The following is a 56669-nucleotide window of genomic DNA, read 5'->3' on the forward strand; positions in this document are numbered from 1 at the left end:
ACGCCACCCAAACTCCTGTCGTCGCCGGCCAGCTCGACTTCGACATCACCGGCGACTACGGGCTCGACGAGGATCTGGGCGAGCCGCCACCCGACCCCACCGACTACCCCTACAGCTTCGCCGAGGAGGACCTCGCCGGCCTGGACTTCGACGACCTCCCTCACCACCGACCCCTAGGTGCTGCGCGGGCCGAGAACACTGACATCCCGGCTTTGCGCGCCCGCCGCGACGCCGCCTACCGCCACGCCCGCGAGCTGGAAAAAGCCATCCTGGGCGGGGGCGGTGGACCCGCCGAACACGCCGCCGCCGCCGAACTCGCCGACCTGCGCCACCGCCACGAGCAACAACGTCCCCTGCACGAGGCCCTGGCCCACGCCCACACCCGGTGGGTGCACGCCGAAGACGCCGCCGCGCTGCACAGTGCACTGCTCGACCAACTCGACGCTGTCATCACCGCGGCGACCAGCCGCGCCGATGATGGTGCCGCCGCGCGCTACCGCGCTCACCGCGACCAGGTCAGCCAGAACACCGAGCGCATCACTGTCGCGCTGCACACTGCACGCACCCGCCTCGACGACGCCCGCACCGCCCTGCTCGACGCCGCCGGCGGCCCCGCAGGCATCGTCACCGAACACCACATCCACACCCGCCGCACCGAGGCCATCACCGACGACACCGCCACCCTCAACGACGCCCGCCGAAACGCTCGCACCCTCGATGACCAACTTCGCCGCGCCGAAGCCTGCGCGGCCCGCGCCCTGGCCCAAAGTCCCACTTACGCCTACGATCTGGCCGCCGACCTCGACGTATTACGCGCCGAGGTTGCTTTCCTGCAGGCCGCCAGCACCGTCAGCCCCGGAGCCCTCTACTACCCGGACGAGACCGCGGTGGCCGACCTCGACGACACCCACCGCCGCGTCGTTACCGCGATCACCGCCAACATCCACACCGTGCAAGCACTGCACCTGCACCCCGGCGCCGACAAGCACGGTGCACTGGCCGCGCTCGTGGCGACCGCACACCACCAAGATCACCGTGTGCTCGCGCTGACCGCCAGCCCGGCGGCCCGCGACTACGCCGCCCAACACCGCTACGCCGACGCCACCGGCCACATCGACAGCGCCCGCACCACACTCGGTAACCGCCCCCTGAAACTTCCACTGGGCAGCCTGATCGTCGTCGACGACGCTGACCACCTCAGCACCGACAACCTGCACTGGCTCACCAACGCCGCTGCGGCCACCAACACCAAACTCATCCTCATCACCACCGGCGACCACCACCACCAACCCGCACATACCCTGCTCACCGCGCTTCACCACAACTCCACCGCCGCCCACCAACTCGGCATCCCCGAACCCGACCCCAACCCGGCCCCGCGCACCGCCATCGAACGCGCCGAACACCACCTCGCCACCACCAGCGCAACCAGCACCACCCGCGACCAAGCCATCGAACTACTACGCCAGCGCACCCACATCGTCGACCGCCTGCGCGACATCGCCGAAGCCGCCGCCCACATCGACAACCTCACCACCCCAGACCGCCACATCGACCGCGGCGATCGGGGGCTCGAGCTGTAATCCGAGCCTGGGATCTACCGCCGAGGGCGTGGCCAGACTTCTAAGAGCCAATCAAAGACGCCGACGCCCATATCCGCATGGCGGGCGAGTTGCGTGGTGGCGTCGCCTAGAGCGTTCCGCAAATCCCGAAATTCACCTTCGTCGGCCAGAACGCGGGCGTTCTCGGATGTCGGTTGCGCGCCGTCGCCCCCGATCAGCGCAGTCAACTCTGCGAGTCGATGGTTGTGCGTGACCCGAAGCACCGAGAGCGCGTCACCACTACGCGTTCGATATACATCAGCGAATCTCCACGTCGTACAGAAGCGAGCGGGCCGCAGGACGATGAGAGCGTTCGCAGTCCGACCCTGAGCGGAAAGTCACGGGAACACCACAAGCGGCGCCCGTTGCCTCTGGGTCGGCAATTCGTTGCGGACCCCGCCCACCGAGCAACCTTCAGGTGAACCTCACTCATCGAATGCGCTCACATACGCGTGATCGGCCTGAGCGGTGCCCCCAACCACTTCCAGCCTTGGCCTGTCTCGGATCGTGGGCGCACTTCCGGCGCCATCTTGATAGGTGACAGTGAGCCCGAACAGATAGGCGGCGAATTCGGTTGCGGGAAGTCCGATCTCGGTGGCTACGCGCCGCGTGGTAAACCCATCGGCTCGTAGTGCTGCCATGACTTTTCCTAGGATCTGTGACGATTCGTGCCTCAGCTGCGATCCAGGTTCGCTCCGTCGAAAGCCGCGCTTACTGAGCTCCACGCAGAGCGAGCGGTAACCCCACTCCGTCACCAGTCCTAGTGAATTCAGTCGGTGAGCAAGTGCCATCGCGGCAACGTGCCACTTGCTTTTCGCGCGAATCACCTGCTCGACGTTGGATCCGAACAATCCGGCAGACAACACGCTGTCGCGCGGCATCAAGAAGGCACTTGCGAAATCGTTGGATTGCATCTCCGCTTCGCGACCCTGGCAGACCTCGTACTCGCCATGCATGACCAAATGCCCTAGTTCGTGGGCAAGGTCGAACCGCAATCTCTCTGCCGTCTTCGTAGTATTCAGGAAGACAAACGGTGTGCCCTTGTCGTAGAAACTGAAGGCGTCAACGTTGTGGTACTCGGGGGCCAAGCTCATCACACGGATGCCGTGTAGCTCGCAGACGGGTAACAGCTCACGAATGAGACCGGAGCCCAGATTCCACCTTTCGCGAACAGCCTCCGCTGCAAGCTCTGGCTTCCAGCCGGTAAGCGTTGGAACACTGTTGGCTGGTAGATCGAACATCGTCTCGACCCATCGCATGAACTCCACGCCTAGTCGGCCGGACGCAGTCGCGCCGTCTCGCTCTGCCGCTGTCATTTTCGTGAGCGCGCGGAAACTGACGGCGTCATCCGGGACGACCTCGATATCGGCCGAGGAAAAGAACTTCGGGAGGACACGTAGTTGTTCTGCGAGTTCTACGATTTGGTCTTCGGCCGGCGTGGTTACCCCGGCTTCCCAGCGTTGCAGTGTCTTTGGGTTCACGCCGAGTAATGCTGCCAGTTTGGTTCGAGGGATCCCCTTGCGTTTCCTAGCGAATTCCAACCGCGAGGGGACGAATTCGCGCGTCGTCATCTCTTCTGGACTGGAACTTCGACCCGCGCGCTGCCGTCGTCGCGATCGTCATCGTCACGCGAGGCGGAACCGCTACCGCCATCGCTCTGACTAACTATGTAGGGGGGCAGAAGAATCCGCTCGATCCAACTGCGTGGAAATTCCGCGTCGTCAAGATGGCCAGGAGCGCTGAGTTCTAATCGGACCGAGTCTTTGGTGCGGTAGTGGAGGAGATACCACAGGCGCCATTCCATCGACGGATCATTTTCGCGTAGACCCCAGTCGAAGCCGCTACCGTCGACATCGTCGAAGCCCATCTGCTGGTTGGTCGGAGCCCCTGCGAAGGCGCGTGAACCTTTGTGCCACTTGGTGGTGAAGTCGCTGTCGGTTCCGGGGATGCCGGTGAGCTCGTTGCCGCTCGCCACAACGATCGCGATCCGTTTCTTCCGGTGCACCGTCCTAGCTACAAAGTCGTCCTCAACGATTTCCCAGCCGCTTTTCGCGAGCAAGACAGAGCGCAGTGCGGCGACACAGTAGTCGTGCGCGTGGCGACCCGGCGCACCCTTCGGTGCAAGTGGGCTGACGGCATCTGCGGCTTGGATCGCGGCGTAGATGATGCGGTCGTGAATATCTGAAATCGTCAGGTCGAACTCAACTAGACGCTGTTCGATGCTCTGCTGTCGAATTTCGAGCGGTTCAGCCACGGGAACCCCTTCTCGGTAGTGTCCAGATATTCAACCACATTTGAGGTCAGAAATCTGGACAGTGGCGACCCGCGTGTGCGACTTAAGAATTTCGGACATCCCTGACGATTGTTCTCGAACTCACCACTAATAGTTGCGCGGCGGTCGGTTCGCTGGCTTTGCAGCGGCGGCCCTTCGTTGGCCACTGCCCCAGTCGCAGCGATCGCCTGCGACTCGACAACCCGGAGTGAGCGTGCTGCCCATTGCCGGGGAGAGTCGAACTACATTGACGCCAAGGCTCCAACGTAGGGGATGGCGACGAATGACGCGCGAAGGATCCTCCGAGTGGGGCGACCGATCGAACGGCCGACAACACGCTGTTGTCGTCTGGGCGAAGACTTCCCCGTGACCCGTAAGTGCAACGGTCGCTACGACGCGAACCGCCGGCGACTAGTTCGAGTCAGGCCCGAAGAACCCAGATGCTCTTGCTGGGCCCGATCTAGCGAAACATCCTGCGCCACAACACGAAACATTTCCACCGCCGATTCGATGTCGCCGAGGGTCATCCGCCACTTCCTACCGACTTTTCGCCCTTGTAGCTTGCCCGCCCTCAGTTGAGCGGCCAACCATTTCTCCGACACGCCGCCGATTCGCTCGGCGGCCTCGGCAAGATCATATGTCAGCGGCCCAGTCAAGATGGATCCCGTGTCTTTATGAAACCTGTTGCGAGACACGCTGTCCTCACACGAACCGAATGACATCGATTGCCCAAGAGCGTAATCGATGCCGACAGTTCCATGCATCTACGCTAAGCCCTGGATTCGCTTAACGCGACATCGCTCGCGAACCAATTTTCCGCGCCAGGCGACGTCACGTGGTGGACGTACGCCCGATCTCCAATCGAACGCTGATGGCACTGGCGGCCGCCTGCGCGCTGCGGCGGTCCAGGTGCCCGTACGTCCCCACGGTGGTCTCGATCGACTCATGCCCTAGATGTTGCTGCACGACAGCCAGCGGCACGTTATCAGCGATCATCCACGAGGCACAGGTGTGCCGCAGGTCGTGAATCCGAGGCGTCTTGCCGAGCGCCGCCCGTTTCACGGCCGGCGCCCACACCCGTCGAGTGAACCCCTGCGCGCGAACGTAGTCTCCGACCCGATTAGTGAAGAGCCACTCGCCGGAGTAGTCCAGCTTCGCAAGGGCACTATCGGCGACGTTGATGGTGCGCACGGATTTAGCCGACTTGGGCGGTCCAAGTCTGACGCCCTCGTCATCCGCCTTCCAGGCCCGGGATATTCGCACAGTGCCTTGCGCACGGTCGACGTCGTCAGGTCGCAACGCGGTCGCCTCGCTCCACCGGGCTCCGGACGCGACGAGGAAGGTTACCAACGGCCGCCAGTACTCGGTGACGGCATTGAGCAGGAGGGCGAATTCGGATTCGGTGAGGAACACCATCTCTCGCCGCTCCCATCGAGGCAGGCGCAGGCCGCGACACGGGTTGACGGAGATGTGGCCGCCCGCAACGGCCGCGTTCATCGCTCCGGATAAGAATCGCTGCTTGTTGGCAATCGTCTTGCCGGATGCACCTTGGTCGAACATTGCATTCACCCACAGCGCGATGTCATCACGGGATAACGCCGCCAGCGGCGTGACGCCCAAGACCGGCGCGATGTCGTTGGTCAGATAGGACCGATAGCGTCGTACGGTCCCGGGCTCGACGCCGGTCAAGTGGTCAATGTGATGGCCGATCCACTCTTCGACCGTCAGAATCGAGCCCGCACGTTCTGTCACAGCCATGACCTCAAGGGCCTTAGCCGGGCCCACCTGGTTGACCAGTTCCCGAAACCGGACCGCCAGCCCGTGGTCATCGAAAGACAGCGACGACTGCTTGCCGTCAACCCTGAAAAGCACCGATGTGTAGGAACTACCGTCTTTGCGGGTGCGCAGTCGAAGCGTCGCCATGCAGGCAGAATACGCCCGATGTTGACCGCTGTGTTGACGGGAGAATTAGCGAAACGCTGTGACCTGCGGTTTCTGGGTGGAGCTAAGGGGACTCGAACCCCTGACCCCCACACTGCCAGTGTGGTGCGCTACCAGCTGCGCCATAGCCCCAAATGTCGTGCCAATCGAAGCTACACCACCGGCAACCGTCCATCAAAGCTGCTGGTCATAGGCCCTTGTCCTCCGCCGACGACTCAGCAAGACCTTCCGGACTCAACGCATTCAGCCGGGTTTCCGGTCCCAATACCCAGCCGAGAGCAGCAATTAGCAGCACAATTCCGCTGACGCCGAAACTCCAGCCGTAGCTCACGTGCCCGGCGAACCACCCGACCGTCGTCGCACCCACGATGGCCCCGAGATCGGACACCATCTGCACCATCGCCACCGGGCCACCCGCGCGCGCCTCGCTGCCGAGGATGTCCGCGACGGCAGCCTGCATCGGCGACATGTAGATGCCCGCTGTCGCGCCACCGACGAACGCCGCGACCAAGAACCACGGCAGCGAGGTCACGGCGGCGAGCCAGAGAGTCGCGGCACCGGACGCGGCAAGTCCGACGATGAGCAGTGTGCGCCGGCCGACCCGGTCAGACAGATCGCCGCTGGGGACGACGGCTATCGCATTACCGACCGCGAACATCGCAAGCACCACGCCGATGACGCCGACGCTTCGTCCCATGACGTCGGTGATGAACAGCGGGACCAGCGCGACGCGCAGCCCGAACGCCGACCAGCCGGTGGCGAAGTTGGCCAGCAATGACGACCAGTACGCGCGTACCCGCAATGCCTGGTGCATCGTCACCGTCGATCGGGTCGGCGGACCAGGTGCGGCCAGTTCCGAGTGACGCAGGCTGAAAAACACCACTGCCGTGACGGCCAGCAGCCCCCCGCCGAAGATAAGGAACGGCGCGGCCAAACCCCATCCGGCCGCCAGCGCACCCACCGCCGGCCCACCCACCGCTCCCACCATGAACGATGTGGTGAACAGACCCGCCACCCGTCCGCGCGCATCGGGAGGGCTGATGTGGATCATCAGGCCCAATGCCGACACGAAGAACATGGTTGATCCGATGCCGCTGATGACCCGGAAAACCAGCAATTGCCAGTACGTGTGAGAGAACGGGCAGGCGGCGCTGGCCAGCGCGACGATCAGCAAACCGGCGAGATAAATTCGCCGCTCCCCCATCCGCTGTACGAGGACACCGCTGAGCGGCGCGAAACACATGCGACTCAACGAAAAGACGGTGACCAGGAAGGTCACTGCGTCGATGCTGACTCCGAAGGTGCGGGCAAACGACGGCATCACCGGCGAAATGACCCCGTAGCCCAGCGCGACCATGACGTTGGCCCAACTGAGGATCCAGACCTCGCGCGGCAGTCGGGTAGACCCGTGCCCCCTCGGACGGGGACGCCGTAGCGAGATGGTCACCCGATGACTGTATTGACCACCTTGCGGGCCGTTTCTTGCACCTCCGTCAAATGCTCGGGCCCGAGGAAGGATTCCGCGTAGATCTTGTACACGTCCTCGGTGCCCGACGGTCGCGCCGCAAACCATGCGTTCTCGGTAACCACCTTCAGCCCACCGAGCGAAGCACCGTTACCGGGCGCCGAAGTCAGCTTCGCCACGATCGGCTCCCCCGCCAACTCCGACGCAGAAACCTCGGAGGCGGAAAGCCGGGACAGCCGAGCCTTCTGCTCGCGATCGGCCGGCGCGTCCACCCGCGCGTAGCACGGCTTGCCATATACGGCAGCCAACTCGGCATACCGCTGCGACGGCGTCCGCCCGGTCACCGCGAGGATCTCCGACGCCAGCAACGCCAGGATGATGCCGTCCTTGTCGGTGGTCCACACTGATCCGTCCCGGCGCAGGAACGAAGCTCCCGCCGACTCCTCCCCGCCGAATCCGATGGTGCCGCCGATCAATCCGTCCACAAACCACTTGAAGCCGACGGGAACCTCGACCAGTTCCCGGTCGAGACCCGCCACCACCCGGTCGATCATCGACGAACTCACCGCGGTCTTGCCGACGCCCACATCTGCCGGCCACGAAGGCCGGTGGGTGAACAGATAGTCGATTGCCACCGCCAGGTAGTGGTTCGGATTCAGCAGTCCGCCGTCGGGGGTGACGATGCCGTGCCGGTCGGAGTCGGCGTCGTTGCCGGTGGCGATCTGGTAGTCGTCCCGGTTGGCGATCAACCCAGCCATCGCCGAAGGTGAGCTGCAGTCCATCCGGATCTTGCCGTCGTGATCCAAGGTCATGAACCGCCACGTCGCGTCCACCAGAGGATTGACCACAGTCAGGTCCAAACCGAAACGCGAAGCGATCCCGCCCCAGTAGTCCACGCTGGCCCCGCCGAGCGGGTCGGCGCCGATACGCACCCCGGCCGCGCGTATCGCGTCGATGTCCACGACGTTGGGCAAGTCGTCGACATACGAACTCAGATAGTCGTGGCGCTGCACCCGACTCAACGCGCGCGCCAGCGGCACCCGACGCACTCCCGAAAGCCCGTCCCGCAGAATTTCGTTGGCGCGCTTGGCAATAGCACCGGTCGCGGCGCTGTCCGCCGGTCCGCCGTTGGGCGGGTTGTACTTGAACCCGCCATCCATCGGCGGGTTGTGCGACGGCGTCACCACGATTCCGTCCGCCAGTCCGGCGTCGCGTCCGCGGTTGTACGTCAGGATCGCGTGGCTGATCGCCGGCGTCGGCGTGTACCGGTCGGCCGCATCGATCAAGGCCACCACATCATTGCCGGCCAGTACCTCCAGCGCCGAAACCCACGCCGGCTCCGAAAGGCCGTGTGTGTCACGGCCGATGAACAACGGGCCGGTGGTGCCTTGTGCCGCGCGATACTCGACGATCGCTTGGGTGATGGCCAGGATGTGAGCCTCGTTGAATGCGCCGTTCAACGATGAACCGCGATGCCCCGAGGTACCGAACGCCACCTGCTGCGCCACGTCCTCGGGGTCGGGACGAAGCGAGTAGTACGCCGTCACCAGATGCGGCAGATCGACAAGGTCTTGGGGCTGCGCCGGCTGACCGGCTCGCGGGTGGGCCATGGTCACCAATTCTGCCCATACGCCGCGGTGCCGCCTTAGGCTGCTAGGCGCACACTAGGCACACGGGAGGGAAACAACCGGTGGCACGCCCCGACTCTCGGGAATTGGCAGCGATTTTCGCCGGCGGCGCGCTGGGCTCGCTGGCTCGAGCGGCGCTGGCGACCCTGGCCGTTCCCGATCCGGCCCGCTGGCCGTGGCCGACGTTCGTGGTCAACATCGTGGGCGCGTTCCTGGTCGGCTACTTCACCACTCGGCTGCTGGAAAGGCTGCCGCTGTCCAGTTACCGACGCCCGCTGCTGGGCACCGGATTGTGCGGCGGGCTGACCACCTTTTCCACCATGCAGGTCGAGACGGTCAAGATGATCGAGCACGGCCACTGGCTGCTGGCGACCGCCTACACCGTCGTGAGCATCACACTCGGACTGCTGGCGGTGTACCTGGCCACTGCCCTGGTGCGCCGGGCGCGGATCCGATGACGACGGTCCTGGTCTGGCTCGGGGTCATGGTCATCGGTGGTATGGGCTCGGTTGCGCGATTCCTGGTGGATCGCACCGTCGTCCGCCGCCTCGGCCGCCCGTTCCCCTACGGCACGTTGACGGTCAACGTCACCGGTGCCGCGCTGCTCGGTTTCCTGGGCAGCCTGGCCCTGTCCAAAGACGCTGCGCTGCTGGCCGGCACCGCCTTCGTCGGCGCCTACACCACCTTCTCCACCTGGATGCTCGAGACTCAGCGACTCAGCGAGGAACGCCAGCTACCGGCGGCGTTCGCCAACATCGCTGTCAGCGTGGCGCTCGGACTGGCGGCTGTGGTGCTGGGGCAACGGATCGCGGGCCTGATATGAGCGAGCAGAGCCTGAAACTCACCGCGTACTTCGGTGAACGGCAACGTGCCGTCGGCGACTCCAGACGATTCCTGGCGGATGCGATGCTGGATCTGTTCGGCTCTCGTGGCATCGCAACCAGCGTCATGATGCGCGGCATCTCCGGTTTCGGACCCAAAGGCGAACTGCGCAGCGACCGTTCGCTGAGTTTGTCCGAGGATCCGCCCGTGACCATCGCGGCCGTCGACGCCGAGTCCAGGATCGGGTCTCTGGTCGACGACGTCACCGCGATCACCGGCCGGGGGCTCGTGACGCTGGAACGCGCACGGCTGGTCACCAGGAACAGCGGCACCGACGCCGCCACGCACATCGACAGCCGAACCGGCGATGCCGCCAAGCTGACCGTGTACGTCGGCCGGCAGGTACGCGTGGCCGGCAGGCCCGCCCATCTAGCTGTCTGTGAACTGCTGCATCGGCATGGATTTGCCGGTGCCACAGTGTTTCTCGGTGTCGACGGCACCGCCTACGGTGAGCGGCAACGGGCCCGGTTTTTCGGGCGCAACGTCGATGTCCCCCAGATGATCATCGCCGTCGGGCTACCGGCGCAGGTGTGGGCCGCGACCACCGAACTCGCGCAACTGCTTCCCGACCCACAACTGACCACCGAACGCGTGCGACTGTGCAAACGCGACGGCGAACTGTTCGCCCGTCCCCAAGAACTCCCGCCGGCCGACAGCCGGGGCCGCCCTCTGTGGCAGAAGCTGATGGTGCACACCACCGCGGCGACCCTGCACGAAGGTCAACCGATCCACCGCGCCATCGTCCAGCAACTGATGCGATCCGGGAACGCTCGCGGCGCCACGGTGCTGCGCGGCATCTGGGGTTTCCATGGCAACCATAAACCGCACGGAGACAAGGTCTTTCAACTCACCAGACAGGTCCCGGTCACCACCATCGTCGTCGACACACCGCAGCACATCGCGCGCAGGTTCGACGTCATCGACGAGGTGACCACGCGACACGGACTGGTCACCAGCGAGATGGTCCCCGCGGCCATATCGCTGAACGGCACCCCACCCGGCACCGAGACCCCACTCGCGGAGTATGACTACTGAAATGACCGCTGCACTTTCGGTGCCCAAGTCCTGGGACGAGATAACTCCCGGCTGGATGTCCGCGGCGTTGGTCAGCCACTTTCCCGGCGCGACGGTCGAGTCGGTCACCGTCGCCGGTCGTGACGACGGCACCAACCGCCGGGCCCGTCTGCAACTCACCTACTCCACCGGCGCCGGGCCGGCCACGGTCTTCGCCAAGGCCGCCGACCCCGCCCACAAAGACATGATCCGCATGACCAGCGGCATGTTCCACGAGCCGCGCCTGTTCATGAACAACGTCGATCTACCGCTCGAGCACCCCGTCGTCTACACGGCCCTGATCGATGAGGACGACTACGACTTCGTGATGATCATGGAGGATCTCAACGCGCGCGCCGCCGACCCTCGTGATGCCACCCGTCCGATGTCGGTGGATCAAGCCGCCTCGGGCGTGCGTGGACTGGCTCGACTGCACGGCAAGTACTGGAACGAGCGCCTACCGACGTATCCGGCGCTGCGCTGGCTCGAACCGTTTCTTCCTTGGGACGGAATGCAATACGCTCCCTTGCACGAAGCCCAGGCGCGCCTGGGTGACGACGCACCGGCCGAAGTGCTGTCCCTGACCGCCGACCGGCTGATCGAGTCGATCTGGAAGCCCTACATCCGGACCCTGACCGCCGGACCACAAACCCTGCTGCACGGTGACCCGCACATCGGCAACACCTATCTGCTACCCGGGGGTGAGGTGGGCTTCCTGGACTGGCAGGTCGCCCGCCGGGGCAACTGGTCGCTGGATCTGGGTTATTTCCTGCAGGGCGCGCTGACCGTTGCGGACCGGCGCGACCACGAACGTGAACTGCTCGAGGTCTACCGCGCCTCGCTCGGGCTGCCCGGCGACGAGACGCCGAGCAGCGAGGAAATCTGGCTGTGGTACCGGGCGTCGGTGGCGCACGGACTGGCCATCTGGCTGTGCACCGCCAGCGCGGGCGACCTGTGGCAACGACCGGACATCGCTGTCGCACTGGCGCAACGGTATTCGGCGGCCTATTCCGATCTGGACACTGCACAGGCGCTGCGCGACATCACCGCCTGATCCATCTTTCGGCGAGTGCGGCAATCCAGTCGGGCACCGCGTCGGCGTCATCCGGCGGCGACTCGACCAGCACCAGCTCGTGCACGCCGAGCTCGGCCAACGCCTCGACATCGTCGGGTCGCGGACTGCGCAGGGCAACCGAGAGCCGCAACTCACCGGGACTGCGGGAGTTGCGCGAGCAGACGCAAAATCCCCCGTTTCGGTACGAAACCGGGGGATTTTGCGTCTGCTCGCGCCCAAAAACTCGCCCCCGGACTCAGTAATGGTAGGTGTCCGTCGGAGCTGGCGAATGGCCTTGATCGTCCTCGAAATCCGACACCTCGATCGCATAGGACCTGGCCAGGTCCAGGATCTTGGTGGCCCGGGCGATGCGCGGCAAGTCCGAACCATTGCGGATCTCGCCCCCGTCGCGTTCGAACTCGGCGAAAAATTCCTTGGCCCAACAGATTTCGTCCTGCGACGGGGACAGGCCCTCGTTCACCACCGCGCATTGATCCGGCGACAGGCAGATTTTGCCCGTCATCCCGAACTCGACCGAGACCGCGGTCGCCTCGATCAGCTTGAGCGGATTCGAACCGATGGTCGGTCCGTCGATGGCGCTGGCCAGCCCGGCCGCCTTGGCCGCGATGGTGAAGCGGGACCGCGCGTAGGCCAACGTGGACGGGTCTTCACCGAAGCCGGTGTCTCGGCGGAAGTCACCGATGCCGAACGCGAGCCGGAAAGTGCCCTTGGCCGCCGCGATCTCGGTGATGCGTTCCAGTCCCCGGGCCGTCTCGACCAGCGCCACGATCGGCACGTCCGGCAACCGCTTGGCGGTCTCGGTGACATGGTCCACCGACTCGACCATCGCCAACATCACCCCACCGACCGAGGTACCCGCCAGCTGCGCGAGATCGTCGGCCCACCAAGGGGTTCCGAATCCGTTGATCCGGACCCAGTCGTCGTTGCCGACCGACAACCAACGCACCACGTTGTCGCGGGCGCTGACCTTGTCCTTCGGCGCTACCGCGTCCTCGATGTCGAAGACGACGATGTCGGCGCGGGAGCGGGCAGCGGCATCGAACCGGTCGGCGTGGGTGCCGTTGACCAGCAACCAGCTCCGGGCCAGGACCGGATCGATGCGTGAGCCGACGTCGGCGGGGTCCGTGATGTCGGTATCGCCCTGTTCATACACGGACCCAACGCTACAGCTGAGCCCAAACCGACTTCGTCTTCATGTACATGTCGATGCCCTCCCGGCCGAATTCGTGACCCCATCCGGACTGCTTGTGGCCGCCGAACGGCACGTCGTGGTCGAACACCAATTGGCAGTTCACCTGCACGCTGCCCGCTTGGAGTCGCTTGACGATCCGGTGGGCGCGGCCCAGGTTCTCCGTCCACGCGGTGGCCGCCAGACCGTAGGTGGTGTCGTTGGCCAGGGCCACCGCCTCGTCCTCGTCGTCGAACGGCAAGATGCTGACCACCGGACCGAAGATCTCCTGCTGATACAGGCGCATGCCGGGGTCGACGTTGGTGAGCACCGTCGGATGAACGAAGTACCCCTTGCGGTCCAGCCGGTACCCACCGGTGACCACGTCGACACCGTCGCTCTTGCCCTCGTCGATGAAGCCCATCACCCGGTTCAGTTGTTTCTGGCTGATCAGCGGGCCGCTGACGCAGCCCTCCTCGCTGGGCGCGCCCAATTTGAAGGTATTCGCCATCATCGAAATGCCTTCCACGACTTGGTCATACACGCCGCGCTGGGCGAAGATCCGCGACCCGCACACGCAGCCCTGCCCGGAGTGCACGAAGATGCCGAGCGAGGCCATCAGGACGGCCTTGTTCATGTCGGCGTCGTCGAAGATCAGCACCGGCGACTTCCCGCCCAATTCGAGCGTGACCTTCTTCAGGTTGTCCGCCGAGGCTCGCACGATCTCCTTGCCCACCTCGGTCGAACCGGTGAAGGCGACCTTTTCGACGCCGGGATGCGCGGTGATCGCCGCGCCCGCGGTATGGCCGTAGCCGGTCAGCAGGTTGACCACACCCTCGGGTACGCCGGCCTGATGAATCAGCCGGTCCAGCAGCAGCGCCGACAGCGGTGTCTCCTCGGCAGGCTTGACCAGCATGCTGCAGCCGGCGGCCAACGCGGGCGCGAGCTTTGCGCTCGCGTTGAAGATCGGACCGTTCCACGGAAAGATCAGCCCCACCACCCCGTAGGGCTCTTTCAACGTGTAGGCGTGCATGTTGACGAAGGCATCCGTGGCGATTCCGTCGGTCTTCACGTCGTAGGCGACGCCGTTGATCTTCGAACACCACCCGGCGTAATAGCGGAAGAACTCCGAGCAGGTGGACATCTGCAACTGCGCCTGCATCAGCGGCATGCCGGTGTTGAGCGAGTCGAGCTGGGCGAACTCCTCGGCATGCTCGTCCATCAAATCCGCGATGCGCCACATGATCTTGGCCCGCTGGCGACCCGGCAGCTCCGACCAGACACCGGACTGAAACGACTCCCGTGCCCGCCCCACCGCCTGGTTCACCGCGTCCTCGCCGCAATCGGTGAACTCGGTGATCTGCTCTTCGGTCGCCGGATCGATGACCGGGATGACGTCTCCCGTTCCGGGGCGTTCCCGAATTTCGTCCAGTACCGTTTGCACGGCCATCGTCGATCCCCTCTCGTCATCGAATGCTGAGCACCTGCTTAGCACCGTGGGTGCGGTGGGGTCAAGATTCGGCCAATCCAGTGCCCGAACATGCTTGGATGACGACGTGGCAGCCATCAGTCGCAGCCGAACCATCGCCGCGCAACCTCGGCAGGTCTGGGATGTCCTGGCGGATTTCGGGAGCCTGTCTTCCTGGGCCGACGACGTCGACCATTCGTCTCTGCTCAACCAGGGCAGTGCCGGGGTGGGGATCGGCACCACCCGTCGCGTGCAGATGGGTGCGAACACGTTGGTGGAGCGCATCACCGAGTTCAGCCCGCCCGAGACGCTGACGTACGACATCGGGGGTCTGCCCGCCCGCCTGGGCGCAGTCACCAACAGTTGGTCGGTGCGCCCCGCCGGTGCGACGACGGCCGTGACCTTGACCAGCACGCTGAGGATGGGAACCCGGCCACCCGCGCGTCCGGCAGAACGCGTCTTGCTGCGCGTACTGGCCAGGCAGTCCGAGAAGCTGCTCAGGGGGCTGGCCCGACGATTGGAGAACGCGCATGTCTGACCGGCCCGACATCGTCATCCTGATGACCGACGAGGAGCGCGCCATACCGCCCTACGAGCCGGCCGAACTGCTCGCTTGGCGCCGGCAGAAGATGCCCGGTCGCCGCTGGTTCGACGAGCATGGCGTCAACTTCGCGCGCCACTACACCGGATCGCTGGCCTGTGTGCCGAGCCGGCCCACGATCTTCACCGGCCAGTATCCGGACCTGCACGGAGTCACCCAGACCGACGGCATCGGCAAGCGGTTCGACGATTCCCGGTTGCGTTGGCTGCGCGCCGGAGAGGTGCCGACGCTGGGGAACTGGTTTCGCGCGGCCGGCTACGACACGCATTACGACGGCAAGTGGCACATCTCTCACGCTGACCTGGAGGATCCGCAGACGGGCGGGTCCCTGGCCACCAACGACGACGACGGCGTCGTCGACCCGGTCGCGGTACAGCGCTACCTCGACGCGGACCCGCTGGCTCCCTACGGCTTCTCCGGCTGGGTGGGTCCCGAACCGCACGGGGCCGGCAACGCAAACAGCGGTTTCCGGCGCGACCCGTTGATCGCCGATCGCGTCGTGGCTTGGCTGACCGACCGCTACGCGCGGCGCCGGGCCGGTGACCCGAAGGCGCTGCGCCCGTTTCTGTTGGTGGCCAGCTTCGTCAACCCGCACGACATCGTGCTCTTTCCCGCCTGGGTCCGCCGCAGCCCCGTGCCACCGTCGCCGCTGGATCCGCCGCCGGTGCCGCCGGCGCCCACCGCCGAAGAGGACCTGTCGAGCAAGCCCGCCGCGCAGATCGCCTTCCGCGAGGCCTACTACTCCGGATACGGCCCGTCGCCGGCGATCAGCCGCACCTACAAACGCAACGCCCAGCGCTACCGAGACCTCTACTACCGTCTGCACGCCGAAGTCGACGCACCGATCGACCGGGTGCGCCGAGTTGTCACCGAAAACGGTTCGGAGAAAGCCGTTCTGGTGCGCACCTCCGACCATGGCGAGCTGCTCGGTGCGCACGGCGGACTGCACCAGAAATGGTTCAACCTCTACGACGAGGCCACCCGGGTGCCGTTCGTCATCGCCCGCATCGGCGAAAACCCCACCGTTGCGCGCACAGTCGAGGCTCCCACATCGCACGTCGACCTGGTTCCGACACTGCTCGGGGCGGCCGGCGTGGATGTGGAGGCCGTCGCGGCGACCCTCGCCGAGTCGTTCTCGGAGGTGCATCCGCTCCCCGGCTGCGATCTGATGCCGGTGGTGGACGGGGCGTCGGCCGATGACACGCGCGCCGTCTACTTGATGACCCGCGACAACGTGCTGGAGGGCGACACCGGCGCGTCAGCGCTGTCTCGTCAACTGGGCCGTGATGTGAATCCGCCTGCGCCCCTTCGTATCAGGCTGCCCGCTCATGTGGCGTCCAACTTCGAAGGCCTGGTGGTACGTGTCGAGGACACGGACGGCGGAGCAGGACATCTCTGGAAGCTGGTCCGCACCTTCGACGACCCGGCGACCTGGACCGAGCCCGGCGTGCGCCACCTGGCCGCCAACGGGATCGGGGGCGAGGCGTATCGCAGCGATCCGATCGACGACCAGTGGGAGCTCTACGACTTGACCACCGATCCGACGGAGACCGAAAACCGCTGGGCTGAAACCGAACTGCTCGAGCTGCGTCGGCACCTACGAATGCGGCTCAAGCAGGCACGAGCGTCATCTGTGCCGGAGCGCAACCGGCCGTGGCCGTATGCCAACCGGCAGCCACCGACGGGCGAGTCCACCGGTCTGGTGCGCCGGGTGCTGTCGCGCTTCAGGTAGCGGGCTAACCCGACGACTGGATCGACGCGAGCAGCTTGTGCGCGCGTTGGGCACGCTCGGCGTCTTGTGACATGACCTCTTCGAAAAACGAAGCGACGTCGTCCAAACCAGCGTTCTTCGCATCACGAACGTACTGCCCGTAATCGTGGCCGGCCTTCAATGAGTGGTACTGCACCGAGATCAAATCGAAAGTCACATCGTCGATTCCGGTTTCGCCAGCAGGCATATCCGTACTCCTTCACCAATCTGTGATCCGTCAGTCCTACCCGCGCGCCGGGTGCCTAAACAGTTCTCAGGACTGCAAATCCAGTGCCGCGCCGATCAACGCCAGATGACTCAGACCCTGCGGCAGATTGCCCAGAAACGAGTTGTCCTCGGGATCGATCATCTCGGAGAACATCCCGATATCGTTGCTCAGGCCAACGAGTTCGTCCATCAGCTCGCGCGCTTCGCCGTCACGGCCGACATAGTGCAGCGCCGAGACGGCCCAGAAGGAGCACGCAGTGAACGCACCTTCCCGTTCTTCACGCGCTCCGCTGTACCGGTACAAGAATGGCCCCTCGCCGAGGTGCCGGCGCAGCGCGTCGATGGTCGACGACATCCGTTGTCCCCGTTCAAATCCGCTACCAGCGTGCAACAGGATCGACGCATCCAGCTTGCCGCTGCCGGGATACCACTCATATGCGCCCAACTTCTCCGACCAGCACTTCCGCTCCACCCAGTCGCGGATCCGCTTCGCTTCACTCTCCCAACGTCGGGGGTCTCCGGGGATCTGGCCGTCCTCGGCCAGTCCGACCGCGCAACTCAAGGCGTGCCAGCAGCCGAGTTTGGATGACGTGTAGTGCTCCAACTTCTCCAGTTCCCACATACCGGCGTCAGGGTTGCGCCACGCATCGCAAGCCTGATCGGCGAAGTCGGCCAGCATGTGTCCGGTGTGCGTGTCCAGCGCATGACCGGCGTCGACGTACAACCGCACCGTGTTGAACAGGTCGGCGTAGATGCTCAGCTGCAGCTGACTGTGCGCCCCGTTACCCGTCACGACCGGGCCGATGCCCCGCCAGCCGGGCGCCTGATGCTCGATCACATCGTCGACCGTTGAGCCGTCCAACCGGTAGAAGACCCCGGTGCCGGCGGAGTGGCGGCGAACCGTGCGCAACAACCAGCTGATCGCGGCGTGTGTTTCTTCCCGAATGCCGAAGCGACGCAAGGCGTCCAGGGTGTAGGCGGTGTCGCGGACCCAGGCGTAACGGTAGTCCCAGTTCTTGCCGCCCGACATCCGTTCGGGCAAGGATGTCGTGCCCGCAGCCGCGACGGCTCCGGTGGGACTGAAGATCAGCAGCTTGAGCAGCAGCACGCTGCGACGCACGGCCTCGTGCCAGGTGCCGGTGCACTCGAACTGACTCGACCAGTTCGACCAGTGCTCGATGGTGCGGTCGAGTCCGTCGTCGATATCGTCCACGGCCGAGAGCATCAACGGTTCGTCGTCGCTGGCCACCATACCGAGTACCCTCCGCTCTCCTGCGGAGATAGTGAAGGTGCCGAACATGGCCTGATCGGTGACTTCGAATTCCATCTCTTCGGAGACGGTGACGCCGAGGTTCAGGTCCGCCAGCCGCAACACCGTCCCGTGCGGGGTTTGCCTGGCCCAAGGTGAAGCCGTATCGAAACGTGTTCCCGGCGCGACGCGCCACCGCATTGGCACCTCCCCCTCGACGCCTTCGACACGCCGCACCAGTTCGGTCCACGGCAGGCGTCCGTTCAATCCGAGGTTGAGCGCGTCGGTGACCCGGACTCGGCCCGAATCGGTGTCGAACACGGTCTCCAGAACATTCGTTTTGGGCAGATATCTACGCCGGACGGTGAACCCTACCGATGGCGCCAGTTCCAGCCGTCCGCCGTTGGCCGAGTCCAGCACCGCAGCGAACGCCGGTATCGAGTCGAGGTTGGGGATCGGGAACCAGTCGATGGCACCGTCTTGGGCGACCAATGCGATGGTGCGACCGTCCCCGATCGGCGCGTAACTACGCAGCGGGACGAAACCGTCGTCGCGGCACGGCGAATCGCTCGGCGCTGAGATGACGGGATCCAGTTCGGGTGCCGGCACGCCCTCGCGTTCCCCGATTGGCACCCGATAAACCGGGTAGCCAGGGATCCATGGCGAAGATCGGATACTTCCTGTCCTGCGAGCAGTTCGGGCCCGCGCAATTGGTCGACCAGGCCAAGCGGGCCGAAGCGGTCGGCTTCGACGCCCTGTGGATCTCTGATCATTTTCATCCCTGGAATGACGAGCAGGGGCAGAGTCCGTTCGTATGGGGAGTCATCGGTGCGCTGTCACAGGTGACGTCGCTGCCGGTCACCACCGCGGTCACCTGCCCGACCATCCGCATCCACCCGGCGATCATCGCCCACGCCGCCGCAACGGCCGCCGTCCAGCTCGACGGGCGCTTCGTCCTCGGCGTCGGCAGCGGTGAAGCACTCAACGAGCACGTCCTGGGTGATCGCTGGCCCTCGGTCGGAGTGCGGCAGGAAATGCTCGAGGAAGCCATCGACGTCATCCGGCTACTGCACAAAGGCGAGGAGGTCAGCCACCATGGCAAGCACTACGAGGTCCAGGAGGCGCGCATCTACACTCGCCCGGACGAACCGGTACCTATCTATGTATCCGGGTTTGGTCCGCAGGGCGCCGAGTTGGCCGGACGCATCGCTGATGGCTACTGCCTGGCGATGCCTGAAGCCGATCTGGTGACGGCGTTCCGGGAGGCCGGGGGTGGCGACAAGCCGGTCCAGGCAGGCACCAAGGTCAGCTGGGACCGCGACCCCGACAAGGGACTCGAGGTTGCTCACCGGCTTTGGGCCAACGAGGCGCTGCCCGGTCAGGCGGCCCAAGTTCTGCCGCGGCCAAGGGATTTCGCCGCGTTGATGTCGCTCGTGAAGCCCGAACAGGTGGGCGAGAACGTCACCTGCGGACCCGACGCGGACAAGCACGCCGCCCAGGTTCGACAGTTTTTCGACGCCGGGATCGACGAGGTGTACGTGCAGCAGATCGGACCTGACATGGAAGGGTTCTTCACGGCGTGGGAACGCGACGTCCTTCCGCAATTGCGTCAGTGAGCGACGAATTCGAGAACAACTGTTAGGTTGACGCCGTTGTCGATCGGGAGGTCGCTGATGGCGCAATCACTCGATGCGCTGATCAAGCAGGGCGAGGGTGACCAGGAGGCCGTCGACCTCGGCGACGGCATCTTCATGTCGAAGAACATCGCCAACAGTTATCTGGTCACCACATCCGAGGGCAACGTGCTGATCAACACCGGCACCGACTTCGAAGCCGCGGCGATCAAGGCCCGGTTCGAGCGCGTCAGCAACGCGCCGCTGCGGGTGATCACCTTCACCCAGGGCCACCCCGACCACGTCGGCGGCTGGGATCTGTTCAACGCAGCTGGCGTGAAAACCGTTGCGCAGGCCAACCATTCCGACGTTCGGGAATACTGGCGCAATCTGCATCCGTTCTACGCGCGCCGCATCATGACGCTGTGGGGGGCGTTCGTCGACGTGGATGCGACGGCCGTGCAGCTCCCGCCGGATCCGGTGTTGACCACCGCTTTCGTCGACAGTCATGCGTTTGAGCTCGGTGGCCGGCGCTTCGAGCTCTACGCCACCCCGGGCGGTGAGACCACCGACGCGCTGGTGGTGTGGCTGCCGACCGAGCGCACCGCTTTCATCGGCAATCTGATGGGCCCGTTCTTCGGACACGTGCCGAATCTCTACACGCTGCGCGGCGACAAGATCCGCAGCGCAATGGCTTTCATCCATTCGGTGGACCGGGTGCTCGCACTCGAGCCGCAGACGTTGGTCAATGGACACGACGTCTTCCGGGACGCCGCGCAAATCCGCGACACGATGACCAAGGTCCGCGACGCCACGGCCTACCTGCGCGACCGCACGATCGAAGGCATGAACGCCGGCGCCGATATGTGGACATTGATGCGTGAGGTGGTCTTGCCGCCCGAGCTCGCGCTCCCCCAGGTCCACGGCAAGGTGCCCTGGATCGTGCGCGCGATCTGGGAGGAGCATGTCGGCTGGTTCCGATACGAGTCGACCACCGAGCTTTACGACGTTCCGCCTTCCTCGGTGTGGCCGGATCTCGTCGAACTCGCGGGCGGCACCGGTCCGCTGATCGCACGGGCACGCGAACACGTCGAGCGCGGCCGTGCCCTGCAGGCGTTGCACCTGATCGACATCGCACTGGCCCAATCCCCCGACGATGCCGCGGCGCTCAGCGTCAAACACACTGCGCTGCAATACCTCCTGACGAGCTCGGGCCGGGAGAACTTCAGCGAGGTGCAATGGCTGGAACAAGACATCGAGCGCACCTCCCCCGACAGGGACGATCAGGCCCGACGAGCGAAATAGGTAGCGCTGCACTGCGGGCGTAGGGTGAGGACAACAACAATGAGGACGGGGCAAGCGTGGTTATCGAAAATTGGTCTGATGCGCCCGAGATCCACCCGTCGGAGATTCGGGTCGGTGACACCATCGGGACGCTGCGTCCTACCGAATGCCGATACGTGGTCAAGCTCATCAGTGGGCCACAGACAAGTCCGCGAAAATGGACGTTCTTCGGCAACGACGAATATGGACAGCAACACAACGGCACATTCCGCGACAACGATCTGGTCCGCAGGTATGCCAAGTCTTCGTGACTTCTGCTGAAAAGCGTTCGCGGGAAAGGAGCTGACTATTTCCAGGTTTTCTCTACCCGAGCAGGCGCCGGACGGTCTGACCTCGCCGGTGACAGCCAAGGTCATGAAGTATGCGGCCAAAGCGCACGTCGCGGTCTTCAAACTGACCAACGGGCGCATCGGCAAGACCTGGCGTGTCGGCGCCGGATTCCACAAACCGGTGCCCACACTGTTGCTCGAACATCGCGGCCGCAAGTCCGGCAAGTTGTTCACCACGCCGCTGGTGTATCTGCAGGACGGCGAGAACTTCGTCATCGTCGGCTCGCAGGGTGGCATGCCCAAGCATCCGCAGTGGTACCACAATCTGGTCGCCAACCCGGACACCCAGGTCCATGTGACGGGCCGGCGCAACGTGGGTGTCCGGGCGCACGTGGCGTCGCCAGAGGAGCGGGCGGAGCTCTGGCCGAAACTGCTCGATCTCTACGCCGACTTCGCGAAGTATCAGAAGTGGACCGACCGGGAGATCCCGGTCATCGTCCTTTCTCCGCGTTAGCGGTCAGCCGGAACAGCGCGCGGTCCAGCGTCGGCAGAATCTCGGTGATATCGATCTCGCCGGCCGCGAAGCGGGCCACCAAGCCGTAGGCCAGGTTGGACACGATCGGCGGCAGCTCCTCCGCCAGGTCCGCGTCGGCCCCGTCGAGCACCGCCATGGTGGCGGGCAGCACCGCGTCCAGTCCCCGACTCACCAACGACTGCCCGCCCGGCGCCGACCGCGCCCGAAAGTACGCCCGCAGCATCCCCGGATGTTCTTCCCACGGTCCGAAGATCGTGCGGAACACGCGCATCAGCCCGTCGTAGACGGATTCGTCGGGCTCAGACTCCTGGTCGGCCAAACCGGCATACCTGTTCTCATCCATCCAGGTTTGCAGTGCAGCCTGAATCAGGCTGTCCCGGTTGGGAAAACGCTTATAGATGGTGGACAGCGAGGTCCGCGCGCGCCTGGCCACCTCGCGCAATTGCACAGCGTCGTAGCCCTCGGTTTCCAGGATGTCCACGACAATGCCCAGAATGCGATCGGGGCGCCGTTCCGCCTCGCCGGCCATCACTTCAGCGCTGACCACGAATTCCCCTTGCCGTTCGTCAGTAACACGGTTACGGTACCTGGTGTAACGAGGTTACTCAACGAGGAGGACGGCATGACCGGCCGGGTTGCAGACAAAGTCGCGTTCGTCACCGGTGCGGCCCGGGGGCAGGGCCGCAGCCACGCAGTGCGGCTGGCACAGGAGGGTGCCGACATCATCGCCGTCGACATCTGTCAGGGCTTCGAGAACTCCCCCGCCCCCGCATCGACGTCTGAAGACCTCGCGGAAACCGCCAATCTCGTCAAAGGTCTCGATAGACGGGTCGTCACTGCCGAAGTCGACGTCCGCGACTACGACGCGCTCAAGGCGGCGGTAGACAACGGCGTCGAACAACTCGGCCGACTCGACATCGTCGTCGCCAACGCCGGCATCGGCACAATCGCGCCCAAGCTGCACAAGATGGACGAGAATCTCTGGCAGCAGATGATCGACGTGAACCTGAGCGGTGTCTGGAAGTCAGTGAAAGCGGCTGTGCCGCATCTACTTTCGTCTGGGGGCGGCTCCATCGTGCTGACCAGCTCGGTAGCCGGCCTCAAGGCCTACACCCACACCGGTCATTACAACGCCGCCAAACACGGAGTGGTCGGGCTGATGCGTTCGTTCGCCGTCGAGCTCGGCCCGCAGAACATTCGGGTCAATACGGTGCATCCCACCCATGTGAACACGCCGTTGCTTATCAACGAGCAGACATTCCGTTTGTTCCGGCCGGACCTGGAGAATCCCGGCCCTGACGACCTGGCACCGATCTGCCAGACGTTCCACACCCTGCCGATCCCCTGGGTCAACGTGGAGGACATCAGCAACGCCGTGCTGTTCTTGGCCTCCGACGAAGCCCGCTACATCACCGGTGTCACCCTTCCCGTCGATGCAGGAAGTTGCCTGAAATGACCGTCACCGCCGAGACCGGCGTCTACTACGACCCCTACGACGTCGATATCACCGCCAATCCGTACCCGATCTTCGCGCGCCTGCGCGACGAGGCTCCGCTGTACTACAACGAACGCTATAACTTCTGGGCGATCTCGCGGCATGCCGATGTGGAAGCCGCACTGTCGGACTGGGAAACGTTCTCCAACAGTCGAAGTGACATCCTGGAACTGATCCAGTCCAAGTTCCCGATGCCACCCGGTGTGATGATGTTCGAGGATCCGCCCAAGCACACCATGCTGCGCGGCGTCATGTCCCGAGTGTTCACGCCGCGGCGGATGGCCGCGATCGAGGACCAGATCCGCAGCTACTGCGTCCGGTGCCTCGACCCGCTGGTCGGGTCCGACGGCTTCGACATCATCGCCGAACTGGCGTCCATGATGCCGATGCGGGTGATCGGCATGCTGCTGGGCATCCCCGAAGAAGAGCAGATCGGGGTGCGCGACGCCAACGACGCCAACCTGCGCACCAAAGCCGGCACTCCCATGAAGGTTGCCAATCCCGACGCGATCGCCGACGGCCGCATCTACGCCGACTATGTGGACTGGCGCGCCAAGAACCCCTCCGACGACCTAATGACCTCGCTACTCAACGTCGAATTCGAGGACGAGAACGGTGTCACGAGAAAGCTGACGCGCAAAGAGGTGCTGCATTACACGCAGGTGGTGGCCGGCGCGGGCAACGAGACGACGGGCAGGCTGATCGGCTGGCTGGCCAAGGTACTTGCCGAGCATCCCGACCAGCGTCGCGAAATCGCCGCGGCCCGTTCGCTTTTGACCCGCGCAGTGGACGAGACGCTGCGCTTCGAGCCGACCGGACCGCATGTCGGCCGCTACACCATCCGCGATTTCGAGATGTACGGAACCACGGTGCCGGCGGGCAGCGCGATCCTGCTGTTGTTCGGTGCCGCCAATCGAGACCCGTTGCGGTACGACAATCCCGACGTTTTCGACATCCACCGCAACAACATTTCCCATCTGACGTTCGGCAAGGGCGTGCACTACTGCCTGGGTGCGAACCTGGCCCGCCTGGAGGGCCGGGTTGCGCTCGACGAACTGCTCAACCGGTGGCCCGACTGGGAGGTCGACTACGACAGCCTCAAGCTCGCGCCGACGTCGACGGTGCGCGGATGGGAGCGGTTGCGGATCCTCGTCTGAGGACCCTGGCCTCGCTCGAAGTCTCCTTGCGCCACAAGACATTCGAACCCGCCACTAGGCGTCCGCCGGCGCCTCGACACTCCGCTTGTTCGGACGCGCCGCGCCCCACAGCCCCACGCTGATCCCCAGCGCGGCCCCGCCCAGCCCGATCAGCCGCTGCGCGGGCTTCAGCTGATGATGCACGCTCAACCCGCCGAGCAGGTCGGCCGCATCCGCGCCGCCGGAGGCCAGGAACCACCCGCGCGTGTTCTTACCGCGCAGCGCCGCGGCCGCGAGCAGACCACCGATCAAGGCGTCGCGATATCCCATGGAACGCAACAACAATTGCGCTGTGGCGGTTTGGTCGTCCGGATCTCCCCACAGCTTGTTGGAGTTGACGGGATCGACGAGGAAGGAGATGCCCGACGCCAGTCGGATACTGCCCGCTATGAGTGCGGCACGATCGATCGACATGGCCGGAGCTTAGTCTGCCTCTACACCGAACCAGAAGGAGCGCAGGGGTGACGACCGTTTCGGTGCCACCCGGGCGGTGATGAGAGGGTTGGTATCCATGCAGAACCCGTTCGCAGACCCGCTACGCCGGTGGGCTCCCGGCCGTAGCCGGCGCGCGCCCGCGATCGATTCCGTCGAGGAGCTCGAGGACGACGAGACCAAGGCCACCGATGCCGCGCTCGACACCGTCGACCTACCGTCCGCCGACCCGGTGCTGTTGCTGCAGAAGATGGAGAACCGGCTGGTCCGCAACCACCTGGCCAACGACGTGTTGAGCACCGAGCAAGTGCGCAAACTCCGCTACATACTCAACTTCGCCCGACTCGCCGACTTCGAACCCGGCGCCGCGGGCCCCGGTGGCACCCGCGGACGTGGGGACGTTTCGGTGGGTGCGGAGATCGGCCCGTGGCGGTCCAGGGTCGTCGACGCGCTGTATGAACCACTGCGGGAGGAGTCGAATCCGGTCAAGGCGTTGACGGCGGCGCGGGACGTGCTGGCCGCGCTGAGTGAGGACCAGGACGACCAAAGAAAGGTCCTCATCGACCGTCACCGCAACGACTTCTCGTCCGCCGAACTCGACACGGAGCTCGGTTACAAGAAGCTCGTCACGGTCCTGGGCGGCGGCGGGGGCGCCGGCTTCGTCTACATCGGCGGGATGGAGCGACTGCTAGAGGCGGGCCAGGTACCCGACTACATGATCGGCTCGTCGTTCGGATCGATCCTGGGCAGCCTGGTGGCCCGCGAACTGCCGGTGCCGATCGAGGAGTACGTCGCCTGGGCCAAGACGGTGTCCTACCGGGCGATCCTGGGACCAGAGCGGTTGCGTAGGCGGCACGGCATGGCCGGTCTGTTCGCCCTGCGTTTCGACCAGTTCGCGCACGCCCTGCTCAGCCGCACCGACGGCGAGCGCATGCGCATGTCCGACCTGGCCATCCCGTTCGACGTGGTGATCGCCGGTGTGCGCAAGCAGCCGTACGCGGCACTGCCGTCTCGATTTCGCCGTCCCGAATTGGCCGCGTTGCAGGGGCGTTCGATTCCGTTCCGTCCCATCGGGATCGGGCCGTTGGTGGCGGCGCGTATGTGGCAGGTCTCGGCCTTCATCGACCTGCGAGTGGTCAAGCCGATCGTGATCAGCGGCGACGAGCCCGCACTGGACTTCGACGTGCTCGATGCCGCTTCGTTCTCGTCGGCCATTCCCGGTGTGCTGCACCACGAATCGAGCGACCCCCGGATGCTGCCACTACTGGACGATCTGTGCGCCGAGCGGGACGTCGCGGCGCTGGTCGACGGCGGTGCCGCCAGCAATGTTCCCGTCGAACTGGCCTGGAAGAGAGTGCGCGACGGCAAGCTGGGCAGCCGCAACGCGTGCTACCTGGCGTTCGATTGCTTTCACCCACAATGGGATTCGCGGCACCTGTGGATGGCGCCGATTCTGCAGGCGATCCAGCTGCAGATGCTGCGCAACCTGCCCTACGCCGACCACCTGGTCAGGTTCGAGCGCACCCTGTCCCCGATCAACCTGGCGCCGTCCGCCGGCGCCATCGACCGCGCATGTCGATGGGGACGCAACAGCGTCGACAAAGCGATCCCGGTCACGTCGGCACTCCTGCAACCGACGTGGTGGGCGGGCGACGCACCGGCGGCCGCGGGGACAGACCACCAGCAACGCACGAAGGGGGTTGGGTCGTCGATGAGTTCGGTGATGGCAGCCATCCAGGCACCCGGCGGACGGCTGGCGAGATGGCGGGACCGCCACCTGACCTGAAGCCCATGAACCCGCGGACTACCATGACCTCATGGTCGACCCGGGCGCCGACTACAACACCGGCACGAATACGGACTCCTCGAGTCTGGCGTGGTCGAGCGGCACCGAGGTACCGGACATCCAGGGCACGCCGGCGGGCGAGGCGCGAGACGGCCGAGGTGTGGACCCCGAACCGGTGATCGTCGAGCAGTCCTGGAGCGTGGTGTTGGGCAGGTCGATCGCGGTTTTGTTGATCTGCATCGGGGTGGCGGCGGTGATCGTGGTCGTCGGCCTGTTGCTGCTCAAGGACGATCCACCACCCAGCGCCACGCCGGCGCGCACCACCACGGCGCCCGCCACCACGACCGACATCGCCTCCACTCCGGATCAGGACAGCCGGTACATCGCGGCGCTCAATGAGAAGGGCGTCGTCTTCCGAAACCCTGACGTGGCCGTCTCGAACGGTAAAGCGGTGTGTCAAAGCTTCGTCGCAGGACAATCGGCCGAGCAGATAGTGGCGGACTTCCGTGCGGCCAACGCCGAACATCCCGAGTATGCCGACAACGCCGAAGCGATTGTCGGTGTCTCGGTTCGTGCGTACTGCCCGCAATACGCAAAACAGGTTGCTACCTACTGACCTCGGAGCTGATCGACCCCATGGGCGGCGGTAAGGCCAGACGTCAGTCAGTAACCGCCCGAAACGCGCTGACCAACGCCGACAACACCTCGTTCGCCTGCGCAGGATCGGCCGGCAACGTTCCGGCGAAGCGGATGTCGGTGGCCCCGTCGGCCAGCAGCTGCGGGACCACCGCGACCGAAGCGCGAGCGTCAATAGCGTGACCCGGGCCCTTGACCAGCGTCGCGGAGCCCTGCACCTGCAGATCGCTCGGGTCCCCACCGACGTCGGCGATCGCGGCCTTCATCGCCGGGACGGCTCCCTTCAGATCACCGATGGCCGGACCCCAAGGGATCCAGCGCTTTCCGAATCGGCTCAACCGTCGGGCTACCGCCGGATTCACCGTGCCGCTGACCCAGATGGGTATGCCGCCGGGTTGCACCGGCTTGGGCATCTGGTGAATGCCCTCGAAGCAGAGTTCGGCTGAGCTGTAGTCGGCGCGCTGCTGGGTCCACAGTGTCTGGCACACCTCCAGGGTGTGATCGAGCAGACGTCCGCGACGCCGGAAGGGCAGTCCGACTGCTTCGTATTCCTCGCGCTGCCAACCGATTCCGACACCCAGGTCCATCCGCCCACCGGACAACGCGTCGATGGTGGCCAGTTGCTTGGCCAGCACGGCCGGACGACGCAGGGCGGCGAGCAGCACGCCGGTCGACAACCGGATCCGGCTGGTGGTGGCCGCCACCGCCGTCAGGAAGATGAGCGGTTCCAGCCAATGCCCGTCGGGTCCGGTCGGTTGTCTGCCGCCGGCGGTTCCCCCCGCGGAGGGGTCGCCGTACGCCTCGAGGTTCTCACCGAAGACGACGTGATCGGAGACGACCACCCGGTCGACGCCGGCTGCATCCATGGCGCGCGCCATGTCGACGGTCGCGGTCCAATCCTCGTCGGGGCGGTCGCTGAAGGTACGCAGATACATCGAGAGTTTCGGACGACCCGTCATGGGTCACGAGCCTACGGCGCGCGAGCGTCCCGCCGCGCCTTCTGCTGCGCGAGCAGACGCAGAATCGCACGATCGCGCGCGATCCAACGCGATTCTGCGTCTGCTCGATGCTTACGCGGCACCTTCGTTATCCGCATGCCGAGAGCGGTCAGCTGGAACCGCAGCTTCGCCGAGGTTGATCCCAGCGGTCGGTCACCACAACGTCCGACAACGGCTTGCGCCGCACCGGATGGTGTCCACCGCGCGGCCAGCCGACGGTGAGCAGCGCAGCGATCTGCCAGTCGGCGGGCATGGCTGTCACGGAACGCAATTCCTGCTCACACGAGTAGTGCCACAGCGTGATCGCGGCGCCCAGGCCCTGAGCCCGGGCGGCGAGCAGAAAGTTCTGCACGGCGGGAAAGATCGAACCCCCCTGCTGCAGTTCGGTGGCCCCCGGTTGAGGTCGGATGCAGAACATGACCAGTGCGGGTGCCGCGCCTCCGATCCGGGTGTGCTCGGCCATCGTTTTCAGCGCGCGCGACTTCGGGTCGTCGGCCCCGTCCTGCGGTTCGGTCAGGTCGTAGTACTCGGTCATCGCCTGCCACGTCTTCGCGGCGCCGCGCGTCACCACATCGCGCGCCTGCGTGGACTCGAGAACCACGAACTTCCACGGCTGTTGGTTGCCTCCCGACGGAGCCCAGGTGGCGGCCAGCAGACACCGTTCCAGCACATCGTCGGCAACGGGTTCGTCCCGGTACCGCCGCACAGCGGAACAGGTTGCCATGAGTTCCCACACATCCTGCGGTGGAACGGATTTCGTGCTCATGTCCGGGGCTGTGCCGTCGGCGGCAGCACACCTCGCCAGGTTCCGCCGCGCACCGGGCCGGTGACCAGTGGCAGATCCAAGGTCGACAGCAGTCCCGGCGGTGCGGCGATCACGGCGGGAATGGCGTTGAGTTCGCGCATCACGGTCGCATAGGTCAGTCCGCGCATGTTGTTTCCGCGGCCGTGCATCTCGACGTCGACGGTGTAGGTGGGCAGACCGTCGATGATGACCCGGTATCCACCGTGCGGCGAAGGGTGACGAGGCCAGTGCGGGGCGGAACCCTCCCCCATCCGGGTGATGTGTTCGAGCACCACGCGTTCTTCACCGTCGACCATGCCGGCGAGCTTGAAACGCATGCCCCCCATGGTTCCCGGCTCGATCCACCCCGAGGCAACCTCGTAACGCTCTGCGGCCAGCCACTTCTCGATGGTGGTGTGAACGTCATCGAGCGGCAGGCCGACGCCGTCTGCGACCAGGTGCACGATGGGCGCCCACAGGGCGGCTAGCCGTTCGGTGTCGAACAGCGGTGCCGGATGGTCGGGCGGATGCCCGAATCCCATGAAGTCGAACATGATGTCGGGTTGGTCGATGGGGCCGTAGTCCAGAATCTCCAACATGGTGATCTTGTCGACCCTGCTGCTGAACCCGGTCATCGTCAGCGCCACAACGTCATTGGCCCAACCGGGGTCCACACCGCTGTTGAAGAAGCTGGTGTTTCCCTCGCGGCAGGCGGCCTCCAGCAGCTCGACGGTCTCCTTGTCGGCCGCGGGCGGGTAGCACATCGGCACCAGTGAGGTGCACACCACGTGCTTGCCAGCGCGCAGACAACGCGCGATGTCCTGCGCGGCTTCGCGATAGCGGTAGTCGCCGGACGCGAAGTACGCGACCACGTCGGCGTCACCCGCCAACGCGGCACCGATGTCGCGGGTAGCGATCACGCCGGTCGGCGGCATTCCGCAGAGCTCACCTGCGTCCTTTCCGTCCTTGGCTTCGCTGTGCACGACGACACCGGACAGCTCCAGCCCTGGGTGTGCGATGAGAGCCCGCAGCGCACCCACGCCGACCTGTCCGGGGCCCCAAAGGATTACCCGTGGCTGCTGCGCACTGTCCGCCATGTGCACCCTTCCCGCTCCGTGGTCATGCCGGCGATGTCTCAGGGCGCGCTCCGTAGCGCGCGTCGGCAGCGCGGTCCAGTGCGACGGCGGGCTCGCCGTACACCATTGCCCAGCCGCGAACCCGGCGATAGTAGAGCTGGATGTCGCATTCCATGCTGAATCCGTAACCGCCGTGGATGTGCAGGCTGCGACGTGTCGCGTCGCGTGCCGTCTCGTATGCGAACGCGAATGCCATCGCCGCCAGTTCACGTACCCGGGCTGGCTCGTCGGCAAAGGCACACGCCGCCTTCAGCGCAAGCAACCGGGCTCCGTCGGCGGCGGTCGCACTGTCAGCCAGGGGTGTGACACCGCTTGGAACTTCCCGATCGCAGATCCGAAGGCGTGCCGCTGTTTGGCGTACTCGACCCCGATTTCCACGGCTTTCTTCGCCGCGCCTGCCAACGCGGTCGCGGTGAGCGCCAGCCACAGGTCGAGGCCGCTCGCGAACAGTTCCCTCGCACGGTCACCGTCGGCGAGCACGATGTGGCTATCGGGAAAGACGATGTCCGCCAACGGCATCGAACCCAAATTCGGCACAGCAGTGCGGTGCTGTCCGAGTGGCACCGCCACGAGCCGTCCGTCCACCATCGCCACCACATGGTCCGCGACGGCTCCTGCGGGGACCAAATCCAGTCGTCCACCGCGGCCGGTGCGCGGTGCAAAGGTAACCAGTCGATCCCCGGTGAGGGCCTGGCTGAGCAAACTGGCGCCGGCGTCCCCCGCGGCCGCGAGTAACCGGGCGGCGACCTGCGCTTCGATGAGCGGCACCGACGCCACGGCTCGACCGAATTGTTCGGCGGTCAATGCGAGGTCGAGCACGGAAGCACCCCACCCGCCGGCTTCTTCCGCGACGGCCATCGCTACCGCACCCACGTCCTGCAACGCCTTCCACAGCACGACATCGAAACCCAGTGGCTCGGCGGCTCGTACCCGCTCAGCCGACGATTCGCGGGCGAACAAGGCGAGAAATGAACCCACCAGTTGCCGCTGCTCGCCGGTCAGGCTCAGGTCCACGTCTGCAGGTCCCATCGCAGGCGGATATACTCGCTCTCAAAATCGAGAGTAACATTATCGCCTGCGTCGAGGGATCGGGTGCCCATGCATTTCCAGCTCGACCCGGAGACCGAAGCCTTCCGGGACCAGGTGCGTGCCCATCTGCGTGAGGTGCTGACCCCGGAGTTCGAAGAGCGGATCTACCGCAGCGGCGTTGCCCACGACGACGATTTCGCAAAAGGACTCGTCGAGAAGGGTTATTTTGCCCCCGAATGGCCCGTCGAATGCGGCGGGCAGGGCCGCAACGGGTGGGATGCGCAGGTCGTCAACGAGGAACTCATGCGCTTCGACGCGCCCATGTACCTGTCCGAGACCACCCGCATGGTGGCCTCCATCATCCGCGCCGTCGGAACCCGCGAATTGCAGGATCTCATCCTCGACGGCGCGATGAACGGCGACATCACGATCGCCCTGGGCTTCACCGAACCCGAATGCGGGTCAGACGTCGCGGCGGCGAACACCAGGGCGGTGCGGGACGGCGAGCACTGGGTTATCAACGGCAGCAAGATGTTCACCACCAACGGTCACCTGGCCGACTACGTGTTTTTGCTGACACGCACGAACACTCAGAAGCCGAAGCACCAGGGGCTCACCATGTTCCTGGTCCCGCGGGACACCGACGGCTTTGCGGCGCAGGCGATTTGGACGCTGTCCGGAGAGCGCACCAACGTCACCTTCTATTCCGATGTTCGAATCGGCGACGAGTGGCGGGTCGGCGAGGTCGACGACGGGTGGCGAGTCATCGGACTGTCGCTGCAGGACGAGCATGCATCCGGTTGGGGTCCGCACCTGGCGCGGTTGTTGCACCACGCGGAGCGATGGGCACACACACCGGACGACGGCGGCGAATCACCCATCGAAAGCACGGACGTTCGCCGGCGACTGACCCGGGTCGCCATCGAGAACGAAGTGTCGATGCTGCTTCAACGGCGCTGTGTGTGGTTGCTCGAGCAGGGCGAGGCCCCGGTGGCCGAGGGTTCGATGTCGAAGGTCTTCAGCACCGAAGCGCTCGAACGGGCGAGTCAGGACATCATCGAACTCGTCGGCCCCGACGGCCTGCGCAGCTATTTCGAGCCGACCGCACCCGAGCAGGGCCGGTTCGAGCATCTGCTGCGATTCTCGTTGGGCACCACGATCTATGCCGGGACCAGTGAGGTGCACCGCACCATCATCGCGCAGCGCGGACTCGGTCTACCCCGTTAGCTTCCGCGCTCGCCGGGGCGACGCGGTGCGCGCGGTCGACTTCCGCGGCGCGCGTGGCTTCGGTTCCGCCACAGGCGGACTGACGGCCTGCTTGCACCACGACCACAGCTCGTCCTCGGTCAACTTGGATCCTTTGCCGCCCAAGTGGAATACGCCGATCTGGGCCAACGCCGTCAATGTGGTGTTCAGCAGCGTGGTGAGTTGGGCGGGGGTCAGATCGTTGCGCACCAATCCTGCTCGCGCGCAGGAGGTGATGATCTTGGTCAACAGTTTCAGGTGCGGTTCCCACACTTTGGCGAAGTCGGCGGGCCGATTGATCTCCAGGCTCAGGTTGTAGATAGTCATCACCCGGCCGCCCACCGATTCCGACGACTCGGCGCGATACAGGACGCCGCGACAGAACGCCTCCAGTTGCTCCATCGGGCCTTCCGCGGCCGCGACTTCCTGCCGGATGTTCTCGGTGAACTGACTGGTGACGTTCTCGTACAACGCCAGCATCAGTTCTTCCTTGCCGGCGAAGTGTTGGTAGAACGCCCGCAGGCTCAAATTCGACCGGTCGATCAAGGTTTGGATCGTGAAGTCGGCTTTGCCCGACTCCTCCACCAATTCCAGCGCCGTGGCCAGGAATCGGGAACTGCGCGCGAGAGCCCGCGCTCTCGCCGAGCTCAGGCGCCGCTCGATGGTGCGTTCCTGCCATGTGGTCGGCGGCTCGACTTCGGGATCGACGATTTCCAACTCGGCTTCGGAAGCGTTGCCGGCACTCTTTTTTGCAGCCATGGTCAGCTCAGAATACTCGCAGACCCCCAGAGCCCGCATGCTACCCACACCAGTTCATGCAGTACCCTGAAAACGGCCATTCTCGCTCAGGGGAAATTCGGTGTACGGCCATCCTCGTAAGGAGTGCGACGTTGAGCGCAGACATACTGATCGTCTCACCGGACGACCATCTGGTGGAGCCGGCCGACTTATGGACCAGCCGGCTTCCGGAGCGCTATCGGGACATCGGGCCGCGGATCGTTCGCACCCGCGGTCGCATGGACCCGACCGTCACCTCCGATGTGGCGTTCATCGAGGACGAGGACGGCCGCGACGCCGACATCTGGCACTACGAGGACAAGACCATCCCGATCCCGCTGATCAGCGCCGCCGCCGGGTACGACCTCGACGAGCTCACCACCGACCCGATCACCTACGACGAGATGCGCCCGGGCTGTTATCGTCCGGCCGACCGGCTGGCCGACATGGACATCGCCGGCATCGAGGCTTCGGCGTGCTTCCCCAACACCCTCGTCCGGTTCTGCGGCCAACGCTTCCTGTACGGCAAGGACAAGGAGCTGGCGAAACTCTGCGTGGAGGCCTACAACGACTTTCAGATCGACGAGTGGGGTGGCAGCTCCAACGGCAGGTTGATCCCGCTCGGCATCATCCCGCTCTGGGACGTCGAACTCGCCGCTCGTGAGGTCGACCGAGTGGCCGCCAAAGGCATGCGCGCCGTGTGCTTTTCCGAGTTGCCCTCTCGTCTCGACCTCCCGTCCATCCACAGCGGCTACTGGGATCCGTTCTTCGCCGCGTGCGAACGAAACCAGGTGGGCATCATGCTGCACATCGGATCGAGTTCGTCGCTCACCAAGTCCTCCCCCGATTCTCCCCATGTCGTCACCAGCGCGCTGATGGCGGTGAACTGCACTATCGCGCTGGTGGACTGGCTGTTCTCCGCGAAGCTCATCCAATTCCCCGACCTCAAGATCGCGTTCGCTGAGGCCCAAGCCGGCTGGATTCCGTACTACCTGCAACGGGTCGATGAAGTCTGGGAAGACCGCCGGGCGTGGGGCGGCATCCACCCCTTGCTCACCGAACCGCCCAGCAGCCAGGTGCCCGGGCGGGTCTACTTCTCCACCTTCGGTGACCCGGTCGCGTTCCGCATTCTCGACCTGGTCGGACCGGATCAGTTGATGTTCGAGACCGACTACCCCCACAACGACACCAACTGGCCGAGAAGTCTCGAGGTCGCCAACAAGGCGACGGCCGGCCTGGATCAGGAGACCAAGCGGAAGGTGCTGTCCACCAATGCGAAACGGTTCTTCGGACTCGCGTAACCACTGAGGGTTACAACGCCTTCCATTCCGGTTTGCGCTTCTCCAGAAAGGCACGCGGCCCCTCGATGGCGTCCTTGGTCAGCGCCACCTTCATGCGGTAGTTCTCCGCAAGGAGTTCGGCCTCGTAAATGGGCAGCGACAATCCCTTTCGCACCGCCATGCGCGAACCGCGCACCGCCAGTGGCGCATTCGAGTTCACCACCTCGGCAACCTCCCACGCCCGGTCCATGAGCTGTTCGTGCGGTACGACTTCGGTGAACACTCCGAGGTCATATGCGCGCTGTGCGTCCAGTCGCTCATGCCTGCCCATCAGCACCAGCCGCATGGCCACCGGCAGCGGCAGGATCCGGGCCAGCCGAACGGCTTCCCGGCCCGAGGACACCCCGATGCTCACGTGCGGGTCCATCAGCGTCGCCTGCTCGGACGCGATGGTGATGTCCGCGGTCGTGACCAGGTCCATACCCGCTCCGCACGCAATGCCGTTGACGGCACAGATGATCGGCTTCGTCATCTGCAACCACGGCGGCGTGGCCTCCTGCGGTGCATCCCACTGCCGCATCGAACTCAGAATGGGTTCGCCCTGATTGTCGATGCCGGCCGCATTCTCCATGTCGTGGTCCGCGGCCTTGTTCACGTCCGCGCCCACACACAGCGCCCGTCCGGCGCCCGTCACGATCATGGTCCAGATATCCTGCGAGTGCTCGATTTCCGCATACGCGACCGCAAGCTCGGCGATCATCTCGTCGTTGATCGCATTGAGCACCTGCGGGCGGTTGAGGGTCAGACAGGCGGTGTGCTCCCGGACCTCGACGTCGATGGTGTCGAATTGTCTCACCTGGCGGGACTCCTGTTCTCCCACAACCCTTCCGAAACGACTGCGGCACTCGGGCGGAATCCGAGTATGTCGTGAAATCTATCGCAATACCGGGGCCAGACATCGGGATTGAGCAGACGTGGCGGCACGCCGCCGCCGAATATCGTCTGCCACTGCGTGGCCGCGGCAACCGCGATGTCGTGTGCGGCTTCGGCGGTGATGCCCGCGGTGTGCGGCGTTGCGACGACGTTGTCCAGGCGCAACAGCGGGTTGTCCTGTCGCGGCGGCTCGTCGTGGAACACGTCCAACCCCGCCCCCGCAATCCAGCCGTCTGCCAGCGCCTTCAGCAGGGCCGCCTCGTCGTGCACGGGGCCGCGCGCAGTGCTGATGAAGAACGCCGTGGGCTTCATCGCGGCGAATTGCTTGCGGCCCAACAAGCCTTGTGTCTCCGCGGTCAGTGGGCACGTCACTTGGACGAAGTCGGAGCGGGTGAGAAGTTCGGTGAGGGAGACCAGCCGGACCCCACGGCCGCGAGCGGACGCGTGGTCGACGTAGGGGTCGAACGCGAGGACATCCATATCGAACGGCGCACACAACTCCACCAGGCGACTACCGATGGCACCGAGGCCGACCACGCCGAGGGTCTTGCCGAGCAGTTGGGTGCCTCGCAGCGCCAGCCGGTCGTCGAGCGTTCCGGCACGCAGCCGCCGATCGGCGATCGTTATCTTCTTGGCCAGGTCGAGCATGAATCCGAGTGCGTGTTCGGCGACGGCCTCGGCTCCCGGACCGGAGTTGTTGCACACCGCGATCCCCGCCCGGGTGCACGCCTCGACGTCGATCACGTCGTAACCGGCGCCCGCCGAACACACCGCCAGCAGGCGCTCGCACCGTTGCACCAACCCGGCGCCCACCAACCACTGCGCCCCGTCGGCAAACGGCGCGACGTCGGTCCGGGTGGCCACCTGATAACCGTGCGCGGATTGCAGTGCCGCCCAACCCGGCTCGGGCGGGCCGTCCAATTCGAGCCGCACCAGGTCGACGTCGGCCCGCTCCAGCATGTCGCCGGCCACCGGATCGGTCCACCGCTCGTAGACCAGTCGCGGACGGAGAGTCATCGCTTGATCTTGGGTTTGGCCTGAGCAGCCTTGAACATGTCGGCCAGTGCCGTGTCGACGTTGCGGTAGTCGTTGCGCGCGATGGCGCCGTCCCGACCCTCGACCACGTCGTAACCCAACCTCAGATCCTTGTTCTCCATGTGGAAATACTCGCGTCCGATGGGTAGCCGCCGGTGCTCGCGCGGCACTTCCATCCAGGCGCGCAGGAAGCAACGCGCCTTCTTGGGATCGGTGCTGCTGACGAAGTCCGACCTGGAATGGCACATCGCGAAGTTGTTGGCCACCGCCGCCTCGCCGGACTCGAGACGAAACTCGACTTGTTGTTCGACCAGCACACTGCGCAACAGTTCTACGGCCTCAGTCTGTTCGGGCGTGAAGTCACGGCCGAGCGTCTTCATGGCGGGCAGGATGCTGCTGTAGGTGAAATTGATGCAGATCCGCCCGTCGATCTGGGAGAACACCGGCACGTCGTAGGGCGTCACGTCGGGTTGATCGTCTGGCTGTTCGCTACGCCGATGATGCGGAAAGCCCTGATACAGAACATCAAGCAGGTCCGGACGTTCGCTCAGGATGCGATTGTGTGCGGCCGGCCCACTGGCGAACTGACTCTCTCCGCCGGTAGCTGCCGGATAGACGCACAACAGCGACAGAATGTCGGCGGCGTCGTTGTGCATTGCCAACTCCGCTCGCGACTTGGTGCCTCGGGCCGGTTGCACGCCGCCGGGCAGCACCTCCTCCTGGACCCGCACCATCCGATGCCCGAAGGAGTTGTTGGACACCAGGTAACCCAGATGGGTGCAGAACGCCCAGTAGATGCGTTCGAGCTCCTCGATCGAATGCTGCTCGACGGGAAACCCACGGACACACGCCAGTCCCTTGCCGAACATCAGATCCCGGTACAGCCGCGCCAGGTCGTCGTCGAGATCCGGATGCCGGGCGTCGTCGGGAGTGATGGCGTCTCGGTCCTTGTGCTCGGTCTTGGCCAGAATCGATTCCAGCGCAGCCACGTTGCGAGCCGACAGGTCGAAGGTGAAGTCTTCCTTGCTGGTGAAGTCCGCGCCGGTCCAGGCCATCGGGTCGGTGACTCGTTCGGTGTAGATCGCGGTCGGCATCCGGTCCTCCTGTTGTCGTGGCGTCGCCTACTCCGACGGCCCCTCCAGTTCGCGAAGCGCCGACGCGCGGGCCGCGGCCGCTTCGGTCATCATCCCGATGTCCGTCCCCGCCGAGATGAATCGCAATCCCAGTCCTACAAAGCGTTCCAGCAGGTCAACGGACTTGATGCCAGCCACACCGAGCGCCACGCCGTGGCTACGACAGGCCGCCGCGACCGATTCTACGGCACGGTGGAAATGATCATTCTCATACTGCCCGTGAATGCCCATCTCGGCGGTCAGATCACTCGGTCCGATCAGGATCATGTCGATGCCGTCGACCGCCGCGATCGAGTCACAGGCCGCTACTCCCGCGCGTGTTTCGATCATCACGGCCACGACAGTCTGACGTTCCAACACCTCGGCCAGTTCCGCAGCCGTCCGCGGCGCGTAACCGCTGACCAGGTTGGGGCCCGAGATCGACCGGTGACCTACCGGCGGAAAGCGTGCCGCGCTAACGACGTCCGCAGCCTTTTGGCTCGAATCAATGTGCGGCACAATGACTCCCACGGCACCCACGTCCAGCACCCGGGCGATCAGGCTCGCGTCGTGGGAGGGCACCCGAACCAGGCCGGAGATGCCGGCACCCAGCGCGCCGGCGCAGAGCAACTGCGTTGTCTCCAGGGAGGTGGCGGTGTGTTCGAGATCGACGTAGACGGCGTCGTACCCGCAAGCCGCCGCTATGGCGGGTACCTCCGGGGTGCGCGAACTCTGCAGCGCCAGACACAGCACCAGCGCCTCACCGCGCAGTGCGTCACGCAAGGCTCGGGTCATAGCCTCACCGTAGCCGATGCGAGAATAGCTCTTGCGTATTCCGGTGAATGGCCGTTATCGGCGGCTGGCCCGGTGTGGTAACCATAGCTATGCCGTCGGACCGCGTCGCAATCGTAGGGGTCGCGCTGTCCGATTGCGGCCGGGTCCCCGACAAGACCGCCATGGCTCTGATGGCCCAGTCCTCGCGCCGGGCGATCGCAGACGCGGGCCTCACCAAAGACGATATCGACGGATTCGGCGGTCACGGAACCTTGCTGCCGCCGGTGGAAGTCAGCGAATACCTCGGCCTGCGACCCGCCTGGGTCGACGCGACCAACGTCGGCGGCTCGTCGTGGGAGGTGATGGCGCGGCACGCGGCGGCGGCCATCGCCACCGGCGAGATCGACGTCGCGTTGTTGACTTACGGGTCGACCGCACGATCGGACGTCAAGCGTCAGACCCGCGCATCGGCCGCGGCCATCGGTACCGCAGGCGCGCTGCAATACGAGGCACCCTACGGCGCGACGCTGATCGCCAAGTACGCCGTGGCGGCCAGGCGTCACATGATCGAATTCGGTACCAGCACCGAACAACTGGCCGAAGTCGCCGTTGCGGCACACGAATGGTCGGCGATGAACGAGGACGCGTTCGACCGTGAACGCATCACCGCGGCAGACGTCGCGGCCGCGCCGATGCTGGCCGATCCGTTCACCGCTAAGCACGTCTGCCTGCGCACCGACGGCGGTGGCGCGCTGGTGCTGGCCAGCGAGCGGGTAGCCAAAGACTGCGCACGGGAACCGATTTGGATTCTCGGTGCGGCAGACGCGACGTCACACGTGAGCATGGGCCAGTGGCCGGACTTCACCACTTCGCCGGCCGCGGTCTCAGGGCCTCGGGCGTTCGCGCAAGCGGGTGTCACTCCGGCAGACATCGACGTGTGCCAGCTCTACGACTCGTTCACCTCGACCGTTCTGCTGACCGTGGAGGACCTGGGTTTCTGCGCCAAAGGCGAAGGCGGAACGTTCATCGGATCAGGCGCGCTGCGGCCCGGCGGGGCGCTGCCCACCAACACCGACGGCGGCGGCCTGGCTTCGTGCCATCCGGGGATGCGGGGGATGTTCTTGATGGTGGAGGCGGTGCGGCAACTTCGGGGCGAGTGCGGCGCCCGTCAGGTCCCCGATGCGAGGCTGGCCTGTGTGCACGCGATGGGCGGTTTCTTCACCCACAGCGCCACAATGATCCTCGGGAGGCAGTATTGAGCGCGGACCGGCCGACCATCGACGCCGACAGCCAAGCCTGGTGGGCCGCAGTCCAGGACCAGACGTTGACGGTCAACACGTGCCGGTCCTGCCGGCGGGCGTCGTTGTATGTCCGGCCGTTCTGTCCGCACTGCTGGAGCGAGGACGTCGAGTTGACGCCCGCGACCGGGCGCGCCCGGCTCTACACGTGGAGCGTGGTTCATCAGAACGCGGCACCGTTCCACGCGCGGACGCCCTACGTGTTGGCCATGGTGGATCTTGAGGAGGGTCCGCGTCTGATGACGGTCGTTGAGAACTACCCTCCCGAAAAGCTCACTGCCGGAATGGAATTGGTCGTAGCATTCCGCCGGGACGACGACGGTTTCGTCGTCCCGGTGTTCCATGCCGCCAGCCATTGATATAGCGCTCTTCGGCGGCTATCCGCGGCGGGCTGAATCGTGCGACTATGGGTGTCGCCGTATTTCTCGATGGCCGGGTTGGAGGACAACGATGTCGTATCTGATCACCGCACCAAACCTCTTGACGGCAGCAGTCGCAGACGCGGCGGGTATCGGCTCCGCGATCTGGGCGGCCAACCAGGCGGCGTTGGCTCCGACGAATACCGTGCTGGCCGCTGCGGCCGACGAAGTGTCGGCGGCGATCGCCTCGCTGTTCTCCGGTCACGCCCAGGCATACGGAGCGGCCAGCCTGCAGGCGGCCGCGTTCCACGAGCAATTCGTGCAGGCACTGGCCAACGCCAGCAAGGCTTATGCCTCCGCCGAGGCGATCAACGCCGGTCCGTTGCAGCCCCTCGTCGACCCCATCTTGGGCGCGATCAATGCGCCCACGAATCTCTTCCTGGGGCGTCCCTTGATCGGTGACGGCGTCAACGGCGTGGCCGGCACCGGGCAGGCCGGTGGAGACGGCGGGATTCTGTGGGGCAACGGCGGCGCGGGCGGGTCGGGTTCGCCGGGGCAGGCGGGCGGGCGCGGCGGCAACGCCGGACTGTTCGGCACTGGCGGTATCGGCGGCACCGGTGGTCTGCGTGGCGCGGCCGGCGGTGCCGGTGGCACGGGCGGGTTGTTGTGGGGGAACGGCGGGGCCGGCGGCACCGGAGGACTCGGCGGCAACCTGTTCAGCTTGACGGTGCCCGGCAACAACATACCGATCCCCGGCGGAACCGGTGGAACCGGCGGCGCAGCCTATTTGTTCGGCGCACCAGGCGCGACCGGCGCGACCGGGAACGTCTCCTCGGTGTTGTATGTGACAGAGACACAAGCCGCGGCCGCTTACGCTCTGGCCACTCCGGACGCGAATTTCCTGCTGATCGGCACCGACGGCACGAATCTGAGCAGGATCCTGGCGCTGGGTGCCGGCCCCACGGGGACGCCCAACTTCCACGCCCTGATGACGCAGAGCACCACTTCCGCGTCGACGATCATTGGGCACACCACCATCTCCAACCCGTCCTGGACCACCATCCAGACCGGTGTGTGGGGCGAGACGACGGGCGTGAGCAACAACATCTTCACACCGTGGACGTACGACGACTGGCCGACCGTGTACAACCACCTCGAGAACGCCTACGGCGACCAGGTCAACACCACGGTCATCGCCGACTGGAACGTCATCACCGAGATCGCCGCCGCGGGCTCCAACCCCGCCGACAACATCGAATTCGTCCCGCAGGTCGCGGGCGACCCGGACTGGCTGGCGACGACGGACCTGGTCGGCCAGAAGGCCCAGGCCGCGATCCTGGCAGCCGACCCGGACAAGGGCAATCTGATCTTCGCGTACTTCACCGGGCCGGACGTGAACGCCCATGCATGGGGCGGTGATTCGCCGCAGTACGCACAGGCGCTGCGAAACATGGACGCCAACCTCGGCCTCGAGTTGGCGGGGCAGCCCGAGGCGACCCGAGGCCTGTTGGGTGCGGTCGCCGACTGGGAGGCCGACCTTTCCAACAACGGCGAGGAATGGACCGTGATGGTGGTCACCGACCACGGAGAGGTAGGACCGCCCCAGCCCTTCGGCATCACCCACGGCTTCCAATCACCTTTGGAGACAGCGTCATACGTGATCTTCGACCAGGCGTACGCCAACCCGCTCACGACAGACGGCTGGATCAACAACTCGTGGCAGATCGTGAGCACTACGCCGACGATTCTGGATCAGTTCAGCCTTCCGACGCCGGGCTATATGCAGGGTGCGCCGGTGACGTCGCCGGTCTACGCCGGCACCTACGTCGATCCCGGCGCCAACCTGTTCAGTGTCCTCAGCGCCGACTTCGCCGCCCAGGGCTACCCCGATGTGCCGGACAACCTCCGACTGGGGTTGCGGACCATCGCGTCCTCGATTCCGTACTTCATGTACGAACCGATCCAAGGCATCGTCGACGCGATGCCGGACTTCTTGCAGCTACCGGTGTCCTGGATCGGCGCCGGGGTCTACCAGACGGTGAACATCCCCGCACAGATCGCCGTCCGGTTCACCGGTGTGACCGGCAACCAGATCATCCCCCCGATACTCAACCCGTTCCACAGCTAGACTCGCCCAGGCGTTCGGCGACCAACCGGGGCCGACCCGCCGCCAGCGCGGCGAGCTTCCTGCGCTCGACCTTGCCGTTGGCGTTGACCGGCAACGGTTCTGCCCAGATCACCAGTTCCTCGGGCAGTTTGAATTTCGGCAGTCCACGGGACAGCAGCGCCGCGGCGACGTCACCCAGAGACAGTTCGACCCCCGGTCTTAGCACGATAGCCAGCGCGAGGCGCTCACCGGTCGTGGTGTCGGCCACCGGATAAGCGGCACACTCACGGACCCCGGCGATCCCGGACACCACCTCTTCCACCTCGGCGACCGGGATTTTCATGCCGTTGCGGATCACGATGTCTTTGATCCGGCCGACGACACGCACCCGGCCGTCGGCGATTTCGGCGACATCACCGGTCCGAAACCAGTCGCCATCGAAGGCAGGCTTGTCGTCGGCGCTTTCGGTATAGCCGAGGAACGCATGCGGACCCCGGATACAACACTCGTTCGGATCCGCCGGCGACCCGACCCGCACCTCGACGTCGGCGAGGGCCACGCCGTCGTCGGCATGCCTGGTGTCTCGGGGCTCGCCGCGCAGACCGGCCGTGCTCACCGGGACCTCCGAGGAGCCGTAGGCGCGCATGACGACGATGCCGAACTCGTCCTCGATGCGCTCGACGATCCGCCGATCCAGCATGGTGCCGCCGAGGAACACCGCACGCAACGGGACCGGGTACCGCCGCGCCGCCGCCTCGTCGAGCATCCTGTCCAGCAACCGATCCGGTCCTCCGTACCACGTCGCACCCGATGCGACCGTCAACTCACAGGTCGACACCGGATCCCAGCGTTCCTCGAGCACCACCGGTATCGCCAGCATCGGCGCGATGAACAGTGCTTGCACCACCCCGGTGACCGACGCCAGCGGACTCACCAGCAAGATCCGGTCCTGCGCCGTGAGCCCCGCCGCCGCAATGTAATTGACCGAGGCCTTGGTCAACGTGCTCAGCGAGTGGATGACCCCCTTGGGTCGCGACGTCGTACCGGAGGTGTACAGCACGAGACACGGTTCGTCGGCCGGGCGGGACGGCTCGATACCGCCGGTGGTCAACCTCCCGACGGTCTCGATCCACTGCAGGGGGATATCCCCGGACGGCGCCCAGTTGGGGGCCGCCCCGAAACGGGCACCCGTCCGCGCGACGATCTCCGCAATTTGTGCTGCACCCGCGCTGCGCGCCACGAGCAGAGCCACCGCGTCGATGCGCAACGCGGCGTGCACGGCCACCGTCGATTCGACGTCGTTGCCGACGACCAGCACGACGGAATTGCCCGCCGTCACACCGGCGTTCAGCATCACTCGAGCAGCGGCGTCGATGCGCTGATCCAGTTCGGCATAGCTCAGTTCGGCACGCCGATCGATGACCGCGGGCCGGCCGGGATACCGCGCCGCGGCGAGCCGAACCGCATCCGCGGGCTGCGCCGACCAGAATCCGGCCGCGCGGTAGCGGGGCCGCAACGCTGCAGCTCGCCGGTGCGCATTCTCCAGCAGGCCCACGACGCCCTCCGATGCAAATGACTGTTCTCGATTGGGTAAATGTAACCTCTCCCCATGCCGACAATGACTTTCGACAACCAGGTGGCGGTGGTGACCGGTGCGGGCGGCGGGTTGGGCCGTTGCCACGCCCTCGAGTTCGCCCGCCGCGGCGCGAGAGTGGTGGTCAACGATCTGGGCAGCGCGGTCGACGGCAGTGGCGCGTCCGCGTCGGCGGCCCAGTCCGTGGTCGACGAGATCGTGGCCGCCGGAGGAACCGCGATCGCCAACAACGACTCGGTGGCAACCGAGGAAGGCGGCGCCGCGATCATCGCAGCCGCGATGGACAATTTCGGGCGGGTCGACATCCTGGTGAACAACGCGGGGATCCTGCGCGACGCGGCGTTCAAGAACATGACCGCCGACCAGGTCGACGCGGTCATCGAAGTGCACCTCATCGGCACGTTCAACGTGACCCGGGCAGTCTGGCCCGTCATGCGGGAGCAGAACTACGGCCGCATCGTCCAAACGACCTCCGGCACCGGCCTTTTCGGCAACTTCGGGCAGGCCAACTACGGTGCGGCCAAGATGGGCCTGGTCGGGATGATGCACGTACTCGCGATCGAGGGTGCCCGCAACAACATCGCGATCAACGCGATCGCGCCCATCGCCCGCACCCGGATGACCGAGACGATCATGGGCGAGTCGGGCAAGGTCATGGACCCCGAGCTCGTCACTCCGGTGGTGCTCTACCTGTCTCATCCCAGTTGCGACCGCACCGCGCACATCTACTCGGTGGGCGGAGGAAAGGTGTCGCGGGTCTTCGTCGGCGTGACGAAGGGAATCCAAGACGCCGCCCTGACACCGGAGAAAGTGGCGGAGTCGATAGACGAGATCGATGACAGCGCCGCATTCACCATTCGGGGCGGACCCGCCGCCGGTTGACCAGGCGTCAGCGCCCCGAGAAACGAGGCCGACGCCGCTCGGCGAACGACGACAAGCCCTCCTGAAGGTCACTCGTGCGCGACACCACCTCCTGAGCCCACGCCTCCTGCTCGAAAGCACGGTCACGTCCCGATTCCGACGAGACCGCCAGCAGCCGCTTGGTCAAGCCGAGCATCACCGTCGGGCCGGCAGCCAGCCGCAATGCGAGCTCTTCGGCGGTCGCATCGGTATCGTGCTGCGCCACCACACGATTGACCAATCCGAGGCGTTCGCAGGATGCTGCGTCGACGGGCTCACCGAGCATCAACAGCTCGGTCGCCTTGCGCAGGCCCACAATTCTCGTCAGCAGATGTACAGCACCGGAGTCGGGCAGGATACCGCGATGGACGAACGCCTCGACAAGCCTTGCCTCGGTGGACATGACGACCAGGTCGCAGGCCAGCACCAGGCTCGCGCCGGCGCCGGCGGCAGTGCCTTTGACCGCGGCGACAACTGGTTTGTCGCAGTCCAGGATGGATCCGATGAGCCGCTGCCACCCGCGCTGCAACATTCGCGCCACGTCACCGGGACGTCTCTCTGCGGCCGGCGACGCCGACGCCGACAGTCCCGCCCCGGCGCAGAAGTGCCGCGTGCCGCTCGCGCTCAGCAGGACGGCGCGCACGCCGGGGTTGTCACCGGCTTCCGCGAATGCTTCGGTCAGTGCGTCACGCGCCAAGGGCGACAAGGAGTTTCCCAACTCGGGCCGAACGATCGTGATCCGCGCGACGGCGTCGTCGCCGATCCTGACGACGATCCCGGATTCTTCTTCACCCATACCGCTCTACCCCTGCGTTAACGGCGTTTCCGCTTTTCGGGTATCTTAATTTCCACTCTGTCTGGCTGCGAGTCCGGCTACCGCACGGGCCACAACGAGGAGGCAGTGCGATGGCCGAGACCGGCCGGATCACCGATGAGGGGCTGGCCCGATTGCGCGCCACCATCGGTATCGCCGTTCCGCACACCCAGCCTCCGCACTATTTTCGTCCGAACGAGGACGCGTTCCGCCATGTCGCCGAGAGCTACGGCGATTCCAACCCGTTGTGGGCGGATCCGGAGTACGCGGCCAAGACCGTCTGGGGCGAGTCTGTCGCCCCGCCCGCTCTTGTCGGCGGCGACACGCTGATCGGTGAGGACGAGGTTGCCGCGCTGTCCGACGAACAACGTGCCCTGACCAAGGGTGACCCGCTGCGCGGTGTGCACGCGTTCTACGCCTCGTCGGCGCGGGAATGGTGGGCCCCGTTGCGTGCGAATCACCGGGTGTATCGGCGTAATGCGCTGGTGGCGGCGCTGGACAAGTCCAGTGAGTTCGCCGAGCGCGCCGTCCACGAGTGGTCGGCCCAGGTGTTCCGGGACGACGAGGGCACGATCCTGGGCGGCCAGTACCGCAACATGATTCGCACCGAGCGCAGCAAGGCGCGGGGCCGAAAGAAATACGACGCTGTCGAGCCGAAGACGTGGACCGCCGAGGAGATCGCTGAACTCGACGAGCGGTATGCGCGCGAGACGGTGCGCGGTGCGGACCCGCGCTGGTGGGAGGACGTGAACGAGGGTGACGAGGTCGGACCACTGACCAAAGGGCCACTCACGGTGACCGACATGGTGTGCTGGCACGTCGGCATGGGCACCGGGATGTACGGTGTCCGGCCGCTGCGACTGGCGTGGCGCAACCGGCAGCGCATCCCCCGCTTCTACACGCTCAACGAGCACGGCGTCCCGGATGTGCAGCAGCGGGTGCACTGGGATCCGAGTGCGGCGCGAAACGCCGGTAATCCCAATACTTTCGACTACGGTCGGATGCGCGAGACCTGGTTGATCCATCTGTGCACCGACTGGATGGGTGACGACGCATGGTTGTGGAAACTCGACTGCGAGTTCCGGTTGTTCAACTATGTGGGCGACGTGCACACCATCACCGGCATCATCGCGCGGAAGTATCTCGCCGACGGCGACCGTCCCGCCGTCGATCTCGAGCTGGCCGCGACCAATCATCGGGGTGAGGTCACCGCACCGGGTCACGCCACGATTCTGCTGCCCAGCCGTGAACGCGGGCCGGTTCGCCTGCCCCGCCCGCCCGCCGGCGCCACCAACCTGACGGAGCTGCTGACGGCGGTGTCCGCGCAGTTCGCCGAGCGCTGACGCATGGAGTACCGCAGTGTCCCGGGACTTCAAGCCGCACAACACGGCTCGATATTGCGGCTGACGCTGGACCGTGCCGATCGCCGGAACGCCGTCGACGACGTGATGCTCGATGCGATGATCGGCCACCTCGCGGCATCGGGAACAGACGAGTCGGTGCGGGTCATCCGCATCGATGCGCAGGGACCGGACTTCTGCGCCGGCTCCGACCTGATCGCCAACAACGCGAAATCAGAACGCAAACCCCGAGTCGGAAGCACGCAGCGGCGGCTGCCCAACAAGGCCAACCGGCTCATTCCGCTGATGCTGCAAACCCAGGTGCCGATCGTCGCGGTAGTGCGGGGCTGGGCGGCCGGCCTCGGATTTCACATCGCCATGGCCGCCGACTTCTGCGTGGCGGCCGACGACGCCAGGTTCTGGGAACCGTTCATGGCTCGCGGGTTCACCCCCGACAGCGGTGCGGCATGGTTGCTGCCCCGACTGATCGGCATGGTCCGCACCCGCCAGCTGCTGATGCTGGGCCAGGAGATATCCGGGACCACCGCGGCGGACTGGGGCATCATCCACGGCAGTGTCGAGGCGGACCAATTGGACTCCGACGCGGCCGAACTCGTGTCGATGCTCGGCGAAGCCCCCACCGTCGCACTGGGTCTGACCAAATGGCTGTTGCACAGCGGCCATGGACTCGACCTCGACCGCCATCTGCAGAACGAGGCCATGGCACTCGAGTTGTCCAGCCGCAGTGAGGACTTCCGCGAGGGTCTGGCCGCATTTCGGGACAAGCGCGACGCGAAGTTTCAGGGCCGATGACACGACTTCCGATCACCAGCAACAGCGGGGTCGCGGAGGCCGTCGCGGCTGTGGAGCAGTGGGTCGCCGACCAGGTACCGGCGGCGTGGCGGTCGGCGGCCGCGCGGGGTCCGAACGCCTTACGCGCCAACCGCAGCCCCGACGAATACCGGCAGTGGTACCCGGTCTTCGCGCAGTCGGGTCTGGTCGTCCCCACCTGGCTACCCGAGCACGGCGGACTCGGTGTCACCGCCGAAGTCGCCGGTGCCGTAGAAGCAGTGCTGCGGCCGCTGCGGCTGACCCGACTCAATCCGCTCGGCCTGAACAATACGGCGGCGGCGCTGTTCAGTCACGGCACCGAGGAACAGCGGCGGCGCTTCCTGCCGCCGATCGTGCGCAACGAGGAGAAGTGGTGCCAGCTGTTCAGCGAACCCGGCGCGGGATCCGATCTCGCCTCGCTCGCGACCCGCGCGGTGCGTGACGGTGACGATTGGGTGATCACCGGGCAGAAGGTCTGGACCACCTGGGCAGACGAGGCCGACTACGCGATCCTGCTCGCCCGCACCGACCCTGAGCAACCCAAGCACCAGGGCATCACCTACTTCCTGCTCGACATGCACCAACCCGGCGTCCAGGTACGGCCCCTGCGCCAGATCACCGGCGAATCCGAATTCAACGAAGTCTTTCTCGACGGCGCCCGGGTTCCCGACGCACATCGTGTCGGCGACGTCGACGACGGCTGGCGGGTCAGCGCTGCGACGCTGTCCAGCGAACGGCAGATGGTCTCGGGCTCCGGATCCGGTGGCATGGGCCGTCTCGGTGGGTTCAGCGCTGAACGATTGATCACCCTGGCTCAGGAGACCGGCCGCTGGGACGACCCGGTGATCAGGGTCAAGGTGATGCGGCTGTGGGCCCAGGAACAGGTCCGCGGTTGGACCAATGTGCGTGTGCGCAAAGCGCTCTCGGCGGGACAATCCCCCGGCGCGGCGTCGTCGATCGGCAAGGTGCATCAGGCGACCCTGAATCAGGAGATTCAAGATTTGATGGTGGACCTGCTGGGGACGTCCGCGGTCGCGTGGCCCGCCGGCGACGATCCGGACGAGTTGCCACCCGAGGTCCATGGCATGTTGCGCAGCCTGGCCAATGGGACCGAAGGCGGCACCACCGACATCAACAAGAACATCCTCGGCGAGCGGGTACTAGGTCTGCCCAGGGAGCCGGATCCGTGGAAGGGTAAGCCCTGGAAAGAGATTCCGCGCTCGTGAGCACCTACGAACGCCTGATCGTAGAGAAGTCGGACGGCATCGGCTGGCTCGTCTTGAACCGGCCGGACGCCGGCAACGCGTTCGATGCACTGATGCTCGACGAGCTGGAAGCCGCATGGGCCGACCTGGATACCGATCCCGAGGTGCGGGTGATCGTCAACACCGCCAACGGCCGGTCGTTCTGTACCGGGATGGACGTCGTGCAAGTCGCCCGCGACAAGCAGGCCATGCGACGGCATTCCCGGCGCACCAGGGATGCCGCGCTGAGGATCTCGTCGTGGCACTGCCAGGTGTGGAAGCCAGTCATCGCGGCCGTGAACGGCGTGTGCGCGGGCGGGGGGCTGCATCTGGTGGCCGACGCCGACATCGTGATCGCCGCCGACACTGCGTCCTTCGTCGACCCGCACGTATCGCTGGGTCAAGCGGTGGCTTATGAGGCGATCACCCTGTTGCGCAAGTCGCCGATGGAAGCGGTCACCCGAATGGCATTGAGCGGCAAAGGTGAACGCATCTCCGCCCAGCGCGCCTACGAGTTGGGGATGGTGTCCGAGGTGGTGCCGGTCGAGCGGTTGCGCCACACGGCAGAGCGGCTCGCCGCGGCCATCGCCACCAATTCACCGACGGCCATGCGGGCAACCAAGAAAGCGCTGTGGCGAGCGCTGGAAGTCGGTTTGACCCAGGCGCGCAGCGAAGCCGCCGACGAGATCTGGCGGCTACGCAACCATCCCGACCACGCAGAAGGTGTGCGGGCGTGGCGGGAAAAGCGCGTTGCGCAGTGGCAGCCGCTGTCGGATGTGGCGGAACTCCGATGACTTATCAGCGGCTGATCGTCGAGCGGCACGGTCCCGTCGGCTGGATCATCAACAACCGACCGGACCGTCTCAACGCATACGATGTCGTGATGCGCGCCGAATTCCCCAGGGCCTGGGCGGATCTGGATGCCGACCCTGCTGTCCGCGTCATCGTGCACACCGGCAACGGACGGGCTTTCCAGGTGGGTGCGGACGTCGAGGACCTGGACGGTGAAGCCGTGCAGCAGTTCCAGGAAACGATGCGGACGCTCGACCTCAAACTCACCGGCTGGCACTGCAACGTCGCAAAGCCGGTCATCACCGCCATCAACGGTGTCTGCGCGGGCGGCGGACTGCACTGGGTGGCTGACGCCGACATCGTCATCGCCGCCTCTGATGCGTCGTTCGTCGACCCGCACGTGTCCATCGGTCAGGTCTCTGCGCTGGAAACCATCGCGTTGATGCGCAAAGTGCCCGCCGAGGCCGTGTTACGGATGGCGTTGGTGGGCAGTCACGAGCGGTTGAGCGCACAGCGCGCTTACCAGCTCGGCATGATCAGCGAAGTCGTCGATCCACCCGAAAAGCTGCGTGACGTGGCGCAGGCACTCGCGGAAAAGATCGCCAGGAATTCGCCGGCCGCGATGCGGGCCACCAAACGGGCATTGTGGGGTGCGCTCGAGTACGGTCTGACCGACGCGTGCCGGGCCGGTGCCGAGCACCTGACGTCGATGTGGGGTCATCCGGACCAGAACGAAGGACCCGCCGCATTCGCAGACAAGAGAACGCCCAACTGGCAACCACTGGAACCAGATTCATGAGCCTGGCCGTCCTGCTCGACGGATTGCCCGACGTAGCGGTGCATACGCTCGTCGGCGACGTGACTGCCGGCGAGTTGTCCGCGAGCGCCGAGGGGCTCGGCGCGCTGCTGACCGAGTCGGGGTTGACGACCGGACAGGTCGTCGCGGCGATGTTGCCCAACGACGCGGTCACCGTCGCCGCACTGTTCGGCACCTGGCGGGCGGGTGGGGTCTACACCCCACTCAACCCACGGGCCGCCGACTCCGAACTGGCCGCTCAGCTCGAGATCCTGCGGCCAGTCGCGGTGATCACGACTCCCGCTCTGCGGCAACGCTTTTCCGGCTTCGGGCTGACCGTCGTCACCGGCGCGCACCTGCAATGGACGGCGGATCCCGCGGCGCGGCCCCTGACCAACCCCCGCCAGTACGACGACGACGTGGCGCTGCTGCAGTTCACCTCGGGGACCACCGGGCCGCCCAAGCCGGTGCCGTTGCGGCACGCGACCGTGCTCGACCTGATCGATCGGCTGCTGGCGAAACTTCGCGGGCCCAAATCCGCTGCCGGCGCGCTGACGAGGACACCGATGCCGAATCTGGTGCCGTTGTCGTTGTCCCTGTGGGCCGGAATCTACCAGGTGCTGTTCGCGTTTCGCGCTGGCTCGGGAGTGGTTCTGATGGAACGCTTTTCGCCGGCTGACTTCGCGGCGCTGGTTCGCAGACACCAGCTGCGTTCCGCGGTGTTGCCGCCGGCGGCGTTGACGATGGTGCTGCAGGACGTAGCGGTGACCGATCTGTCGCCGCTGAAGATCGTCCGGTCGATCACCGCTCCCCTGTCGCCGACGCAGGCCCGCCGATTCCGGGACAAGTTCGGCGTGCTTGTGCTCAACTCCTACGGCCAGACCGAACTCGGCGGCGAAGTCGTCGGCTGGTCGGCCGCCGACGCGCGGGAATGGGGCGAAACCAAACTGGGCTCGGTGGGACGGCCGCTGCCGGGCATCGACGTGACCATTGCCGACGACGAGGTGCTGGTCCGCACGCCGACCACCGCGGCACGCGACGTGGATCCCGCCTTCCTGGACCGGTTGACCGACGACGGGTGGTTCCACACCGGCGACCTCGGCTGGTTCGACGACGACGGCTTCCTGTGGCTGGACGGCAGGGTGTCGGACATGATCAATCGCGGCGGGCTGAAGGTGTTTCCCGGCACGGTCGAAGATGTGTTGATCGGAGCGGACGGCGTGCGGGATGCGGCGGTCGTCGGAGTTCCCGACGAAAGGCTCGGCGAGGTGCCCTGGGCGTTCGTGGTCCGTGCCGATCCGTCGCTGACCGAACCCGACCTGGTGGCCTGGTGCCGTGGCCGATTGACACCTTATCGCGTCCCGGTGCGGATCGTGTTCGTGGATACGCTGCCGCGCAACGACGTCGGCAAAGTCGTCAAACGTGAGCTCGTGGCACTCGCCGACGTGGCGCAGGCGCCTGTGCGGTACTGAGAATAGTTGATCTCGTTGCCCCGCACATGGCTCCGGCCGGGTGTGAGAACATATGTTCTCGTATTCGGATATAGTGATCTCCGAACCTGCGGAGGAGGCGGCTATGGCGGACGGACGGGCATTCGAGGTCTGGGATGCCGACAACCATATGTACGAGACCATCGACGCCTACACCCGCTATCTGCCGGAGAAGTACTCCGAGGCACTGAAATTCGTCGACATCAACGGCCGCAAGAAGCTGCAGATCCTCGGCACCGTCACCGAGTGCATTCCGAACCCGACCTACGAAGTGATCCCCACCCCCGGCGCCTGGGCCGACTACTACCGTGGAATCAACCCGGACGGCAAAACCCTGCGCGAACTCGCCAACCCGATCCGCTGTCCCGATGAATTCCGGCGCCCCGACCTGCGCCTGGCATTGATGGACCGCCAAGGTGTCGACGGCGCGGTGATGTTCCCGACCACGGCGGGCATGCTCGAAGAACGCACCAAATCCGACACCGAACTCACCCACGCGGTGACGCACGCGTTCAACCGCTGGCTGCGCGACGACTGGACCTTCAACTACCAGAACCGCATCTTCGCGGTGCCGGCGATCTCGCTCAACGATCCCGCCAAGGGCGTCGAGGAACTCGAGTGGTGCCTGGACAACGGAGCGAAGACGGTATTGATCCGGCCGGCCCCCGTCCCGCGTTCAGATGGCACTTCTCGCTCCCCCGCATTGCCCGAATTCGACGACTTCTGGCGCCTCGTCGAGTCGTCGGGCATCTCGGTGCAGATGCACAATTCCGATGCGGGATATGACCGCTACCTGAACGACTGGGAAGGCGGCGACGAGTTCCAGGGCTTCCAGCTGACCAAGCTTCGCGGGTTCATCTACGAGGAGAGCCGGCACATCTTCGACACGCTCGCGGCATTCATCGCCCACGGCGTGTTCGAACGCTTCCCCGGTCTGCGCATCGGCGTGGTCGAGAACGGCGGGTCGTGGGCACAGCGACTGATGGAGGTCTTCGACCGGGTGTACCGCAAGAAGCCGCGGGAGTTCAGCGAGCACCCATGCGACGTCTTCCGCAGGCATGTGTGGGTCAACCCGTTTCACGAAGAGGACATGTCCCATCTCATCGACGTGCTGGGCGCCGAGCGCGTGATGTTCGGCTCGGACTACCCGCACCCCGAAGGCCTGGCCGAGCCCGCGGAGTTCGTCAGGGAGCTCTCGGATCTGCCGGAGGCGACCGCGGCCCGGGTTATGGGCGGCAACCTCAAGGAGTTGATCGGCGTCTGAGGGGCTGGCGCGTTTGCGCGTGAATCCTGGGCTTTGCGCGTGAATCCTGGGCTTGCGCGTGAATCCTGGGCTTTGCGCGTGAATCCTGGGCTTTGCGCGTGAATCCTGGTAGGTATTTCGCCAATTTTTCCGCCGTGGCTTCACCCCGAAAGCCGTCACTTCACAACCAACGCCACGGATTCACACCGAAGCCGTGCGAGTAGGACCTGGATACGGCCAAACACCATTTCCCGGCGAGTCGACCGCCTCGCCAGGCCCAACGATCAGACCGGTCGGCGACGAGGACTAGCGACTCTCAGCCGGCAACAATGACGAGCCGAACAGAGGTGAACTTGCGCTTGCGGATCCGCCAGCCGTCACCGGTGCGCACCGCTTCGTCGTCGTAGTATCCGACCGCATTCACCCCAGAGCCGTCTGCGGCGAGTATCAACGCGTCGAGGTAGGTCCGCAGCGTCGCGGTGTCACCGTCGACGGCGACGACCTGGTTGCTCATCCGATGCATGGTGTTCGCGGCCCCCGCATGGGCCAGGTCCATGAACTCGGTGACCTCTGCCGCTCCGGTCCACTGCCCGACCTCGCCGTAGTCCAGCTCGGCATCCGCGGTGAAAACCGTTGAGAGCAGCTGGTATTGCCGACTGTCGATCGCAGTGGCGTAGCGAATCGTCAGATCGACAAGCTCGTCGCGGTCGGTCATTCGACGTCTCCGTTCGGGTGTACGACGACCCGGGGCGGCCCCTCGGATCTGCGCGCCTGATCCAGAGCGTCGGGCACGTCGTCTAATCCGATGATCCGGCCGATGCTGGGCAACGGATCGAGCCTGCCCTCGACCACGGCCTCGAGCACGCCGTACCAGTCCTGCGGCATAGGACCACCGCCGAACTGCAGGGTGAGCCCGTTGCGGGTGGCTTCGGTGATGTCGAGGGTGTCGCCGGTGTACCAGCCACCGGCGCAATAGATCCGGCTGTAGAACTCCGCCTCCTTGACCAGGTTCCCGATGAGTCCCGGAGCGCCGACGCACTCGAACACGACCGCCGGACCGCCGCGATGGTGTTCGGCCCGCACCTGGCGGAACACGTCGAACACCGACCGTTCGCCCGGATCCACCAAGACGTGCGCACCGAAGCTCGTCGCGGCGAGTTCGCGTCGTTCCGCTTTGAAGTCGGAGACGATGATCGGTTCGATGCCACGGGCGGACAGCGCCGCGACCGCGGACAGTCCGATCGCTCCGGCGCCGATCACGATCGGTGTCTCTCCGGGCTGAATGTTGGCGGCACGCACATAGAACTCGCCGACCGCGAACGCATCCACGACCGCTATGGCATCGCTGGAAACCGATCCGTCGACCACCCTGGCCGTGACCTCCGGTACAACCAGCAATTCGCCGAAACCGCCTGGCGCGTCCGGGTGTTGACCGATGATGCGCAGGCCGCCGGTGCCGCCGTCGACCAACCGGATCGGCATCGACGTGACGCGGGAACCGATCGGAAACGCATCGCTGCAGCCGGGGCCGTGGCCGATCACCTCGCCGACGAATTCGTGCCCCATCACGATGTCGCGGTCGGGGTCGTAGAGCGAGCGGCCCGTCGGGTCATCGACTCCGAGTTCGGGGTGGTCCATGAAGTGAACATCGGAAGCGCAGATCGCGGTGCTGAGGGTTTTCAGCAGCAGATCACCTGGACCGGGAACGGGATCGGCAGTCTCGCGGACTTTCAGCCGGCCGCCTCTCAACACCACTGCACGCAACGCGACTCACCTCCGCCGACCGTCCAACATTTTCGGATATTCGAGATAGGGTTCTCAGAATCCTGGAGTGACCGTAGAAGGCGTCTCCGCGCCAGTCAAGATCGCGGACGAAGTCATGCGGCCTACGTGAACCGCGTCCGCAGTTCGTTCTTCAGCACCTTGCCGGTGAGATTGCGCGGCAGTGCCTGTACCAACTCCAGGCGTTCCGGTGATTTGTGCCGGCTCAACCCCTGCGCCTGACAATGTTCGGCCAGCTCGGCCAGCGTGACGTCGCTCCCGTCCTCGGCAACCACCACGGCGCAAACCCGTTCTCCCGTAACAGGATCCGGTACACCGATGACCGCGACGTCGGCTACCGCGGGGTGTTCGGCCAGCACACCCTCGATCTCCAGCGCCGAGATGTTCTCCGCATTGCGGATAATCGCGTCCTTGATGCGGCCGGTGACGACGACGTTGCCGTCGGCGTTGATCCGCCCGCGATCACCGCTACGAAACCAGCCGTCGGCGTCGAAGGCGTCGGCGTCGAGCGAGCCGTCCACGTATCCGAGGAAGCACTGCGGTCCCTTGAGTCGAAGTTCGCCTTCCTCACCGGTGTCGACGTCGCGCTCGTTGTCATCGACGACGCGCACGGACACCCCCGGCACGGGCCGACCGACGGTGTTATCAAGAATCGCGGGCTCTCCGTCCGGTGGGGGCGAGGTCACGACGGGAAACTCGGTCAATCCCCATGAGTTTGCAACGCCTGCAACGGAAAAGGTCTCGCGAATTTGTCGCCCCAACTCAGCGGTGATGGGCGCGCCTCCCCCGACGCAACCGCGGAGATCGGGAAATAGCGGATCCGTGCCGTGCTCGCGCTGCGCGGCCATGAAGGCCACGAAGAAGGGGGTCGCCGAGCCGAGCATCGTCGGCCGATGCGCTGCGATCGCCTTTGGTGTGAGGACCGGATCGAATACGTCGAATAGAACCAGCCGCATGCCGGTGAGCAGACTCGCCGCCAGCATCGCCGCACCACCAATGTGTGACACAGGAAAGGCAATCGGGTTGACGTCACTGTTCGACGCACCGAACATGCCGACCACCCCAGCGGACCCGGCGATCACCGAGCGGTCGCAGTGCCGCACGCCCTTGGGTGCTGCGGTGGTACCCGATGAGTAGTAGACCCAGCGCGGCAGGGTTGCTTCCGTCGGCAGCGCGGGCAATAACGCGGGGTCACCGGCCGGAAGCCGTAGGCCGTCGGCAACCGGAGCCGCGTGGTCAACCACTACCACGGTCATCGGCCTATCCTTAGCGAGGCCTCCGGCGAGCTT

Annotated in this window: 53 protein-coding genes, 1 tRNA gene and 1 pseudogene (1 of these 55 running past the window's edge); 28 read left to right on the forward strand and 27 right to left on the reverse strand. The window is 65.5% G+C overall.

Annotated elements, in window-relative coordinates; all coding sequences use genetic code 11:
* Nucleotides 1-1583: AAA family ATPase (locus tag AC5Y46_RS16165; RefSeq protein ID WP_499992164.1), on the forward strand; the 1583-nt coding region annotated here is incomplete at its 5' end.
* Nucleotides 1584-2026: 443 nt separating this feature from the next.
* Here the strand turns inward: AC5Y46_RS16165 and AC5Y46_RS16170 are convergent.
* From AC5Y46_RS16170 to pgm, 6 genes are all read right to left on the reverse strand, one after another.
* Nucleotides 2027-3172: an XRE family transcriptional regulator gene (locus AC5Y46_RS16170; RefSeq protein WP_065162210.1), complete on the reverse strand. Its 1146-nt coding sequence runs from the start codon at nucleotides 3170-3172 to the stop codon at nucleotides 2027-2029.
* Nucleotides 3169-3855 (reverse strand): hypothetical protein, encoded by a 687-nt coding sequence (locus tag AC5Y46_RS16175; protein ID WP_065162209.1) that lies wholly within the window; start codon nucleotides 3853-3855, stop codon nucleotides 3169-3171. The genes AC5Y46_RS16170 and AC5Y46_RS16175 overlap by 4 nt, the downstream gene beginning before the upstream one ends.
* Before the next feature lie 849 nt (nucleotides 3856-4704).
* Nucleotides 4705-5796, reverse strand: a complete 1092-nt coding sequence (locus tag AC5Y46_RS16180) for a tyrosine-type recombinase/integrase (protein WP_055580136.1) — start codon at nucleotides 5794-5796, stop codon at nucleotides 4705-4707.
* A gap of 77 nt (nucleotides 5797-5873) precedes the next feature.
* Nucleotides 5874-5946, reverse strand: a tRNA-Ala gene (locus AC5Y46_RS16185).
* A 55-nt stretch (nucleotides 5947-6001) separates the two neighbouring features.
* The gene (locus AC5Y46_RS16190) at nucleotides 6002-7210 is read right to left on the reverse strand and encodes an MFS transporter (RefSeq protein ID WP_499946991.1); all 1209 of its coding nucleotides are present in this window, start codon (nucleotides 7208-7210) and stop codon (nucleotides 6002-6004) included.
* 47 nt (nucleotides 7211-7257) lie between these two features.
* Nucleotides 7258-8889, reverse strand: a complete 1632-nt coding sequence (pgm, locus tag AC5Y46_RS16195; RefSeq protein WP_499992167.1) for a phosphoglucomutase (alpha-D-glucose-1,6-bisphosphate-dependent) — start codon at nucleotides 8887-8889, stop codon at nucleotides 7258-7260.
* Nucleotides 8890-8969: 80 nt separating this feature from the next.
* On the opposite strand from pgm, the gene crcB (AC5Y46_RS16200) reads away from it, so the two are divergent.
* From crcB (AC5Y46_RS16200) to AC5Y46_RS16215, 4 genes are read left to right on the forward strand one after another with little or no spacing between them, the layout of a single operon-like run.
* Entirely contained in the window at nucleotides 8970-9365 is a 396-nt protein-coding gene (gene crcB, locus AC5Y46_RS16200; RefSeq protein WP_499946987.1) for a fluoride efflux transporter CrcB, read from the forward strand.
* On the forward strand, nucleotides 9362-9730 hold the full coding sequence (gene crcB, locus AC5Y46_RS16205; RefSeq protein ID WP_499992168.1) for a fluoride efflux transporter CrcB: 369 nt from the start codon (nucleotides 9362-9364) through the stop codon (nucleotides 9728-9730). The genes crcB (AC5Y46_RS16200) and crcB (AC5Y46_RS16205) overlap by 4 nt, the downstream gene beginning before the upstream one ends.
* Nucleotides 9727-10824, forward strand: coding sequence for a DUF190 domain-containing protein (locus tag AC5Y46_RS16210; RefSeq protein WP_499992169.1), 1098 nt, complete (start codon nucleotides 9727-9729; stop codon nucleotides 10822-10824). Before crcB (AC5Y46_RS16205) ends, AC5Y46_RS16210 begins: the two co-directional genes overlap by 4 nt.
* A 1-nt stretch (nucleotide 10825) precedes the next feature.
* Nucleotides 10826-11896: a phosphotransferase gene (locus tag AC5Y46_RS16215; RefSeq protein ID WP_499992170.1), complete on the forward strand. Its 1071-nt coding sequence runs from the start codon at nucleotides 10826-10828 to the stop codon at nucleotides 11894-11896.
* Here the strand turns inward: AC5Y46_RS16215 and AC5Y46_RS16220 are convergent.
* The 3 genes from AC5Y46_RS16220 to AC5Y46_RS16230 all read right to left on the reverse strand — a co-directional run bounded on the left by AC5Y46_RS16220 (nucleotide 11886) and on the right by AC5Y46_RS16230 (nucleotide 14535).
* A complete protein-coding gene (locus tag AC5Y46_RS16220) occupies nucleotides 11886-12047 on the reverse strand; it encodes a hypothetical protein (protein ID WP_499992174.1) in 162 nt (53 codons plus the stop codon). The genes AC5Y46_RS16215 and AC5Y46_RS16220 overlap by 11 nt on opposite strands.
* A 105-nt stretch (nucleotides 12048-12152) precedes the next feature.
* Nucleotides 12153-13070 (reverse strand): HpcH/HpaI aldolase/citrate lyase family protein, encoded by a 918-nt coding sequence (locus AC5Y46_RS16225; protein ID WP_499992176.1) that lies wholly within the window; start codon nucleotides 13068-13070, stop codon nucleotides 12153-12155.
* Between the two features lie 10 nt (nucleotides 13071-13080).
* The gene (locus AC5Y46_RS16230; protein ID WP_499992178.1) at nucleotides 13081-14535 is read right to left on the reverse strand and encodes an aldehyde dehydrogenase family protein; all 1455 of its coding nucleotides are present in this window, start codon (nucleotides 14533-14535) and stop codon (nucleotides 13081-13083) included.
* Nucleotides 14536-14641: 106 nt separating this feature from the next.
* On the opposite strand from AC5Y46_RS16230, the gene AC5Y46_RS16235 reads away from it, so the two are divergent.
* Both AC5Y46_RS16235 and AC5Y46_RS16240 read left to right on the forward strand, forming a co-directional pair.
* Nucleotides 14642-15091, forward strand: a complete 450-nt coding sequence (locus AC5Y46_RS16235) for an SRPBCC family protein (RefSeq protein ID WP_499992182.1) — start codon at nucleotides 14642-14644, stop codon at nucleotides 15089-15091.
* Nucleotides 15084-16886, forward strand: a complete 1803-nt coding sequence (locus AC5Y46_RS16240; protein WP_499992183.1) for a sulfatase family protein — start codon at nucleotides 15084-15086, stop codon at nucleotides 16884-16886. Before AC5Y46_RS16235 ends, AC5Y46_RS16240 begins: the two co-directional genes overlap by 8 nt.
* A 4-nt stretch (nucleotides 16887-16890) precedes the next feature.
* On the opposite strand, the gene AC5Y46_RS16245 is transcribed toward AC5Y46_RS16240, so the two are convergent.
* Complete coding sequence (locus AC5Y46_RS16245; protein ID WP_499944960.1) at nucleotides 16891-17112, reverse strand: acyl carrier protein; 222 nt, start codon at nucleotides 17110-17112, stop codon at nucleotides 16891-16893.
* 66 nt (nucleotides 17113-17178) lie between these two features.
* Complete coding sequence (locus AC5Y46_RS16250) at nucleotides 17179-19014, reverse strand: glycoside hydrolase family 15 protein (protein ID WP_499992188.1); 1836 nt, start codon at nucleotides 19012-19014, stop codon at nucleotides 17179-17181.
* A gap of 26 nt (nucleotides 19015-19040) precedes the next feature.
* Here AC5Y46_RS16250 and AC5Y46_RS16255 point away from each other — a divergent pair, with 26 nt between their 5' ends.
* The 4 genes from AC5Y46_RS16255 to AC5Y46_RS16270 all read left to right on the forward strand — a co-directional run bounded on the left by AC5Y46_RS16255 (nucleotide 19041) and on the right by AC5Y46_RS16270 (nucleotide 22121).
* Entirely contained in the window at nucleotides 19041-19997 is a 957-nt protein-coding gene (locus AC5Y46_RS16255) for a TIGR03557 family F420-dependent LLM class oxidoreductase (protein WP_499992190.1), read from the forward strand.
* A 57-nt stretch (nucleotides 19998-20054) separates the two neighbouring features.
* Complete coding sequence (locus AC5Y46_RS16260) at nucleotides 20055-21299, forward strand: alkyl sulfatase dimerization domain-containing protein (RefSeq protein WP_499944954.1); 1245 nt, start codon at nucleotides 20055-20057, stop codon at nucleotides 21297-21299.
* Nucleotides 21300-21355: 56 nt separating this feature from the next.
* Nucleotides 21356-21589 (forward strand): hypothetical protein, encoded by a 234-nt coding sequence (locus AC5Y46_RS16265; RefSeq protein WP_499944952.1) that lies wholly within the window; start codon nucleotides 21356-21358, stop codon nucleotides 21587-21589.
* Nucleotides 21590-21692: 103 nt separating this feature from the next.
* On the forward strand, nucleotides 21693-22121 hold the full coding sequence (locus AC5Y46_RS16270) for a nitroreductase family deazaflavin-dependent oxidoreductase (protein WP_499944993.1): 429 nt from the start codon (nucleotides 21693-21695) through the stop codon (nucleotides 22119-22121).
* Here the strand turns inward: AC5Y46_RS16270 and AC5Y46_RS16275 are convergent.
* A complete protein-coding gene (locus AC5Y46_RS16275; RefSeq protein WP_499944992.1) occupies nucleotides 22099-22671 on the reverse strand; it encodes a TetR/AcrR family transcriptional regulator in 573 nt (190 codons plus the stop codon). The two genes, AC5Y46_RS16270 and AC5Y46_RS16275, sit on opposite strands and share 23 nt — an antisense overlap.
* Nucleotides 22672-22764: 93 nt before the next feature.
* Here AC5Y46_RS16275 and AC5Y46_RS16280 point away from each other — a divergent pair, with 93 nt between their 5' ends.
* Nucleotides 22765-23598, forward strand: coding sequence for a mycofactocin-coupled SDR family oxidoreductase (locus tag AC5Y46_RS16280; RefSeq protein ID WP_499944950.1), 834 nt, complete (start codon nucleotides 22765-22767; stop codon nucleotides 23596-23598).
* On the forward strand, nucleotides 23595-24794 hold the full coding sequence (locus AC5Y46_RS16285) for a cytochrome P450 (RefSeq protein ID WP_499944948.1): 1200 nt from the start codon (nucleotides 23595-23597) through the stop codon (nucleotides 24792-24794). The genes AC5Y46_RS16280 and AC5Y46_RS16285 overlap by 4 nt, the downstream gene beginning before the upstream one ends.
* Nucleotides 24795-24848: 54 nt before the next feature.
* On the opposite strand, the gene AC5Y46_RS16290 is transcribed toward AC5Y46_RS16285, so the two are convergent.
* Entirely contained in the window at nucleotides 24849-25247 is a 399-nt protein-coding gene (locus tag AC5Y46_RS16290; RefSeq protein ID WP_499944946.1) for a DUF4267 domain-containing protein, read from the reverse strand.
* Between the two features lie 97 nt (nucleotides 25248-25344).
* Here AC5Y46_RS16290 and AC5Y46_RS16295 point away from each other — a divergent pair, with 97 nt between their 5' ends.
* Complete coding sequence (locus tag AC5Y46_RS16295) at nucleotides 25345-27051, forward strand: patatin-like phospholipase family protein (RefSeq protein ID WP_499944944.1); 1707 nt, start codon at nucleotides 25345-25347, stop codon at nucleotides 27049-27051.
* Between the two features lie 31 nt (nucleotides 27052-27082).
* On the forward strand, nucleotides 27083-27667 hold the full coding sequence (locus AC5Y46_RS16300) for a DUF732 domain-containing protein (RefSeq protein ID WP_499944942.1): 585 nt from the start codon (nucleotides 27083-27085) through the stop codon (nucleotides 27665-27667).
* Nucleotides 27668-27710: 43 nt separating this feature from the next.
* On the opposite strand, the gene AC5Y46_RS16305 is transcribed toward AC5Y46_RS16300, so the two are convergent.
* The 4 genes and pseudogenes from AC5Y46_RS16305 to AC5Y46_RS16320 all read right to left on the reverse strand — a co-directional run bounded on the left by AC5Y46_RS16305 (nucleotide 27711) and on the right by AC5Y46_RS16320 (nucleotide 31619).
* Complete coding sequence (locus tag AC5Y46_RS16305; RefSeq protein ID WP_499944941.1) at nucleotides 27711-28646, reverse strand: TIGR03619 family F420-dependent LLM class oxidoreductase; 936 nt, start codon at nucleotides 28644-28646, stop codon at nucleotides 27711-27713.
* 148 nt (nucleotides 28647-28794) lie between these two features.
* A complete protein-coding gene (locus tag AC5Y46_RS16310; protein ID WP_499992306.1) occupies nucleotides 28795-29409 on the reverse strand; it encodes a nitroreductase family protein in 615 nt (204 codons plus the stop codon).
* Between the two features lie 38 nt (nucleotides 29410-29447).
* A complete protein-coding gene (locus tag AC5Y46_RS16315) occupies nucleotides 29448-30566 on the reverse strand; it encodes an NAD(P)H-dependent amine dehydrogenase family protein (protein WP_499992195.1) in 1119 nt (372 codons plus the stop codon).
* Nucleotides 30567-30588: 22 nt separating this feature from the next.
* Nucleotides 30589-31619: pseudogene (locus AC5Y46_RS16320) on the reverse strand (acyl-CoA dehydrogenase family protein).
* 84 nt (nucleotides 31620-31703) lie between these two features.
* Here AC5Y46_RS16320 and AC5Y46_RS16325 point away from each other — a divergent pair.
* Nucleotides 31704-32861 (forward strand): acyl-CoA dehydrogenase family protein, encoded by a 1158-nt coding sequence (locus AC5Y46_RS16325; RefSeq protein WP_499992196.1) that lies wholly within the window; start codon nucleotides 31704-31706, stop codon nucleotides 32859-32861.
* On the opposite strand, the gene AC5Y46_RS16330 is transcribed toward AC5Y46_RS16325, so the two are convergent.
* Nucleotides 32850-33638 (reverse strand): TetR/AcrR family transcriptional regulator, encoded by a 789-nt coding sequence (locus AC5Y46_RS16330; protein WP_499992197.1) that lies wholly within the window; start codon nucleotides 33636-33638, stop codon nucleotides 32850-32852. The genes AC5Y46_RS16325 and AC5Y46_RS16330 overlap by 12 nt on opposite strands.
* Before the next feature lie 131 nt (nucleotides 33639-33769).
* Between AC5Y46_RS16330 and AC5Y46_RS16335 the strand changes: the two genes are divergently transcribed.
* Nucleotides 33770-34957, forward strand: a complete 1188-nt coding sequence (locus tag AC5Y46_RS16335; protein ID WP_499992198.1) for an amidohydrolase family protein — start codon at nucleotides 33770-33772, stop codon at nucleotides 34955-34957.
* Nucleotides 34958-34967: 10 nt separating this feature from the next.
* On the opposite strand, the gene AC5Y46_RS16340 is transcribed toward AC5Y46_RS16335, so the two are convergent.
* The 4 genes from AC5Y46_RS16340 to AC5Y46_RS16355 are packed head-to-tail and all read right to left on the reverse strand — an operon-like array spanning nucleotide 34968 to nucleotide 38811.
* Nucleotides 34968-35792 carry an enoyl-CoA hydratase/isomerase family protein gene (locus AC5Y46_RS16340; protein ID WP_499992199.1) on the reverse strand — a complete coding sequence of 275 codons (825 nt, stop codon included), beginning with the start codon at nucleotides 35790-35792 and terminating at the stop codon, nucleotides 34968-34970.
* Nucleotides 35789-36886 carry a hydroxyacid dehydrogenase gene (locus AC5Y46_RS16345; RefSeq protein WP_499992200.1) on the reverse strand — a complete coding sequence of 366 codons (1098 nt, stop codon included), beginning with the start codon at nucleotides 36884-36886 and terminating at the stop codon, nucleotides 35789-35791. The genes AC5Y46_RS16340 and AC5Y46_RS16345 overlap by 4 nt, the downstream gene beginning before the upstream one ends.
* Nucleotides 36883-37998, reverse strand: coding sequence for a TauD/TfdA family dioxygenase (locus AC5Y46_RS16350; RefSeq protein WP_499992201.1), 1116 nt, complete (start codon nucleotides 37996-37998; stop codon nucleotides 36883-36885). Before AC5Y46_RS16350 ends, AC5Y46_RS16345 begins: the two co-directional genes overlap by 4 nt.
* A 27-nt stretch (nucleotides 37999-38025) precedes the next feature.
* Entirely contained in the window at nucleotides 38026-38811 is a 786-nt protein-coding gene (locus AC5Y46_RS16355; RefSeq protein WP_499992202.1) for an HpcH/HpaI aldolase family protein, read from the reverse strand.
* Between the two features lie 89 nt (nucleotides 38812-38900).
* On the opposite strand from AC5Y46_RS16355, the gene AC5Y46_RS16360 reads away from it, so the two are divergent.
* The 3 genes from AC5Y46_RS16360 to AC5Y46_RS16370 all read left to right on the forward strand — a co-directional run bounded on the left by AC5Y46_RS16360 (nucleotide 38901) and on the right by AC5Y46_RS16370 (nucleotide 42575).
* Nucleotides 38901-40049, forward strand: coding sequence for an acetyl-CoA acetyltransferase (locus AC5Y46_RS16360; protein WP_499992204.1), 1149 nt, complete (start codon nucleotides 38901-38903; stop codon nucleotides 40047-40049).
* A complete protein-coding gene (locus AC5Y46_RS16365) occupies nucleotides 40046-40447 on the forward strand; it encodes a Zn-ribbon domain-containing OB-fold protein (RefSeq protein WP_499992206.1) in 402 nt (133 codons plus the stop codon). The genes AC5Y46_RS16360 and AC5Y46_RS16365 overlap by 4 nt, the downstream gene beginning before the upstream one ends.
* Nucleotides 40448-40538: 91 nt before the next feature.
* On the forward strand, nucleotides 40539-42575 hold the full coding sequence (locus AC5Y46_RS16370; RefSeq protein WP_499992208.1) for a PE domain-containing protein: 2037 nt from the start codon (nucleotides 40539-40541) through the stop codon (nucleotides 42573-42575).
* Here the strand turns inward: AC5Y46_RS16370 and AC5Y46_RS16375 are convergent.
* Entirely contained in the window at nucleotides 42556-44070 is a 1515-nt protein-coding gene (locus AC5Y46_RS16375) for a class I adenylate-forming enzyme family protein (RefSeq protein WP_499992307.1), read from the reverse strand. The two genes, AC5Y46_RS16370 and AC5Y46_RS16375, sit on opposite strands and share 20 nt — an antisense overlap.
* Nucleotides 44071-44163: 93 nt before the next feature.
* On the opposite strand from AC5Y46_RS16375, the gene AC5Y46_RS16380 reads away from it, so the two are divergent.
* A complete protein-coding gene (locus tag AC5Y46_RS16380) occupies nucleotides 44164-45030 on the forward strand; it encodes an SDR family NAD(P)-dependent oxidoreductase (RefSeq protein ID WP_499992210.1) in 867 nt (288 codons plus the stop codon).
* 7 nt (nucleotides 45031-45037) lie between these two features.
* Here AC5Y46_RS16380 and AC5Y46_RS16385 read toward each other — a convergent pair whose 3' ends face one another.
* Complete coding sequence (locus AC5Y46_RS16385) at nucleotides 45038-45844, reverse strand: enoyl-CoA hydratase/isomerase family protein (protein WP_499992213.1); 807 nt, start codon at nucleotides 45842-45844, stop codon at nucleotides 45038-45040.
* 110 nt (nucleotides 45845-45954) lie between these two features.
* Here AC5Y46_RS16385 and AC5Y46_RS16390 point away from each other — a divergent pair, with 110 nt between their 5' ends.
* The 7 genes from AC5Y46_RS16390 (at nucleotide 45955) to AC5Y46_RS16420 (ending at nucleotide 53619) form a co-directional block, all read left to right on the forward strand.
* Nucleotides 45955-47205, forward strand: a complete 1251-nt coding sequence (locus AC5Y46_RS16390; RefSeq protein WP_499992214.1) for a hotdog family protein — start codon at nucleotides 45955-45957, stop codon at nucleotides 47203-47205.
* 3 nt (nucleotides 47206-47208) lie between these two features.
* Nucleotides 47209-48015: an enoyl-CoA hydratase/isomerase family protein gene (locus tag AC5Y46_RS16395; RefSeq protein ID WP_499992215.1), complete on the forward strand. Its 807-nt coding sequence runs from the start codon at nucleotides 47209-47211 to the stop codon at nucleotides 48013-48015.
* Nucleotides 48012-49259: an acyl-CoA dehydrogenase family protein gene (locus tag AC5Y46_RS16400; protein ID WP_499992217.1), complete on the forward strand. Its 1248-nt coding sequence runs from the start codon at nucleotides 48012-48014 to the stop codon at nucleotides 49257-49259. The genes AC5Y46_RS16395 and AC5Y46_RS16400 overlap by 4 nt, the downstream gene beginning before the upstream one ends.
* Nucleotides 49256-50071: an enoyl-CoA hydratase/isomerase family protein gene (locus tag AC5Y46_RS16405; protein WP_499992218.1), complete on the forward strand. Its 816-nt coding sequence runs from the start codon at nucleotides 49256-49258 to the stop codon at nucleotides 50069-50071. Before AC5Y46_RS16400 ends, AC5Y46_RS16405 begins: the two co-directional genes overlap by 4 nt.
* A complete protein-coding gene (locus tag AC5Y46_RS16410) occupies nucleotides 50068-50868 on the forward strand; it encodes an enoyl-CoA hydratase/isomerase family protein (protein ID WP_499992219.1) in 801 nt (266 codons plus the stop codon). Before AC5Y46_RS16405 ends, AC5Y46_RS16410 begins: the two co-directional genes overlap by 4 nt.
* Complete coding sequence (locus AC5Y46_RS16415) at nucleotides 50865-52337, forward strand: class I adenylate-forming enzyme family protein (protein ID WP_499992220.1); 1473 nt, start codon at nucleotides 50865-50867, stop codon at nucleotides 52335-52337. The genes AC5Y46_RS16410 and AC5Y46_RS16415 overlap by 4 nt, the downstream gene beginning before the upstream one ends.
* Nucleotides 52338-52440: 103 nt before the next feature.
* On the forward strand, nucleotides 52441-53619 hold the full coding sequence (locus tag AC5Y46_RS16420) for an amidohydrolase family protein (protein ID WP_499944901.1): 1179 nt from the start codon (nucleotides 52441-52443) through the stop codon (nucleotides 53617-53619).
* Between the two features lie 295 nt (nucleotides 53620-53914).
* Here the strand turns inward: AC5Y46_RS16420 and AC5Y46_RS16425 are convergent, their stop codons facing one another.
* The 3 genes from AC5Y46_RS16425 to AC5Y46_RS16435 all read right to left on the reverse strand — a co-directional run.
* Nucleotides 53915-54313 (reverse strand): nuclear transport factor 2 family protein, encoded by a 399-nt coding sequence (locus tag AC5Y46_RS16425; RefSeq protein ID WP_499992221.1) that lies wholly within the window; start codon nucleotides 54311-54313, stop codon nucleotides 53915-53917.
* Nucleotides 54310-55353: a zinc-binding dehydrogenase gene (locus AC5Y46_RS16430; RefSeq protein ID WP_499992309.1), complete on the reverse strand. Its 1044-nt coding sequence runs from the start codon at nucleotides 55351-55353 to the stop codon at nucleotides 54310-54312. Before AC5Y46_RS16430 ends, AC5Y46_RS16425 begins: the two co-directional genes overlap by 4 nt.
* 131 nt (nucleotides 55354-55484) lie before the next feature.
* Nucleotides 55485-56669: the 3' portion of a class I adenylate-forming enzyme family protein gene (locus AC5Y46_RS16435; protein WP_499992222.1), read on the reverse strand. Its footprint extends 351 nt past the window's final position; only the last 1185 of its 1536 coding nucleotides appear in the window; its start codon lies beyond the right edge, outside the window — the gene reads right to left on this strand; its stop codon occupies nucleotides 55485-55487.

It is taken from the genome of Mycobacterium sp. NGS59, from assembly GCF_059812345.1.

Excerpts from the sequence above, each read along its gene's own strand:
- AC5Y46_RS16170 (WP_065162210.1), bottom strand. The coding sequence starts at position 3,172 with ATGACGACGCGCGAATTCGTCCCCTCGCGGTTGGAATTCGCTAGGAAA.
- AC5Y46_RS16180 (WP_055580136.1), bottom strand. The coding sequence starts at position 5,796 with ATGGCGACGCTTCGACTGCGCACCCGCAAAGACGGTAGTTCCTACACA.
- pgm (WP_499992167.1), bottom strand. The coding sequence starts at position 8,889 with ATGGCCCACCCGCGAGCCGGTCAGCCGGCGCAGCCCCAAGACCTTGTC.
- crcB (WP_499992168.1), top strand. The coding sequence starts at position 9,362 with ATGACGACGGTCCTGGTCTGGCTCGGGGTCATGGTCATCGGTGGTATG.
- AC5Y46_RS16210 (WP_499992169.1), top strand. The coding sequence starts at position 9,727 with ATGAGCGAGCAGAGCCTGAAACTCACCGCGTACTTCGGTGAACGGCAA.
- AC5Y46_RS16215 (WP_499992170.1), top strand. The coding sequence starts at position 10,826 with ATGACCGCTGCACTTTCGGTGCCCAAGTCCTGGGACGAGATAACTCCC.
- AC5Y46_RS16230 (WP_499992178.1), bottom strand. The coding sequence starts at position 14,535 with ATGGCCGTGCAAACGGTACTGGACGAAATTCGGGAACGCCCCGGAACG.
- AC5Y46_RS16240 (WP_499992183.1), top strand. The coding sequence starts at position 15,084 with ATGTCTGACCGGCCCGACATCGTCATCCTGATGACCGACGAGGAGCGC.
- AC5Y46_RS16245 (WP_499944960.1), bottom strand. The coding sequence starts at position 17,112 with ATGCCTGCTGGCGAAACCGGAATCGACGATGTGACTTTCGATTTGATC.
- AC5Y46_RS16255 (WP_499992190.1), top strand. The coding sequence starts at position 19,041 with ATGGCGAAGATCGGATACTTCCTGTCCTGCGAGCAGTTCGGGCCCGCG.
- AC5Y46_RS16260 (WP_499944954.1), top strand. The coding sequence starts at position 20,055 with ATGGCGCAATCACTCGATGCGCTGATCAAGCAGGGCGAGGGTGACCAG.
- AC5Y46_RS16270 (WP_499944993.1), top strand. The coding sequence starts at position 21,693 with ATGAAGTATGCGGCCAAAGCGCACGTCGCGGTCTTCAAACTGACCAAC.
- AC5Y46_RS16275 (WP_499944992.1), bottom strand. The coding sequence starts at position 22,671 with ATGGCCGGCGAGGCGGAACGGCGCCCCGATCGCATTCTGGGCATTGTC.
- AC5Y46_RS16280 (WP_499944950.1), top strand. The coding sequence starts at position 22,765 with ATGACCGGCCGGGTTGCAGACAAAGTCGCGTTCGTCACCGGTGCGGCC.
- AC5Y46_RS16285 (WP_499944948.1), top strand. The coding sequence starts at position 23,595 with ATGACCGTCACCGCCGAGACCGGCGTCTACTACGACCCCTACGACGTC.
- AC5Y46_RS16290 (WP_499944946.1), bottom strand. The coding sequence starts at position 25,247 with ATGTCGATCGATCGTGCCGCACTCATAGCGGGCAGTATCCGACTGGCG.
- AC5Y46_RS16295 (WP_499944944.1), top strand. The coding sequence starts at position 25,345 with ATGCAGAACCCGTTCGCAGACCCGCTACGCCGGTGGGCTCCCGGCCGT.
- AC5Y46_RS16300 (WP_499944942.1), top strand. The coding sequence starts at position 27,083 with ATGGTCGACCCGGGCGCCGACTACAACACCGGCACGAATACGGACTCC.
- AC5Y46_RS16305 (WP_499944941.1), bottom strand. The coding sequence starts at position 28,646 with ATGACGGGTCGTCCGAAACTCTCGATGTATCTGCGTACCTTCAGCGAC.
- AC5Y46_RS16310 (WP_499992306.1), bottom strand. The coding sequence starts at position 29,409 with ATGGCAACCTGTTCCGCTGTGCGGCGGTACCGGGACGAACCCGTTGCC.
- AC5Y46_RS16315 (WP_499992195.1), bottom strand. The coding sequence starts at position 30,566 with ATGGCGGACAGTGCGCAGCAGCCACGGGTAATCCTTTGGGGCCCCGGA.
- AC5Y46_RS16325 (WP_499992196.1), top strand. The coding sequence starts at position 31,704 with ATGCATTTCCAGCTCGACCCGGAGACCGAAGCCTTCCGGGACCAGGTG.
- AC5Y46_RS16330 (WP_499992197.1), bottom strand. The coding sequence starts at position 33,638 with ATGGCTGCAAAAAAGAGTGCCGGCAACGCTTCCGAAGCCGAGTTGGAA.
- AC5Y46_RS16345 (WP_499992200.1), bottom strand. The coding sequence starts at position 36,886 with ATGACTCTCCGTCCGCGACTGGTCTACGAGCGGTGGACCGATCCGGTG.
- AC5Y46_RS16350 (WP_499992201.1), bottom strand. The coding sequence starts at position 37,998 with ATGCCGACCGCGATCTACACCGAACGAGTCACCGACCCGATGGCCTGG.
- AC5Y46_RS16355 (WP_499992202.1), bottom strand. The coding sequence starts at position 38,811 with ATGACCCGAGCCTTGCGTGACGCACTGCGCGGTGAGGCGCTGGTGCTG.
- AC5Y46_RS16360 (WP_499992204.1), top strand. The coding sequence starts at position 38,901 with ATGCCGTCGGACCGCGTCGCAATCGTAGGGGTCGCGCTGTCCGATTGC.
- AC5Y46_RS16370 (WP_499992208.1), top strand. The coding sequence starts at position 40,539 with ATGTCGTATCTGATCACCGCACCAAACCTCTTGACGGCAGCAGTCGCA.
- AC5Y46_RS16380 (WP_499992210.1), top strand. The coding sequence starts at position 44,164 with ATGCCGACAATGACTTTCGACAACCAGGTGGCGGTGGTGACCGGTGCG.
- AC5Y46_RS16385 (WP_499992213.1), bottom strand. The coding sequence starts at position 45,844 with ATGGGTGAAGAAGAATCCGGGATCGTCGTCAGGATCGGCGACGACGCC.
- AC5Y46_RS16390 (WP_499992214.1), top strand. The coding sequence starts at position 45,955 with ATGGCCGAGACCGGCCGGATCACCGATGAGGGGCTGGCCCGATTGCGC.
- AC5Y46_RS16395 (WP_499992215.1), top strand. The coding sequence starts at position 47,209 with ATGGAGTACCGCAGTGTCCCGGGACTTCAAGCCGCACAACACGGCTCG.
- AC5Y46_RS16400 (WP_499992217.1), top strand. The coding sequence starts at position 48,012 with ATGACACGACTTCCGATCACCAGCAACAGCGGGGTCGCGGAGGCCGTC.
- AC5Y46_RS16410 (WP_499992219.1), top strand. The coding sequence starts at position 50,068 with ATGACTTATCAGCGGCTGATCGTCGAGCGGCACGGTCCCGTCGGCTGG.
- AC5Y46_RS16415 (WP_499992220.1), top strand. The coding sequence starts at position 50,865 with ATGAGCCTGGCCGTCCTGCTCGACGGATTGCCCGACGTAGCGGTGCAT.
- AC5Y46_RS16420 (WP_499944901.1), top strand. The coding sequence starts at position 52,441 with ATGGCGGACGGACGGGCATTCGAGGTCTGGGATGCCGACAACCATATG.
- AC5Y46_RS16425 (WP_499992221.1), bottom strand. The coding sequence starts at position 54,313 with ATGACCGACCGCGACGAGCTTGTCGATCTGACGATTCGCTACGCCACT.